At 66.7% G+C, this 56,891-nt stretch carries 47 protein-coding genes, 2 tRNA genes, 1 pseudogene and 1 riboswitch (1 of these 51 running past the window's edge); of the genes and pseudogenes, 14 read left to right on the top strand and 36 right to left on the bottom strand.

Translation table 11 applies throughout. From position 1 onward, the window contains the following. From HNP46_RS27185 to rnr, 5 genes are all read right to left on the bottom strand, one after another. On the bottom strand, positions 1 to 328 hold the 5' portion of the coding sequence (locus tag HNP46_RS27185; RefSeq protein ID WP_184595216.1) for a hypothetical protein. It extends 542 nt beyond the left edge of the window; the window shows 328 of its 870 coding nt (coding positions 1-328); its start codon is at positions 326 to 328; the stop codon falls past the left edge of the window. A gap of 34 nt (positions 329 to 362) precedes the next feature. Continuing rightward, complete coding sequence (rpsR, locus tag HNP46_RS27180) at positions 363 to 593, bottom strand: 30S ribosomal protein S18 (protein WP_003095634.1); 231 nt, start codon at positions 591 to 593, stop codon at positions 363 to 365. Between the two features lie 29 nt (positions 594 to 622). Beyond that, positions 623 to 1,039 (bottom strand): 30S ribosomal protein S6, encoded by a 417-nt coding sequence (gene rpsF, locus HNP46_RS27175; RefSeq protein WP_017518275.1) that lies wholly within the window; start codon positions 1,037 to 1,039, stop codon positions 623 to 625. A 300-nt stretch (positions 1,040 to 1,339) separates the two neighbouring features. After that, entirely contained in the window at positions 1,340 to 2,095 is a 756-nt protein-coding gene (rlmB, locus tag HNP46_RS27170) for a 23S rRNA (guanosine(2251)-2'-O)-methyltransferase RlmB (RefSeq protein WP_184595214.1), read from the bottom strand. Further along, positions 2,092 to 4,821, bottom strand: coding sequence for a ribonuclease R (rnr, locus tag HNP46_RS27165; protein ID WP_184595212.1), 2,730 nt, complete (start codon positions 4,819 to 4,821; stop codon positions 2,092 to 2,094). The genes rlmB and rnr overlap by 4 nt, the downstream gene beginning before the upstream one ends. 205 nt (positions 4,822 to 5,026) lie before the next feature. Between rnr and HNP46_RS27160 the strand changes: the two genes are divergently transcribed. Both HNP46_RS27160 and HNP46_RS27155 read left to right on the top strand, forming a co-directional pair. Further along, positions 5,027 to 5,113 (top strand) — tRNA-Leu (locus HNP46_RS27160). A 146-nt stretch (positions 5,114 to 5,259) separates the two neighbouring features. Continuing rightward, positions 5,260 to 5,346: transfer RNA gene (locus HNP46_RS27155), tRNA-Leu, on the top strand. 211 nt (positions 5,347 to 5,557) lie between these two features. Here HNP46_RS27155 and HNP46_RS36260 read toward each other — a convergent pair. The 14 genes and pseudogenes from HNP46_RS36260 to HNP46_RS27090 form a co-directional block, all read right to left on the bottom strand. After that, the gene (locus tag HNP46_RS36260; RefSeq protein WP_409372474.1) at positions 5,558 to 6,442 is read right to left on the bottom strand and encodes a methyl-accepting chemotaxis protein; all 885 of its coding nucleotides are present in this window, start codon (positions 6,440 to 6,442) and stop codon (positions 5,558 to 5,560) included. Then, a pseudogene (locus HNP46_RS36255) lies at positions 6,416 to 6,613 on the bottom strand (HAMP domain-containing protein); the annotation flags it as partial. The pseudogene HNP46_RS36255 and the gene HNP46_RS36260, both read right to left, overlap by 27 nt. A gap of 1,025 nt (positions 6,614 to 7,638) precedes the next feature. Further along, positions 7,639 to 8,934, bottom strand: a complete 1,296-nt coding sequence (locus tag HNP46_RS27145) for an adenylosuccinate synthase (RefSeq protein ID WP_184595209.1) — start codon at positions 8,932 to 8,934, stop codon at positions 7,639 to 7,641. Positions 8,935 to 9,000: 66 nt separating this feature from the next. Continuing rightward, positions 9,001 to 10,179 (bottom strand): ATP phosphoribosyltransferase regulatory subunit, encoded by a 1,179-nt coding sequence (locus HNP46_RS27140; RefSeq protein ID WP_184595207.1) that lies wholly within the window; start codon positions 10,177 to 10,179, stop codon positions 9,001 to 9,003. A 34-nt stretch (positions 10,180 to 10,213) separates the two neighbouring features. After that, positions 10,214 to 10,399, bottom strand: a complete 186-nt coding sequence (locus HNP46_RS27135; RefSeq protein WP_037012084.1) for a DUF2065 domain-containing protein — start codon at positions 10,397 to 10,399, stop codon at positions 10,214 to 10,216. Between the two features lie 107 nt (positions 10,400 to 10,506). Further along, positions 10,507 to 11,376, bottom strand: coding sequence for a protease modulator HflC (gene hflC / locus HNP46_RS27130; RefSeq protein ID WP_184595205.1), 870 nt, complete (start codon positions 11,374 to 11,376; stop codon positions 10,507 to 10,509). Then, positions 11,376 to 12,548, bottom strand: coding sequence for an FtsH protease activity modulator HflK (hflK, locus tag HNP46_RS27125; protein ID WP_184595202.1), 1,173 nt, complete (start codon positions 12,546 to 12,548; stop codon positions 11,376 to 11,378). Before hflK ends, hflC begins: the two co-directional genes overlap by 1 nt. A gap of 95 nt (positions 12,549 to 12,643) precedes the next feature. Next, positions 12,644 to 13,945: a ribosome rescue GTPase HflX gene (gene hflX, locus HNP46_RS27120; RefSeq protein ID WP_184595200.1), complete on the bottom strand. Its 1,302-nt coding sequence runs from the start codon at positions 13,943 to 13,945 to the stop codon at positions 12,644 to 12,646. 12 nt (positions 13,946 to 13,957) lie between these two features. Beyond that, the gene (gene hfq, locus HNP46_RS27115; RefSeq protein ID WP_017520393.1) at positions 13,958 to 14,206 is read right to left on the bottom strand and encodes an RNA chaperone Hfq; all 249 of its coding nucleotides are present in this window, start codon (positions 14,204 to 14,206) and stop codon (positions 13,958 to 13,960) included. 106 nt (positions 14,207 to 14,312) lie between these two features. Next, on the bottom strand, positions 14,313 to 15,275 hold the full coding sequence (miaA, locus tag HNP46_RS27110; protein WP_184595198.1) for a tRNA (adenosine(37)-N6)-dimethylallyltransferase MiaA: 963 nt from the start codon (positions 15,273 to 15,275) through the stop codon (positions 14,313 to 14,315). 95 nt (positions 15,276 to 15,370) lie between these two features. Beyond that, complete coding sequence (gene mutL, locus HNP46_RS27105; protein ID WP_184595196.1) at positions 15,371 to 17,278, bottom strand: DNA mismatch repair endonuclease MutL; 1,908 nt, start codon at positions 17,276 to 17,278, stop codon at positions 15,371 to 15,373. Beyond that, entirely contained in the window at positions 17,275 to 18,705 is a 1,431-nt protein-coding gene (amiB, locus tag HNP46_RS27100) for an N-acetylmuramoyl-L-alanine amidase AmiB (RefSeq protein WP_184595194.1), read from the bottom strand. Before amiB ends, mutL begins: the two co-directional genes overlap by 4 nt. Before the next feature lie 7 nt (positions 18,706 to 18,712). Then, positions 18,713 to 19,180 carry a tRNA (adenosine(37)-N6)-threonylcarbamoyltransferase complex ATPase subunit type 1 TsaE gene (tsaE, locus tag HNP46_RS27095; RefSeq protein ID WP_184595192.1) on the bottom strand — a complete coding sequence of 156 codons (468 nt, stop codon included), beginning with the start codon at positions 19,178 to 19,180 and terminating at the stop codon, positions 18,713 to 18,715. Beyond that, positions 19,168 to 20,664, bottom strand: a complete 1,497-nt coding sequence (locus tag HNP46_RS27090; protein ID WP_184595185.1) for an NAD(P)H-hydrate dehydratase — start codon at positions 20,662 to 20,664, stop codon at positions 19,168 to 19,170. Before HNP46_RS27090 ends, tsaE begins: the two co-directional genes overlap by 13 nt. 104 nt (positions 20,665 to 20,768) lie before the next feature. Here HNP46_RS27090 and queG point away from each other — a divergent pair, with 104 nt between their 5' ends. After that, the gene (queG, locus tag HNP46_RS27085) at positions 20,769 to 21,830 is read left to right on the top strand and encodes a tRNA epoxyqueuosine(34) reductase QueG (protein ID WP_184595183.1); all 1,062 of its coding nucleotides are present in this window, start codon (positions 20,769 to 20,771) and stop codon (positions 21,828 to 21,830) included. A gap of 63 nt (positions 21,831 to 21,893) precedes the next feature. On the opposite strand, the gene orn is transcribed toward queG, so the two are convergent. Next, positions 21,894 to 22,436, bottom strand: a complete 543-nt coding sequence (gene orn / locus HNP46_RS27080) for an oligoribonuclease (RefSeq protein WP_184595181.1) — start codon at positions 22,434 to 22,436, stop codon at positions 21,894 to 21,896. Between the two features lie 89 nt (positions 22,437 to 22,525). Here orn and rsgA point away from each other — a divergent pair, with 89 nt between their 5' ends. Next, positions 22,526 to 23,557 carry a small ribosomal subunit biogenesis GTPase RsgA gene (gene rsgA, locus HNP46_RS27075; protein ID WP_184595179.1) on the top strand — a complete coding sequence of 344 codons (1,032 nt, stop codon included), beginning with the start codon at positions 22,526 to 22,528 and terminating at the stop codon, positions 23,555 to 23,557. 238 nt (positions 23,558 to 23,795) lie between these two features. Here the strand turns inward: rsgA and motB are convergent, their stop codons facing one another. Further along, complete coding sequence (motB, locus tag HNP46_RS27070; protein WP_184595177.1) at positions 23,796 to 24,866, bottom strand: flagellar motor protein MotB; 1,071 nt, start codon at positions 24,864 to 24,866, stop codon at positions 23,796 to 23,798. Positions 24,867 to 24,881: 15 nt separating this feature from the next. After that, positions 24,882 to 25,733 (bottom strand): flagellar motor stator protein MotA, encoded by an 852-nt coding sequence (motA, locus tag HNP46_RS27065; RefSeq protein ID WP_184595175.1) that lies wholly within the window; start codon positions 25,731 to 25,733, stop codon positions 24,882 to 24,884. Positions 25,734 to 25,854: 121 nt separating this feature from the next. On the opposite strand from motA, the gene HNP46_RS27060 reads away from it, so the two are divergent. From HNP46_RS27060 to HNP46_RS27035, 6 genes are all read left to right on the top strand, one after another. Continuing rightward, positions 25,855 to 27,378: an HDOD domain-containing protein gene (locus tag HNP46_RS27060; protein WP_260403280.1), complete on the top strand. Its 1,524-nt coding sequence runs from the start codon at positions 25,855 to 25,857 to the stop codon at positions 27,376 to 27,378. Positions 27,379 to 27,492: 114 nt separating this feature from the next. Next, positions 27,493 to 28,308: a thiosulfate sulfurtransferase gene (gene rhdA, locus HNP46_RS27055; RefSeq protein ID WP_184595173.1), complete on the top strand. Its 816-nt coding sequence runs from the start codon at positions 27,493 to 27,495 to the stop codon at positions 28,306 to 28,308. Between the two features lie 3 nt (positions 28,309 to 28,311). After that, a complete protein-coding gene (gene asd, locus HNP46_RS27050; protein WP_184595171.1) occupies positions 28,312 to 29,181 on the top strand; it encodes an archaetidylserine decarboxylase in 870 nt (289 codons plus the stop codon). Between the two features lie 75 nt (positions 29,182 to 29,256). Continuing rightward, entirely contained in the window at positions 29,257 to 30,225 is a 969-nt protein-coding gene (locus HNP46_RS27045; RefSeq protein ID WP_184595169.1) for an HPP family protein, read from the top strand. A gap of 137 nt (positions 30,226 to 30,362) precedes the next feature. Next, a complete protein-coding gene (locus tag HNP46_RS27040) occupies positions 30,363 to 32,171 on the top strand; it encodes a molecular chaperone (protein ID WP_184595167.1) in 1,809 nt (602 codons plus the stop codon). 65 nt (positions 32,172 to 32,236) lie between these two features. Further along, positions 32,237 to 34,321 (top strand): EAL domain-containing response regulator, encoded by a 2,085-nt coding sequence (locus tag HNP46_RS27035; RefSeq protein WP_184595164.1) that lies wholly within the window; start codon positions 32,237 to 32,239, stop codon positions 34,319 to 34,321. Between the two features lie 179 nt (positions 34,322 to 34,500). On the opposite strand, the gene serB is transcribed toward HNP46_RS27035, so the two are convergent. After that, the gene (gene serB, locus HNP46_RS27030; protein WP_184595162.1) at positions 34,501 to 35,712 is read right to left on the bottom strand and encodes a phosphoserine phosphatase SerB; all 1,212 of its coding nucleotides are present in this window, start codon (positions 35,710 to 35,712) and stop codon (positions 34,501 to 34,503) included. 224 nt (positions 35,713 to 35,936) lie between these two features. Between serB and HNP46_RS27025 the strand changes: the two genes are divergently transcribed. After that, positions 35,937 to 37,493, top strand: a complete 1,557-nt coding sequence (locus HNP46_RS27025) for an AhpA/YtjB family protein (protein WP_184595161.1) — start codon at positions 35,937 to 35,939, stop codon at positions 37,491 to 37,493. A 50-nt stretch (positions 37,494 to 37,543) separates the two neighbouring features. Next, complete coding sequence (locus HNP46_RS27020; protein ID WP_184595159.1) at positions 37,544 to 38,080, top strand: metal-dependent hydrolase; 537 nt, start codon at positions 37,544 to 37,546, stop codon at positions 38,078 to 38,080. A gap of 1 nt (position 38,081) precedes the next feature. Here HNP46_RS27020 and HNP46_RS27015 read toward each other — a convergent pair whose 3' ends face one another. The 11 genes from HNP46_RS27015 to HNP46_RS26965 all read right to left on the bottom strand — a co-directional run bounded on the left by HNP46_RS27015 (position 38,082) and on the right by HNP46_RS26965 (position 50,488). Continuing rightward, positions 38,082 to 39,323 (bottom strand): calcineurin, encoded by a 1,242-nt coding sequence (locus HNP46_RS27015; protein ID WP_184595157.1) that lies wholly within the window; start codon positions 39,321 to 39,323, stop codon positions 38,082 to 38,084. Next, the gene (locus tag HNP46_RS27010) at positions 39,320 to 40,876 is read right to left on the bottom strand and encodes an ArnT family glycosyltransferase (RefSeq protein ID WP_184595314.1); all 1,557 of its coding nucleotides are present in this window, start codon (positions 40,874 to 40,876) and stop codon (positions 39,320 to 39,322) included. The genes HNP46_RS27015 and HNP46_RS27010 overlap by 4 nt, the downstream gene beginning before the upstream one ends. A gap of 247 nt (positions 40,877 to 41,123) precedes the next feature. Next, complete coding sequence (locus tag HNP46_RS27005; protein ID WP_184595155.1) at positions 41,124 to 41,846, bottom strand: PqiC family protein; 723 nt, start codon at positions 41,844 to 41,846, stop codon at positions 41,124 to 41,126. 151 nt (positions 41,847 to 41,997) lie between these two features. Beyond that, entirely contained in the window at positions 41,998 to 44,262 is a 2,265-nt protein-coding gene (gene parC, locus HNP46_RS27000; protein ID WP_184595153.1) for a DNA topoisomerase IV subunit A, read from the bottom strand. Positions 44,263 to 44,269: 7 nt separating this feature from the next. Beyond that, a complete protein-coding gene (locus HNP46_RS26995) occupies positions 44,270 to 44,794 on the bottom strand; it encodes a retropepsin-like aspartic protease family protein (RefSeq protein ID WP_184595151.1) in 525 nt (174 codons plus the stop codon). Beyond that, positions 44,791 to 45,843 carry an esterase-like activity of phytase family protein gene (locus HNP46_RS26990; RefSeq protein WP_184595150.1) on the bottom strand — a complete coding sequence of 351 codons (1,053 nt, stop codon included), beginning with the start codon at positions 45,841 to 45,843 and terminating at the stop codon, positions 44,791 to 44,793. The genes HNP46_RS26995 and HNP46_RS26990 overlap by 4 nt, the downstream gene beginning before the upstream one ends. Then, positions 45,843 to 47,738 carry a DNA topoisomerase IV subunit B gene (gene parE, locus HNP46_RS26985; RefSeq protein WP_184595148.1) on the bottom strand — a complete coding sequence of 632 codons (1,896 nt, stop codon included), beginning with the start codon at positions 47,736 to 47,738 and terminating at the stop codon, positions 45,843 to 45,845. The genes HNP46_RS26990 and parE overlap by 1 nt, the downstream gene beginning before the upstream one ends. A gap of 11 nt (positions 47,739 to 47,749) precedes the next feature. Beyond that, positions 47,750 to 48,379, bottom strand: coding sequence for a YqiA/YcfP family alpha/beta fold hydrolase (locus HNP46_RS26980; RefSeq protein ID WP_184595146.1), 630 nt, complete (start codon positions 48,377 to 48,379; stop codon positions 47,750 to 47,752). 73 nt (positions 48,380 to 48,452) lie between these two features. Then, on the bottom strand, positions 48,453 to 49,262 hold the full coding sequence (gene cpdA, locus HNP46_RS26975) for a 3',5'-cyclic-AMP phosphodiesterase (protein WP_184595144.1): 810 nt from the start codon (positions 49,260 to 49,262) through the stop codon (positions 48,453 to 48,455). A gap of 159 nt (positions 49,263 to 49,421) precedes the next feature. Continuing rightward, positions 49,422 to 49,880 carry a DUF1249 domain-containing protein gene (locus HNP46_RS26970; RefSeq protein ID WP_045216166.1) on the bottom strand — a complete coding sequence of 153 codons (459 nt, stop codon included), beginning with the start codon at positions 49,878 to 49,880 and terminating at the stop codon, positions 49,422 to 49,424. After that, positions 49,871 to 50,488 (bottom strand): NUDIX domain-containing protein, encoded by a 618-nt coding sequence (locus HNP46_RS26965; RefSeq protein WP_017520423.1) that lies wholly within the window; start codon positions 50,486 to 50,488, stop codon positions 49,871 to 49,873. The genes HNP46_RS26970 and HNP46_RS26965 overlap by 10 nt, the downstream gene beginning before the upstream one ends. Before the next feature lie 229 nt (positions 50,489 to 50,717). Between HNP46_RS26965 and HNP46_RS26960 the strand changes: the two genes are divergently transcribed. Next, positions 50,718 to 51,470, top strand: a complete 753-nt coding sequence (locus HNP46_RS26960) for an RsiV family protein (RefSeq protein WP_184595142.1) — start codon at positions 50,718 to 50,720, stop codon at positions 51,468 to 51,470. 195 nt (positions 51,471 to 51,665) lie between these two features. Here the strand turns inward: HNP46_RS26960 and cytX are convergent, their stop codons facing one another. Continuing rightward, positions 51,666 to 52,949 carry a putative hydroxymethylpyrimidine transporter CytX gene (gene cytX, locus HNP46_RS26955; RefSeq protein WP_184595312.1) on the bottom strand — a complete coding sequence of 428 codons (1,284 nt, stop codon included), beginning with the start codon at positions 52,947 to 52,949 and terminating at the stop codon, positions 51,666 to 51,668. A 111-nt stretch (positions 52,950 to 53,060) separates the two neighbouring features. Then, positions 53,061 to 54,941 carry a phosphomethylpyrimidine synthase ThiC gene (gene thiC, locus HNP46_RS26950; protein WP_184595140.1) on the bottom strand — a complete coding sequence of 627 codons (1,881 nt, stop codon included), beginning with the start codon at positions 54,939 to 54,941 and terminating at the stop codon, positions 53,061 to 53,063. A 112-nt stretch (positions 54,942 to 55,053) separates the two neighbouring features. Next, positions 55,054 to 55,161, bottom strand: a riboswitch (TPP riboswitch). Between the two features lie 173 nt (positions 55,162 to 55,334). Between thiC and HNP46_RS26945 the strand changes: the two genes are divergently transcribed. Beyond that, entirely contained in the window at positions 55,335 to 56,783 is a 1,449-nt protein-coding gene (locus HNP46_RS26945) for a TolC family outer membrane protein (protein WP_184595138.1), read from the top strand. Positions 56,784 to 56,891: the final 108 nt, after the last annotated feature.

Below are 56,891 nucleotides of genomic sequence, written 5' to 3'. Positions count from 1 at the left end.
TGCTGAGCAGCAGCACGAACACCGCACCGAGCACAACGCTCGCCAGCATCACCTGGTTCCAGGACACCTTGCTGCGCAGAACCTGCGCCAGCACGGCACTACCCACCAGAACCAGACTCACGCTGGGGTCACCCAGGTACCACCAGGCCAGTGCCGGAAGCAGCGCCCAGGCCAGGATGCCAAAGGCATCTCGCGGACCACGACGCAACAGCACCAGACTGCCTGCTGCGGCACCGAGCCAGAACAACGGCTGCAGTACCGCGGCTGCGACGACCACCAGGGTCGCCTGCATGCGGCCTCGCATGACAAATTCAGCCAATGCGCGCATGCGATCTATCCATCAATTCCAGTCGACTGCCCGATCAACGGCCGTGGCTGTCGGTGTAGGGAAGCAGGGCCAGGTAGCGGGCGCGCTTGATAGCGGTCGCCAGCTGACGCTGGTATTTGGCCTTGGTGCCGGTGATACGGCTCGGAACGATCTTGCCGGTTTCGGAAACGTAGGCTTTCAGGGTGTTGAGATCCTTGTAATCGATCTCTTTCACGCCTTCAGCGGTGAAACGGCAGAACTTACGACGACGGAAGAAACGTGCCATGTGTGTGGCTCCTCAATACTGGTCCGGGATTACTCGTCAGCGCTGTCGCGGCTATCATCGCCGTCAGCGGACTCGCCCTCGTTCGATTCGGGACGCTCACGGCGCTCGCGGCGCTCGTTGCGGCTCTCTTCGGCCTTCAGCATTTCGGACTGGCCGGTAACGGCTTCGTCGCGACGGATGACCATGTTACGGATCACGGCGTCGTTGTAACGGAAGTTGTCTTCCATTTCTGCCAGGGCCTTGGCGGTGCACTCGACGTTCATCAGAACGTAGTGAGCCTTGTGCACGTTGTTGATGGCGTAAGCCAGCTGACGACGGCCCCAGTCTTCCAGACGGTGGACTTTGCCGCCGTCTTCTTCGATGGCCTTGGTGTAACGCTCGACCATGCCACCGACTTGTTCGCTCTGGTCCGGGTGAACCAGGAACACGATTTCGTAATGACGCATAAATGCTCCTTACGGATTGCAGCCTGCCGACAAAGCGGTCAGACAAGGAGTGAATGATTTTTTCCTTGCCGCTCGGAGGCACGCGCGAACGCCTGCCCGGACGACAAGGGCCGACATTCTAGAGAAGGGGGGAAGGTGGCGCAAGGCAATTGACGATTATTTGTACAACTGCCGCAGCTGCAAGCTGCAAGCTGCAAGCTGCAAGCTGCAAGCTGCAAGCTGCAAGCTGCAAGCTGCAAGCTGCAAGCCAGGGAACCGGGCAGGCTCCCCGCTCGCAAGCTTTTACTTGCAGCTTGGCGCTTAAGGCTTGGCGCTGGCAGCGGAACGTTGCCGAACGATCTCGAACAGGCAGACGCCGGTGGCCACCGAGACGTTCAGACTGCTGACGCTGCCCTGCATCGGCAGCTTGGCCAGGTAGTCGCAGTGGTCGCGGGTCAGGCGGCGCATGCCCTTGCCTTCGGCGCCCATCACCAGCACGGTCGGCCCGGTGAGGTCCAGCTCATAGAGCATCTGGGTGGCCTCGCCGGCGGTGCCGACGATCCACAGGCCGCGCTGCTGGAGTTTCTCCAGGGTGCGCGCGAGGTTGGTCACCGCCACCAGCGGGATGACTTCGGCGGCGCCGCAGGCCACTTTACGCACGGTAGCGTTGAGGGTGGCGGACTTGTCCTTGGGCACGATCACTGCCAGCGCCCCCGCCGCATCGGCGGTACGCAGGCAGGCGCCGAGGTTGTGCGGGTCGGTCACACCATCCAGCACCAACAGCAGCGCCGGGCCGGCGGAGCGCTCCAGCAGCTCCTCCAGCATGTTCTCGCCCCACACCTGGCTCGGGCTGACCTCGGCGACCACGCCCTGGTGCACGCCTTCGGCCCACTCGTCCAGCTCCTTGCGGTCGCGCGTCCCTACCGGCACGCGCGCCTGGCCGGCCAGCTCGACCAGCGTCTGGACCCGCGGGTCCTGCCGGCCTTCGGCCAGCCACAGCTGCTTGACCCGCTTGGGGTGATGGCGCAGCAACGCTTCTACGGCATGAACCCCGTAGACCTTTTCCCACTGACTCATTTCTTCGCCTTACGCTTGCTGGCCGGTGCGCCGCCAGTGTCACCCGACTTGGGCGCGGAAGAACCCTTGCGGTGCTTGGCCGATTTGGCGGAGCGGGCCTTCTGTTTCGACGGGTTGCGCGGCTTGCCCGCGGCGGGCGCGACCTTGCCTTTGCCGGCAGCCGGCTTGTTGCCACCGACCTTGGCTTCTTCGAGCAGCGCCTTCTTCACCTCGCGGCTCTTGCGCACATCGGTATTGCCGAGCATTTCCTCGGCCTTGGCGAGCATTTCCGGAGCCACCGAGGGCAGCGCCTGGACCACGCCGACCTTGCGCTTGCGTGGCTGCACGGCCACATCCGGAGCGAGGTACGGATCGTCCGCCACGGCACGCGGAGCCCGCGCCGGCTTGTCTTTCGCCGCCACAGCCTTGGGCGCCCGGCCCTTGGTCGGCTTGCCCTTGGCGACCGGCTCGGCCTTGTCGCCGCGCTTCTTGCGGCCGATGGGCGCGCTGAGCACGTTGTCGGAGAGCTCGAAGTCGATCTTGCGCTCATCCAGGTCGACGCGCGCCACCACCACCTCGACAGTGTCGCCGAGACGGAAGCTGCGACCGGTGCGCTCGCCCGCCAGGCGATGATGCACGGCGTCGAAGTGGTAGTAGTCGCCGGGCAGCGCGGTGACGTGCACCAGGCCTTCCACATAGATGTCGCTGAGCTCGACGAAGATGCCGAAACCGGTCACCGCAGTGATTACGCCCGGGAAGGTCTCGCCCACGCGCTCGCGCATGAACTCGCACTTCAGCCAGTTGGTGACGTCGCGGGTCGCCTCGTCGGCGCGGCGCTCGGTCATCGAGCACTGCTCGCCCAGCTGCGCCAGGCGGGCCTCGTCGTACGGATAGATGCGCGCCTTGGGCATGCTGGCGGCGCCAGCGCGCTGCACGTGCTCGGAAGCCGCCTTGGAGCGGATCAGGCCACGGATCGCGCGGTGGGTCAGCAGGTCCGGGTAGCGACGGATCGGCGAGGTGAAGTGGGTGTAGGCCTCGTAATTCAGGCCGAAGTGACCGGCGTTCTCCGGGCTGTACACCGCCTGGCTCAGGGAGCGCAGCATCACGGTCTGGATCAGTTGCAGGTCCGGGCGGCCCTGGATCGACTCGAGCAGCTTCTGGTAATCCGCCGGGGTCGGGTCGCCCTTGCCGCGGTACAGCGTCAGACCCAGTTCGCCGAGGAACTGGCGCAGGTTGTTCAGCTTCTCCTGCGGCGGGCCGTCGTGAACGCGGTACAGCGCGGGGATGCCGTGCTTCTCGAGGAACTTGGCGGTGGCGACGTTGGCCGCCAGCATGCATTCCTCGATCAGCTTGTGCGCATCGTTGCGCTGGGTCGGGCGGATTTCCGAGATCTTGCGGTCGGCACCGAAGACGATGCGGGTTTCCTGGGTCTCGAAATCGATCGCACCGCGCACATGGCGCGCGCCGACCAGGACCTTGTACAGGTCATACAGCGTATTGAGGTGCGGCACTACCGCCGGCAGCTGCTCCTTCAGGCGTTGGCCTTCGGGACTGTCCGGGGTTTCCAGGTACTGGCTGACCTTGGTGTAGGTCAGGCGCGCATGGGAATGGATGACCGCCTCGTAGAACTGGTAGTCGGTCATCTTGCCGGCCTTGGAGAGATTCATCTCGCAGACCATGGCCAGGCGATCGACCAGCGGATTGAGGGAGCACAGGCCGTTGGAGAGAATCTCCGGCAGCATCGGGATCACCCGCTCGGGGAAGTACACCGAGTTGCCGCGCTTGGCCGCCTCTTCATCCAGAGCCGAACCGACCTTCACATAATGAGAGACGTCGGCGATGGCGACGAACAGCTTCCAGCCGCCGCCTTTACGCTTCTCGGCATAGACCGCGTCGTCGAAGTCGCGGGCGTCCTCGCCGTCGATGGTGACGAAAGGCAGGGCGCGCAGGTCGATGCGCTTTTCCTTGTCCTTCTCCAGCACTTCGGGCTTGAGCTTGGCCGCTTCCTTCTCCACGGCCTCGGGCCAGGTGTGGGGAATGTCGTAGCTGCGCAGCGCGACTTCGATTTCCATGCCGGGCGCCATGTAGTCGCCGAGCACTTCCACCACTTCACCCTGGGCCTGGCGATGCACGTTCGGCCAGACGTCAATGCGCACCTGGACGAATTGATTGTGCTTGGCCTTGCCGGCCTTGCCCGGCGGGATCAGCACTTCCTGCTGGATCTTCGGGTTGTCGGCGACCACCGTGCCGATACCGCTCTCGTCGAAGTAACGGCCGACGATGGTCTCGTGGGCACGCTCGACCACTTCCACCACCGCGCCTTCGCGGCGACCGCGGCGGTCGAAGCCGGACACACGCGCCAGGGCGCGGTCGCCATCGAACACCAGGCGCATCTGCGTCGGGCTGAGGAACAGGTCGTCGCTGCCGTCATCGGGGATCAGGAAGCCGAAGCCGTCGCGGTGGCCGGCGATGCGGCCGAGGATCAGGTCAAGCTTGTCCACCGGCGCATAGGCGCCACGGCGGGTATAGATGAGCTGGCCGTCGCGCTCCATGGCGCGCAGTCGGCGGCGCAGCGCTTCTTCCTGCTCTTCGCCGGAGAGGCCGAGCTCTTCCAGCAGCTGGGCTCGCGTCGCGGGGGCGCCGCGTTCGGCGAGGTGCGCCAGGATGAGTTCACGGCTGGGGATGGGGTTGTCATATTTTTCCGCCTCGCGGGCGGCCTCGGGATCGAGGTTTTGCCAATCGGCCATTAAAGTGCGGTCACCTTATATATAGGGGTATGGAGCGCCATGTGCTTATTGAAGCGCGAAATCCGCTCGTCGGTCAGCTTTGGGCAAGAATAAATTTTTTATCGCATCAGGGGTTTACAAGCGAAAACCCTCTCCGTATAGTTCGCGCCCACAGCGTCAGACAGACGTTGTAACACGGAAACGATGAGTAATCATCGACTCCAGTGCCCAGGTGGCGGAATTGGTAGACGCACTAGGTTCAGGTCCTAGCGGTGGCAACACCGTGGAAGTTCGAGTCTTCTCCTGGGCACCACTTATTCAAGGATAAAGTCAGTCTCTGACAGGCTTTATCAGGCGGGTTCGGAACCCTGATAACCGAACATTTGACCGCCCGATGCAACCAAGGGTTGCACCACCGCAAGACGATGAGCGATCATCGCACCCCATGCTGAAAAGCATGCCCAGGTGGCGGAATTGGTAGACGCACTAGGTTCAGGTCCTAGCGGTGGCAACACCGTGGAAGTTCGAGTCTTCTCCTGGGCACCATCTTCAAACGAAAAAGCCGAGCATAGCTCGGCTTTTTTGTTTTCGGCGTTCCTGAAAATTTCAAACCCACGCCTCGATCCCCCTCGTAGGGCCGGAAATTCAAACTTGGCGTAGGAGCGGACTCTGTCCGCGATAGGTCGCCGGCAGCTCGGAGCTGGCCGGCTGCATATCGCGGACATAGTCCGCTCCTACGAAAGCATTCTGGCGCCGCTCAGGCCTTGAACTGCCCCAGGCTGGCGCGCAACTGCCCTGCCAGACCATCGAGCACTCGCCCGCTGCTGGCCGTCGCACTCACCGCTTCCGCCGCCAGACTCGCCTCGGCATGGATCACCTCGACCCGCCCACGCACCGCCGCGGCGCCGGCCGCCTGCTGCTGCGCCGAATGCGTCGCTGCCTCGATGGCGCCGTGCACTTCCTCGACGGCGCTCTGCACTTCACGCTGCAGCCGCTCACTGTCCTGCAACGCCGCCAGGCCCTGTACCGCCTGCTCACGGGCTTGACCGATGGCGGACACCGCCTCGCGAGCACCGTCCTGCAGCGCGCCGATGTGCGACTGGATATCGCCAGTGGACTGCTGGGTCTTGCTCGCCAGCGCGCGCACCTCGTCGGCGACCACGGCGAATCCGCGCCCACTCTCCCCTGCACGCGCCGCCTCGATGGCGGCGTTGAGCGCCAGCAGGTTGGTCTGCTCGGCGATGCCATGGATCACCGAGAGCACCACTTCGATCTGCTCGCTCTGCCGCGCCAGCCGTTCGATCACGCCGGCGCCGTTCTGCACGCGGGACTCCAGCGTCTCGATCAATCCGCCAACCTTGCGGGCAATCGCCGCATTGGCCTGCGCCGCCTTGCGAATCTCACCGACCCGCGCCAGGGCCGCCTGCATCGAGCGGCTTTCCATCTCGGCTTCCGCCGCCATTCCGGAGAGCGCCTCCAGGCTGCCCGCCACCTCATTGCGCTGGCGCTCCGCCGCCGCCTCGGCGCTGGCGCTGCGACTGGCCAGCGCCGCGATTTCACTGCCAGTCTGCTGCGCCACCTGCCCGGCCTCGCGCACGATGGGCTGCAGCTTGTCGACGAAACGGTTCACCGCCGTGGCCATCTCGCCCAGCTCATCGCGACTATCCAGGCGCACCCGACGGGTCAGGTCGCCCTCCCCGGCCACCAGATCGTTCAGTGCATTGATCAACAGCCGCAGGCGATTCACCACGCGGCGGCCGAGCACGATGGCCAGGCACAGCAGCACGCCAAGCCCGACCAGCAGCAGCCCCATGCCGATCCGCCAGCGCAGGGTGCCGGCCGCCTCCTCGATGGAAGTCTTCGCGCCCTGGCTCATGCCCTCCGCCGCCTGCTTCGCCGACTGCAAGCGCGCCGTGAGCGCCTTGGTGCTGTCCGCTGCCGCACCCGCGAGACTTTCGCCGACCAATTGATCACCGCTGGCAACCAGGGCGGAGAAGCGCTGGTCCAGCGCGGCGATCTGCTTCTCGATGGCATCGGTGGAAACGCCCAGGCGCACCTTGCCGATTTCCACGCCGTTCGGGCTGATCGGCGCCTCGACGAGGAATACCGAGGCGTCATGACCAGCCGCCTCCAGCACCTTATCCAGCGCACGCTCACCCTTGCCCTTCTCCAACAGAGCGGCCACGCGCGGGTCCTGCCGGTTCAGATAACGGGTAAGGTGCTGCCCCTGCGGATCGTCGTAGACCACGAAGAGCACATTGGGATTGGCCTGGGCGCGTCGGGCGTAATCCGAAAGCATCGGCACGTCGTTGTCCCACATCGCCTTGGGTGCCACGGCGGCGAGCAGCTGCGCCAATTCCGTGGCGGACTGGCGCAGGCTCTGCTCCAGGCTCTGGCGCAACTGACCCTGCTCCTCCTTGAGGCGCGCGGAGAGCGCCGAACCCAGGCGCTCGCGGGTGCGCGCGGAGAGGTCATTCAGCCCCGAGGTGACTTCCCGCCCAGCCTGCTCCAGCTCACCGGCCAGGCGTTGCGATTCGTTACCCAGGTGTGCGCCCAGGTCGGTGACCAGGCCGTCGACGGTACTGCGGGTCAACCACAGGGCAATCATCAGCTGCACCAGCAGCGCGATACCCAGGGCGATGAAAGCGGGGCGCAGCAGGCGGCTGCGCAACAGAGACAGGACGGCGGACAAGGCGGGCTTCCTCCGGGCGTAACGGATAGTTGGCGCGAAAGGCGCCGATCCGTTTCACCAGCAAAGCCCGTGCCGCTACACAGAAGCCAACCCCTGAAACGACAACGGGCCGCATGAGCGGCCCGTTGTTGAGTACAGCTGCTGGATCAGCCGAACGGATGGCGCAGGACGATGGTCTCGGCGCGATCCGGACCGGTGGAGATGATGTCGATGGGTGCACCGACCAGCTCCTCGATGCGCTTGATGTAGGCACGCGCATTGGCCGGCAGGCCTTCCAGGGTCTGCACGCCGACGGTGGATTCGCTCCAGCCCGGCAGGTCTTCGTAGATCGGTTGGAGGCCGATGTAGCTGTCGGCGTCGGTCGGCGCGTCGGTCAGCAGTTCACCGGCGGCGTTCTTGTAGCCGGTGCAGATACGCACGGTTTCCAGGCCGTCGAGGACGTCCAGCTTGGTCAGGCACAGGCCGGACAGGCTGTTGATCTCGATGGCGCGACGCAGGATCACGGCGTCGAACCAGCCGCAACGACGGGCACGGCCGGTGGTGGCACCGAACTCGTGACCGACCTTGGCCAGGCGCGCACCGATCTCATCGAACAGCTCGGTGGGGAACGGGCCGGAACCCACGCGAGTGGTGTAGGCCTTGGTGATACCCAGGATGTAGTCCAGGTACAGCGGACCGAAGCCCGAACCGGTGGCGGTGCCGCCAGCGGTGGTGTTGGAGCTGGTGACGAACGGGTAGGTGCCGTGGTCGATGTCCAGCAGCGAGCCCTGGGCGCCTTCGAACATGATGTTCTCGTTGGCGCGACGCAGGTCGTGCAGGGTCGAAGTCACGTCAGCCATCAGCGGACGCAGCTCTTCGGCGTAGGCCATGCACTCATCCAGGGTCTTCTGGAAGTCGACGGCCGGCTCCTTGTAATAGTGCTGCAGGACGAAGTTGTGGTAGTCCAGAACCTCGCCCAGCTTGGCGGCGAAGCGCTCGCGGTGGAACAGGTCGCCCACGCGCAGGCCGCGACGGGCCACCTTGTCTTCGTAAGCCGGGCCGATGCCACGACCGGTGGTACCGATCTTCGCGTCGCCACGGGCCTTCTCGCGAGCCTGGTCCAGGGCCACGTGGAAGGACAGGATCAGCGGGCAGGACGGGCTGATGCGCAGGCGCTCGCGCACCGGTACGCCCTTCTCTTCCAGCTTGGCGATCTCGCGCATCAGCGCGTCGGGAGCCAGTACCACGCCGTTGCCGATCAGGCACTGCACGCCTTCGCGCAGGATGCCCGACGGGATCAGGTGCAGAACGGTCTTCTCGCCAGCGACCACCAGGGTATGACCGGCGTTGTGGCCGCCCTGGTAACGCACCACGGCAGCAGCCTGGTCGGTCAGCAGGTCGACGATCTTGCCTTTGCCCTCATCACCCCACTGGGTGCCCAGGACTACGACATTCTTACCCATAACTCTTGTCCCCATCGTGGATGTTCGGTGCCGGCCGCGGCCGGCAGAAACTCGAAGTGGCGCGCCTCAGAGCGCGGCCACCTGCCAATTGCCATCGCGAACCAGCAATTGCTGGTCGCAGCCCGCTTCGGAAGCCGAAGCCGCATCCTGCCCGGGCAGCGCCTGTACCACGCGCACGCCCTGACGGCGCAACTGCTGCACCGCCTGCCACAAGCCAGCCCCTTCGGCCGGCGCCCAGACTCCAGTGCGCGGCTCATCGAGCTGGGCGCGGCCGAGAGTGACCAGGGTCTTCAGGTCGGTGGAGAAACCGGTGGCCGGACGCGCTCGGCCGAAGTCGGCGCCGATGTCGTCGTAACGGCCGCCCTGGGCGATGGACTCGCCAACCCCAGGCACGAACGCGGCAAACACCACGCCCGTGTGATAGTGATAGCCACGCAGCTCGCCAAGGTCGAAGTACAGCGGCAGCTGCGGGAAACGCGCGGCCAGCGAATCGGCAATGGCGGTGATATCAGCCAGCGCCGCCTGGACGTTGGCCGGAGCACCGGCGAGCACTTCGCGCGCCTGGTCCAGCACTTCGCGATTGCCGCACAGCTCGGCGAGCGCGCGGAGCATGCCGGCGAGCTCGACAGGCAGGCCTTCGGTCAACGCTGCGACTTCGTCCACGGCCTTGCGCTGCAGGGCATCGAACAGCAGTTGCTCGACCTCGCCGGACAAGCCGGCGGCCTGGGCCAGACCACGGTAGATGCCGACATGCCCGAGGTCCATGTGCACGTCCGGCACTTGGGCCATTTCGAGCATGTCGAGCAACAGGCTGATGACCTCTACGTCACCAGCGGAACCGGTGTTGCCGTAGAGCTCGGCACCCAGCTGGATCGGGCTGCGCGAAGTGGCCAGCGCCCGCGGGCGGGCATGCAGCACGCTGCCGGCGTAGCACAGGCGGTTCGGGCCCTCGCGGCGCAGGCTGTGGGCGTCCATGCGCGCCACTTGCGGCGTGATGTCCGCGCGGAAGCCCATCAGACGGCCGGAAGCCGGATCGGTGACCTTGAAGGTACGCAGGTCCAGATCCTGGCCGGCACCGGTCAGCAGGGATTCCAGGTATTCGATATGCGGGGTGACGACGAACTCGTAACCCCAGCGCTGGAACAGGTCCAACACCTGACGGCGGGCTGCTTCAACGCGAGCCGCCTCGGGTGGCAGCACTTCTTCGATCCCATCTGGCAGCAGCCAGCGGTCTAACGTTGCCATGTCGCCTCTCTCCTTTTTTAGGCCGGGCGGCACTTCAATGAATGCAGTAAAGAAGGACGGTGCCGAGCAGCATGCTGCCCAGCCCGATGAGTCTCAGACTGCGGTCGCCCAAGCGCCCGAGCCCGCTCACGGCGTCGCGCCAACCACGCGGGTACAGGAATGGAAGGATGCCTTCCAGCACCAGCAACAGACAGAACGCCTTGCCGAATTCCTGCCACATGGTTCTCGTACATCATTCTCGCGGACGCAAAAAAGCCGGGATTTCCCGGCTGACCCATGATAACACGATTTCTCCGACGGGCGCTGCCGCCCGCCGGAGACTTTGACTCAAGGTTTAGCTTTTTCCAGATAGCGGAAGAACTCGTTGCTCGGATCGAGCACCAGCACGTCCTTCTTGTCGGCAAAGCTTTCGCGATAGGCCTTGAGGCTGCGGGTGAAGGCGTAGAACTCCGGATCGGCGGTGTAGGCCTTGGCGTAGATCGCCGCTGCCTTGGCATCGCCGTCACCGCGGGTCTCTTCCGACTCGCGATAGGCCTCGGCCAGCAGCACGCGGCGCTGACGGTCGGCATCCGCGCGGATACCCTCGGCCAGTTCGCGACCCTTGGCGCGGTGCTCGCGGGCTTCCCGCTCACGCTCGGTGCTCATGCGCTCGAACACGCTGCGGTTCACTTCCTTGGGCAGGTCGATGGCCTTGACGCGAACGTCCACCACCTCGATACCCAGCTCCTTCTGCGCCATGCGGTTCAGCGAAGCGGTGATATCGCCCATCAGCGCATCACGCTCACCCGACACCACTTCGTGCAGGGTGCGCTTACCGAACTGGTCACGCAGGCCAGCCTCCAGACGGCGGGACAGACGCTCGTCGGCAATCTGCTTCATGCCCGAGGTCGCGGTGTAGAAGCGCTCGGCATCGGAGACGCGCCACTTGGCGTAGGCGTCGACCATCACCGCTTTCTTCTCCAGCGTGAGGAAGCGCTGGGTCGGCGAATCCAGGGTCAGCAGGCGGCCGTCGAACTTGCGCACCGTGTTGACGTACGGAATCTTGAAGTGCAGGCCGGGCTTCACGTCCGGCTCGACCACGCGACCGAAGCGCAGCAGCACGGCGCGCTCGGTCTGCTGCACCACGTAGACGCTGCTCCAGAGTGCAACAGCAACCACCACACCCGCGATGAGGGCGATCAGGGACTTGTTACTCATCAGCGACTCTCCCGGGTACGCGTGTCACGCTGCTGCAGGTCGTTGGCGACGCGCGAACCGATATCCGGCGTGCTGCTGCTCGCGCTCGGCGTGCTGCTCGGGGTTGCCGAACCGCGGCCATCCATCATCTTGTCCAGGGGCAGGTAGATCAGGTTGTTCTGACCCTGCTGACTGGTCACCAGCACCTTGCTGGTCTGGCTCAGGACGTCCTGCATGGTGTCCAGGTACAGACGCTGACGGGTCACGTCCGGCGCCTTGTGGTATTCGCCGGCCAGCTTGGCGAAGCGATCCGCCTCACCCTGGGCACGGGAGACCACTTCATCGCGGTAGCCGTTGGCTTCCTCGATGATGCGCTGGGCCTGACCACGGGCTTCAGGCACCACGCCGTTGGCGTAGGCTTCGGCCTGGTTCTTCTCGCGCTGCTCGTCCTCGCGGGCACGGATCACGTCGTCGAACGCTTCCTGTACTTCACGCGGCGCGGCGGCGCTCTGGATGTTCACCTGGGTCACCGTGATACCGGTCTTGTAGGTATCGAGGAAACGCTGCAGGCGATCACGCACCTCGGTGGCCATCTGTTCACGGCCTTCGGTGAGGATCTTGTCCATGGTGGTGGAGCCGGCCACGTGGCGCAGGGCGCTTTCGGTGGCGTGCTGCAGGCTCACTTCCGGCTGATCGACGTTGAGCACGAAGTCCTTCAGGTTGCTGACCTTGTACTGCACGGTCAGCGGAACCTCGACGATGTTCTCGTCCTCGGTGAGCATCTGACCCTGCTTGCTGTAGGCACGCTCGCGGGTGACGTTCTCCTGGAACTTCTTGTCGATCGGCGGGAAGTAGATATTCAGGCCGGGGCCCACGGTCTCGTGGTACTGACCGAAGCGCAGGATCACTGCCTGCTCCTGCTCGTCCACCACGTAGATGGCGTTGTACAGCCACAGCACGGCGAGGATCGCCAGGCCGATACCGAACAGCCCGAGGCTGCCGCCCCGACCACTGCCGCCACCACCCGAACCACTGCCGCGCTTGGGTTTGCCGAAAATTCCGTTCAGGCTGTCTTGCAGCTTGCGGAACGCTTCATCCAGATCAGGAGGACCCTGGCGACCGCCACCACGGCGTCCACCCCAGGGGTCCTGGTCGTTCTTGTTCGAGTTGTCACCCGGCTCATTCCAAGCCATAGCGCTCTCCATCTGATAACGCGAAAACGCGCCTACGGCGCGCCCACCTATGCTACCGAATGCCCCTTACCCTGCCAAAAACAGTGTGCCGGGCTTTATTGCAAAGTGTGTTGCGCAATGAACTCCGCCGGCTGCCAGCCTTCGCGGCTCACCATGCGGTTCAACTCGACACGCGGCAGGCGGACCTGCAATACGGCGCGTCCCTGTTCGTCGTGATCTTCCGACTGTACCGCACCCAGCTCGAAGAACTGAGCCCGGAGTCGCCCCAGGCGCTGCGGCAGGCACAAGGTTCCCACGAACATGTCCTCCCCCAGCAGCTCGGCAATCGCCTGCTCCAGCAGCTCCAGCCCGCGCGACTCGCGCGCCGACAGCCAGACGCGGACCGGCTTGCCCAGCTCGTCGCGCTGGATCATCGGCTGGATGTCCGGCAGCAGGTCGATCTTGTTGTACACCTCGAGCATCGGCAACTCGTTCGCGCCGATTTCCTTGAGTACGGCCAGCACCTGTTCGATCTGCGCATCGCGATCCGGCTCGTGGGAGTCGATCACGTGCAGCAGCAGATCGGAGTTGCTGGATTCTTCCAAGGTAGCTCGAAACGCCTCCACCAGCTTGTGCGGCAGGTGGCGAATGAAGCCCACGGTATCGGCCAGCACGACCGGTCCGACGTCATCCAGCTGCAGACGGCGCAGGGTCGGGTCGAGGGTGGCGAACAACTGATCGGCCGCGTAGACCTCGGAAGTGGTCAGCGCATTGAACAGCGTGGACTTGCCGGCGTTGGTGTAGCCCACCAGGGATACCGCCGGAATTTCTGCCCGGCGACGGCCGCGACGGGCCTGCTCACGCTGGCTGCGGACTTTCTCAAGACGCGACTTGATCTGACGGATGCGCCCACGCAGCAGGCGGCGGTCGGTTTCCAGCTGGGTTTCACCCGGGCCACGCAGGCCGATACCGCCTTTCTGGCGTTCAAGGTGAGTCCAGCCGCGCACCAGGCGCGTGCTCATGTGTTCGAGCTGGGCGAGCTCCACCTGCAGTTTGCCTTCGTGGGTACGGGCGCGCTGGGCGAAGATGTCGAGGATCAGCCCCGTACGATCGAGCACGCGACATTCGAGCGCTCGCTCGAGGTTGCGCTCCTGGCTCGGCGTGAGGGTGTGATTGAAGATGATCAGCTCGACCTTCTCGGCGTGGACTAGGTCGTGCAACTCTTCGACCTTGCCGCTGCCGATCAGGTACTTGGCTGAGGGCTGATGGCGCGAAATGCTGACGAAAGCAACCGATTCCGCGCCTGCCGAACGGGCCAGCTCCTGGAATTCCTGCGGGTCTTCGCGCGCCTCGGGGTCCTGACCTTCCAGATGGACCAGAATGGCCCGTTCCCCACCACCCGGGCGCTCAAAGAACAAGGCGGACTCCCGTCAAACGTTGCCCGGCTCGGCCGGTTGATCACCGGTGGGCAGGCGCACGGGGCGGCTGGGAACCACGGTGGAAATCGCATGCTTGTAGACCATCTGGCTGACAGTGTTCTTCAGCAGGATGACGAACTGGTCGAAGGATTCGATCTGACCCTGCAGCTTGATGCCGTTGACCAGGTAGATGGAAACCGGAACGCGTTCTTTGCGCAGGGTATTGAGGTAAGGGTCTTGTAGCGAATGCCCTTTTGACATATGCCGCACTCCTTGTAAGGGTATGAATCTGATTTAGTAGTAGTCGAATTTGGCTTAACGCCGTCCTGAACCCCAAGGATAGACGGCCGGAATTAAGGTCTCGAGCCTATATGGAGACCGCCTCAAAGTATTTCAAGGCACGCGGCAAATTGTCGCTTGCCTGACTGTCCAACCAGTGTAGATCGCTCCAGCTGCGGAGCCAGGTGAACTGGCGCTTGGCCAGTTGTCGCGTGGCGATGACGCCGCGCTCCACCATCTCAGCGTAGGACAGTTTGCCCTCGAGGTAATCCCATACCTGTCGGTAACCCACCGCTCTTATGGACGGCAGCCCCACGTGCAAGTCACTTCTTGCGCGAAGGCGTTCGACCTCGGCGATGAAGCCCTGTTCCAGCATCTGGTCAAAACGTTGCGCGATGCGCTCGTGCAACACCTGGCGCTGCAGAGGCGCGATCGCCAGATGAGCCACAGTATACGGTAATTGTCCACCGCCTTGCGCGCCGAAACCCGCATTTTCGCTAGCCTGGCGCTGTCGGTGTGCAGTCATGGACATACCGCTTACGCGATAGACCTCAAGGGCTCGAACAAGGCGCTGGGGGTCGTTCGGATGAATGCGTGCAGCCGACTCCGGGTCAACGCTGGCCAGCTCCTCATGCAGCGCGCCCCAGCCTTCGGTGGCAGCGCGGGCTTCCAGCTCGGCACGCACGGCGGGGTCGGCGCTGGGCATGTCGGCCAGGCCTTCCAGCAACGCCTTGAAATACAACATGGTGCCGCCCACCAGCAGGGGAATCTTCCCGGCTGCGGTGATCTCGGCCATGGCCGCCAGGGCGTCGGCGCGGAATTCCGCGGCCGAATAGGCCTCGCTGGGGTCACGGATGTCGATCAGACGGTGCGGGAACTCGGCCAGCACCTCCCGCGGAGGCTTGGCGGTGCCGATGTCCATGTCGCGATAGACCAGCGCCGAATCCACGCTGATCAGCTCCACCGGCAGCAGACGCGCCAGCTCCAGCGCCAGGTCGGTCTTGCCGGCGGCAGTGGGGCCCATGAGAAATATCGCGGGAGGCAGGGACATCGGAGGCTCGTTATTACTGAACGCAGGTTATTGCGCACTGCTGAATCGATTGGCGCGCAGTTTACTGCACTTTCCTGAACGCAAGCTTACGAAGATCAACGTCCGCGCAGGAAAAGCTTGTCCAGTTCGTCGAGCCCCAGCTGGGTCCAGGTCGGCCGGCCGTGGTTGCACTGGCCGCTGCGCTCGGTCACTTCCATGTCGCGCAGCAGGCCGTTCATCTCCGGCAGGGTCAGGCGGCGATTGGCGCGCACGGCGCCGTGGCAGGCCATGGTGCCGAGCAACTCGTTGAGGTGCGCCTGGATGCGGTCGCTGGTGCCGTACTCCAGCAGGTCGGCGAGCACGTCGCGCACCAGCTGGGTGGCTTCGGCCTGTTTGAGCAGCGCGGGAATCTGACGGATCGCCAGGGTTTCCGGGCCGAGCCGCTGCAGCTCGAAGCCGAGCCTGGAGAACCAGGCCCCATGTTCCTCGGCGCAATCCGCCTCGCGCTCGCTGACGGCAATGGACTCCGGCACCAGCAGCGGCTGGCCGCGCAGGCCTTCGCTGGCCATGGCGGTCTTCAGGCGCTCGTACATGATCCGCTCGTGGGCGGCGTGCATGTCCACCAGCACCAGGCCGTGGGCGTTCTCCGAGAGGATGTAGATACCCTTGAGCTGCGCCAGGGCATAGCCCAGCGGCGGCACGTCCTGGCTGCTTTCCGGCAGCGCCTGCGGCGTTTGCTCGGACAGCGGGGCGAAGTAGGCCTTGTAGGCGCCCTGGGCCTCCTGGATCGGCGGCATTTCCGGGCGATTGGGCTGGTAGCTGTAGCCACCGCCGCCTCCACCGGAACCACCCGATGTCGCGCTCGGCTGCCAGGCGCGCGCGGCAGCCGGGGCTTCCAGTACCGTCTCGGACAGGCGCATCTCGCCCTGCGGGCCGAACTCGCCGGCTTCCGCTCCGGTGGGGCGCGGCACGGTCAGGGTGGTCGCTCCCGGCGGCGCCAGCTGGTCGTCCGGACGCACTTCCGCCAGCGCCCGGTGCAGGGTGCCGTAGAGGAAGTCATGGACCATGCGACCGTCGCGGAAACGCACTTCATGCTTGGTCGGGTGAACGTTGACGTCCACCACCGACGGATCGACCTCGAAGAACAGCACGAAGGTCGGATGACGGCCGTTGTACAGCACGTCGCGGTAGGCCTGGCGCACCGCGTGGGCGACCAGCTTGTCGCGCACCATGCGGCCGTTCACGTAGAAATACTGCAGGTCCGGCTGGCTGCGCGAGAAGGTCGGCAGGCCAACCCAGCCCCACAGGTGCAGGCCGTTGCGCTCCACTTCGATGGGCATGGCCTGTTCGAGGAAGCCGGAGCTGCACACGGCGCCCACGCGTCGGGCACGGGAAGCTTCGTCCCGGGCTTCATGCAGCGAGAGGATGGTCTTGCCGTTGTGGCGCAGGTGGAAGGCCACGTCGAAGCGCGCCAGCGCCAGGCGCTTGATGACTTCCTGCAGGTGGTCGAATTCGGTCTTCTCGGCACGCAGGAACTTGCGCCGCGCCGGGGTGTTGAAGAACAGGTCGCGCACTTCGATGCTGGTGCCCACCGGGTGGGCCGCCGGCTTCACCGTGGACTCCATGTCGCGGCCCTCGACTTCCACCTGCCAGGCCTGCTCGGCATCGGCGGTGCGGGAAGTCAGGGTCAGGCGCGAGACGGAGCTGATCGAGGCCAGCGCCTCGCCACGGAAGCCCAGGCTCATCACCCGTTCCAGGTCTTCGAGTTCGCGGATCTTGCTGGTGGCGTGGCGCGCCAGGGCCAGCGGCAGGTCGTCCGCCGGGATGCCGCTGCCATCGTCACGCACGCGCAGCAGCTTGACGCCGCCCTGCTCGACTTCGATGTCGATGCGCTTGGCGCCGGCGTCCAGGCAGTTTTCCAGCAGTTCCTTGATCACCGACGCAGGTCGTTCGACCACTTCGCCGGCAGCGATCTGGTTCGCCAGCCGCGGTGTGAGCAGCTGGATGCGGCGAGCGTCAGTCATTGCTGCGACGCCAGGGAGGTGCCCGGAATCTTCAGCACCTGGCCGATCTTCAGCTCATCGCTCTTGAGCGAGTTGGTGCTGCGGATCGAAGCGGTGCTGACATCGAAGCGGCTGGCCACCATCGCCAGGCTGTCGCCACTACGCACGACGTACTCGCGCGGGCCGGAAGCCAGCTGGCCGCCATCGCGCAGCGAGGCGATGTAGGTGCCCGGCGGCGGGGTCTGCACGAAGTACTGGCGCACGCCGGCAGCAATGGAGCGCGCCAGCGCCTGCTGGTGCGAGCCGCTGGCCAGCTTGGCGGATTCGTTGGGGTTGGAGATGAAGCCGGTTTCCACCAGGATCGACGGGATGTCCGGCGACTTCAGCACCATGAAGCCGGCCTGCTCCACGCGACGCTTGTGCAGCGGGGTAACACGGCCGACGCTGGTCAGCACCTTGTGGCCGACGTCCAGGCTGGAAGACATGGTGGCGGTCATCGACAGGTCGAGCAGTACGCCGGCGAGCATCTTGTCCTTGTCGTCGAGGTTCACGCCGCCGTCGCCGCCGATGAGGTCGGAGCGGTTTTCCGTGTCGGCCAGCCAGCGGGCGGTCTCGGAGGTAGCGCCACGATCGGACAGGGCGAACACCGAGGCACCGAAGGCGCTGCGGCTGGGCGCGGCGTCGGCATGGATGGAGACGAACAGGTCTGCGCCCTTCTTGCGAGCGATCACGGTGCGGTTGCGCAGCGGGATGAAGTAGTCGCCGGTACGCGTCAGTTCGGCGCGGAAGCCCTTCATCTGGTTGATCTGCCGTTGCAGTTCGCGGGCGATCGACAGGGTGATGTTCTTCTCGTGCAGGCCGTTCGGGCCCAGCGCGCCGGGGTCTTCGCCGCCGTGGCCGGCGTCGATGGCGATGACGACATCGCGCTTGCCGCCGCTGCTCGGCGCGGGAATCTTGGCGACCGACTGCGCAGGGCTGACCGGCGTGGCAGGCACGCTGGGGGTCGGGGTCGCGGGGACGTCCGGGGCGATGTCGGCGCCCTGGTCATAAAGGTCGACGACCAGGCGGTTGCCGTACTGCTGGTTGGGCGGCAGCACGAAGCTCTTGGGCGTGACCGAATTCTTCAGGTCCAGCACCAGGCGCAGGTCGGTGGGCGAACGTTGGGCGGAACGCATCGCGGTGATCGGTGTGTTGCTCAGCTTGAGCTTGTCGAGGGCGGCGGCCATCTGCGCGCCGTTGATGTCGACGACGATGCGATTGGGCGCACTGAGGGTGAACAGGCTGTGCTGCACGGGACCGGACAGATCGAACACCAGGCGCGTGTTGTCCGGCGCACGCCAGATGCGCACGCTCTTGATTTGCGTGGCGGCAGAAACCTCACCGGCAACGAATGCCAGCAGAACGGACACCCCGATAAACAACGCCCGAAGGCGCAACCCCCAACCCATCTTTTTTCTATGCTCCCGTGGCCAGGGCGGCACACCAGGCTTCGCCCCGTGTTCCGTGCGGGTCGAGGCGCAGCATGCGTCCGCCCGCATGCGGAACAATGGTAATGTCCATGTCGGCCTTTGGCAAAATGCCTTTGCCGCGTTCGGCCCACTCGATCAGGCACAGGGCATCGCCTTCGAAGTAATCGCGGATGCCGAGGAACTCCAGTTCCTCCGGATCGGCGAGGCGGTAGAGGTCGAAGTGGAAGGCGCGCAGATCGCCGATTTCGTAGGGTTCGACCAGGGTGAAGGTCGGGCTTTTGACCGAGCCGCCATGGCCCAATCCCCGCAGGATGCCGCGCGACAGCGTGGTCTTGCCCGCCCCCAGGTCGCCGTGCAGGTAGATGATCCCGCGGCCAGCGGTCGCCTCGGCGATCCGCCGACCGAGGTCGACCATGGCCTCTTCGCCGTCGGCGAACAGATTCAGTTCAGGCATGGGCACAGCTCCTCGAGCAACTGACGAACGGCAGGAATCAGATCAGCGGCAGCCAGGCCGCGGCCTTGCGCGCCCAGCGACTCGCCGGCACGCGCGTGCATCCAGACCGCCAGGCAGGCGGCATCGAAAGTAGGCAGCCCCTGCGCCAGCAGCGCGCCGAGGATGCCGCAGAGCACGTCACCCAGCCCGGCGCCGGCCATGGCGGGATGGCCGTGGTTGCACAGCGCCAGTCGGCCATCCGGGGAAGCAACCAGCGAACCGACGCCCTTGAGCACCACCACGGCCTGGTAGCGCTGCGCCAATGCGTGTGCGGCCCTGGGCCGGTCGGCCTGGACCTCGGCGGTGGAAATACCCAGCAGGCGCGCCGCTTCGGCGGGATGCGGGGTGATCAGCCAGTCGCCGGACGGACGGGAAACCAGACCCTCGGCCAGCAGATTGAGCGCATCGGCATCCCACACCTGTGGGCGATCGAGGCTGGCCGCCGCACTGACCTGCACGCGCCCCCAGGCCTCGCGACCAACGCCCGGCCCAACGATCAGTACGTCCGCACGCTCGGCGAGGCGCAGCACTTCGGCCGAGGACGACACACCGCGCGCCATCAGCTCGGGCCGGCGCGCCAGCACAGCCGGCACATGGGCGGCGCGGGTCGCCAGGGAAACCAGCCCAGCGCCACAGCGCAGCGCGCTTTCCGCTGCCAGCAGCACGGCGCCGCCCATGCCGGTATCGCCGCCGATCACCAGGACATGGCCGAACTGGCCCTTGTGCGCTGCCTTGGGGCGCGCGGCCAGCCGGGCGAGAGAAGCCGGTGCGAGACGGCGCGCCAGGCACTCATGGGGGATCAGCGCCGGATCGGCATCGAGCCCGTCGAAGACCAGTTCGCCGCACTGATCCGGGCCCTCGGCCGTGAACAGGCCGAGCTTGAGGCCGATGAAGGTCACGGTCAGGTCGGCCTTCACCGCACAACCGAGCACGCGCCCGGTATCAGCGCTGAGGCCGGAGGGAATGTCCACGGCCAGCACCGGCAGGCCGCTGCTGTCGATCGCCGCGATGGCCGCAGCATAGGGAGCGCGTACTTCGCCTCCCAGGCCGGTGCCGAGCAACGCGTCCACCAGTACGCCGCGCAGTTCGGCGTTCTCACTCCAGGCTTCGATATCCACGCCGACCGAGCGCGCTTCGCCATGGGCCGAAGCGGCATCGCCGGAGAGGCGCGAGGCATCGCCCACCGCCAGCACGCGCACCTTCCAGCCAGCACGCTGGGCCAGGGCGGCGATCAGGTAGCCATCGCCGGCATTGTTGCCATGGCCGGCCAGCACGGTGATCTCGTCGGCATCCGGCCATTGCCGGCGCAGGGCGCGCCAGGCGCCGTGGGCAGCGCGGCGCATCAGTTCGAAGCCGGGCGTGCCGGCGGCGATCAGGCGCGCGTCGAGGTCGCGCACCTGCTGGGCGCTGTAGAGGTTCAGGGGCAGTTCGTCGTGGGCAGTCATCGCGGTTCCGGGCGGCAGAATGTGTCGCCTTGGCGTAGGAACGGGCCGACGCCGGCAAGGTCTGGCAGAATTATACGCACCCCGACTTCCGTTTCCCGCCTTCCATGCACGATTCAACGCTCGACTACGCCGACCTCGCCCGCTCCATCAAGGACTGGGGGCGCGAACTCGGCTTCCAGCAGGTCGGCATCAGCGGGCTCGACCTGGAAGAACACGGCGCGCACCTGCAGCGCTGGCTGGACGCGGGCTACCACGGCGAGATGGACTACATGGGCGCCCACGGCAGCAAGCGCTGGCGGCCGGACGAACTGGTACCCGGCACCCTGCGGGTGGTTTCGCTGCGCATGGACTACCTGCCCGGCGACACGCGCATGGCGCAGGTGCTGGGCGATGGCGAGAAGGCCTACGTGTCGCGCTACGCCCTGGGCCGCGACTACCACAAGCTGATCCGCAAGCGCCTGCAGCAGCTGGCCGAGCGCATTCAGCAGCAGGTCGGGCCGTTCGGCTTCCGCGCCTTCGTCGACAGCGCGCCGGTGCTGGAGAAGGCCATTGCCGAGCAATCGGGCCTGGGCTGGATCGGCAAGAACACCCTGGTACTGAACCGCAAGGCGGGCAGCTACTTCTTCCTCGGCGAGCTGTTCACCGACCTGCCGCTGCCGGTGGACGAGCCGCACGGCACGGAACACTGCGGGCGCTGCTCGGCCTGTATGGACATCTGCCCCACCGCCGCCTTCGTCGCGCCCTATGTGCTGGATGCGCGGCGCTGCATTTCCTACCTGACCATCGAGCTGAAGGGCCCGATCCCCGAGGACCTGCGCCCGCTGATCGGCAACCGTGTATTCGGCTGCGATGACTGCCAGATGGTCTGCCCGTGGAACCGCTTCGCCCGCGCCACCGACCAGGGCGACTTCCAGCCGCGCCACAGCCTGGACAATGCCGACCTGGCGGAGCTGTTCCTGTGGACGGAAGAGCAATTCCTCAGCCGCACCGAGGGCTCGCCGTTGCGCCGCGCCGGTTACGAGCGCTGGCTGCGCAATCTGGCGGTGGGCCTGGGCAATGCGCCTTCGACCATCCCGGTGATCGAGGCGCTGCGCGCGCGACGGGAGTTCCCTTCGGAACTGGTGCGCGAGCATGTGGGGTGGGCGCTGGCGCGCCACGGGCTTTAGGCTACAGGCTACAGGCGAGCGTGCTCTAGCCTGCGGCTTGCAGCCTGCCGCCTGCAGCCGCTCTCAGAGCTTGATGAAATGCTCGCGGTAGTAGCGCAGCTCGGCGATGGACTCGCGAATGTCATCCAGCGCCAGGTGGGTGTTGCCCTTCTTGAAGCCGTCGCGCACCGACGGCGCCCAGCGCGCGGCCAGTTCCTTGAGGGTGGAGACGTCCAGGTTGCGGTAGTGGAAGTAGCCTTCCAGCTTCGGCATGTGGCGATAGAGGAAACGGCGGTCCTGGCAGATGCTGTTGCCGCAGATCGGCGAACTGCGCTTGGGCACCCACTTTTCCAGGAAGGCGATGGTCATGGCTTCGGCTTCGGCCGCCGAGATCGTGCTTTCGCGCACGCGCTGGGTCAGGCCGGACTGGCCGTGCTGGCGGGTGTTCCACTCGTCCATGCCGGCGAGCAGCTCCTCGCTCTGGTGCACGGCGATCACCGGGCCTTCCTCGAGGATGTTCAGGTCGCTGTCGGTGACGATGGTCGCCATCTCGATGATGACGTCCTTGTCCGGGTCCAGCCCGGTCATTTCCAGGTCGATCCAGATCAGGTTCTGCGGGTTCTGCATGATGGGGCTCCTCAGCTCAGCCCTCTAGTTTAGCGGGAAGCGGGCGTGCGCATGCTAAACTGCGGCGCGATTTTCCCTGTGGATACCCTATGGCCAAGCGTCACCTCACCCGCCGGCAGAGCTGGCGGATCGAAAAAGTCCAGGAAGAGCGTGCTGCCCGCGCTGCCAAACGCGAATCGCGTGCCCTGGAAGAACTGGAAGGCGGCGACCTCGGCCCGGAACAGACCGGCCAGGTGATCGCCCACTTCGGGGTGCAGGTGGAAGTCGAGGCCCAGGACGGCGACGCCGCCGGCCAGGTATTCCGCTGCCACCTGCGCGCCAACCTGCCACCGCTGGTGACCGGCGACCAGGTGGTCTGGCGCCCGGGCAACCAGGGAATCGGCGTGATCGTCGCGCAACTGCCGCGTACCTCCGAGCTGCGCCGCCCGGACATGCGTGGCGTGCTCAAGCCGGTGGCGGCCAACGTCGACCGCATCGTCATCGTCTTCGCCCCGCGCCCCGAGCCCCACGCCAACCTGATCGACCGCTACCTGGTGGCCGCCGAGCACGCCGGGATCAAGCCGCTGCTGCTGCTGAACAAGGCCGACCTGATCGACGAGGAGAACGCACCCTTCCTCGACTCGCTGCTGGGCACCTACCGTGAGCTGGGCTACCCGCTGCTGGAGGTCTCGGCCGCCAACGGCCTGGCGCTGGACGCCCTGCGCGCCGCGCTGAACGAGCACGTCAGCGTGTTCGTCGGCCAGTCGGGCGTGGGCAAGTCGTCGCTGGTCAACGCGCTGCTGCCGGGCGTCGATACCCGCGTCGGCGACCTCTCGGAAGTCACCGGCAAGGGCACCCACACCACCACCACCGCGCGGCTGTTCCACTTCCCCGCCGGCGGCGACCTGATCGACTCCCCCGGCATCCGCGAATTCGGCCTCGGCCATGTCAGCCGTGACGACGTGGAAGCGGGCTTCATCGAGTTCCACGACCTGCTCGGCCACTGCCGCTTCCGCGACTGCAAGCACGACCGCGAACCGGGCTGCGCGCTGCTCAAGGCGCTGGAGGATGGACGCATCTCGCCACAGCGGATGGCCAGCTACCGGCATATCCTCGCGAGCTTGCCGGAAGATGAGTATTGATCGGCGGGTGACTCCGCAGCGGCGGCGTTGTCCGAACCTGTAGGAGCGGAGCTTCTCCGCGAAATCCCGGCGTAGCCGGGACAGTTGTCAGGGCTGGAGAGCCGGCCTGGTGGCCGGATCGCGGACAAAGTCCGCTCCTACCAGAGCACTTGTCGCTAATCTTGTAGAGCGCATAAAGCGTTCCGCTTCATCCGTCCTACACGAAGAAGGCCAGCTTTCCAGCTGGCCTTCTGCTTTCTCACTGCTGCTTGTTCAGCTCATCGAGCTTCAGCGTGCCGCCGTCGTCGAACAGGTTGAGCTTCTGCTTGAGTTGGTCAGGTGGTAACGGATCGGCCTGGCCGTTCGCCGGTTTGGCTGGCGCGCCGCCCGGCGGTGTCGGCGCGACTGCACCCGGAGCGCCAGCCGGCGCCGCGCCCTCGGCCGGTTTCTCGGCGCCGCCATCCTGCCCTTCGATGGCGCGCTGGGCCTTCTTGGTCAGGACGATGATGTCGATGCGGCGGTTCACCGGGTTGAGCGGTTTGTCGCGGTCGAACAGCGCGGACGAGGCATAGCCCACCACGCGGGCGATCTGGTCTTCCGGGTAGCCGCCGGCTTCCAGCGCGCGGCGCGCGGCGTTGGCGCGGTTGGCCGAAAGCTCCCAGTTGCCGAAGTCGCCGTTGCCAGCGTAGGGCTTGGCGTCGGTGTGGCCGCTGATGCTGATCTTGTTCGGTACCTGCTGGATGGTCTCGGCCAGCGCCAGCAGGATGTCTTCGAAGTAAGGCTGCAGACGCGCGCTGCCCAGGTCGAACATCGGCCGGTTGTCCGAGTCGACGATCTGGATGCGCAGGCCGTCCTGGGTGATCTCGAAGAGAATCTGGTCCTTGAAGCGCTTCAGGGTCGGGTTCTCGTCGACCTTGTTCTGCAGCTCCTGCAGCAGCAACTCCAGACGCTCCTTCTCCACCTGCTCGGCGACGTCCTGGGCCTGCTGCTCGGTGATCTTGGCATTCTCGTCCGGGTTGATCCGCGTCTCGTCGGCATCCGGCTGGGCCTGGATCTGCGGGTTCAGGGTCTTGTCCGGCGCCGGCGTCGGCGTGCCGCCCAGGTCGATGACGTAGGGGCTGGCGCTCTCGGTGAAACCGATGGGGTCCTGGAAGTAGCCGGAGATGGCCTTCTTCTGTTCCGGCGTGGCCGAGGACAGCAGCCAGAGCACGAGGAAGAACGCCATCATGGCGGTGGCGAAGTCGGCGAAGGCGATCTTCCAGCCACCGCCATGGTGGCCGGCGGCATAGCGCTTGATGCGCTTGACGATGATCGGCTGGTTGTTATCCATGCGTCAGACGACCCATCAGCGACCGCGAACGGCCTGCTCCAGCTCGCTGAAGCTCGGACGGTGCGCCGGCAGCAGCACCTTGCGGCCGAACTCCACCGCCAGCGACGGCGGCATGCCGGAAGCGGACGCCACCAGGCAGGCCTTGATCGCCTCGTACAGGTTCAGCTCTTCCTTGGCGTCGTGCTCCAGGGCGTTGGCCAGCGGGCCGACGAAGCCGTAGGCGGCGAGAATACCGAGGAAGGTACCCACCAGCGCCGCAGCGACGTGGTGGCCGATCTCGGCCTGGCTGCCCTGGCCGAGCAGGGACATGGTGATCACGATACCCAGTACCGCGGCGACGATACCGAAGCCGGGCAGGCCGTCGGCGACGCGGGTCACCGCGTGGGACGGGTGCTCGAGGTCTTCCTTGAGGCTCCCCAGCTCCATGTCGAACAGGCCTTCCAGCTCGTGGGGCGCCATGTTGCCGGAGGACATGATGCGCAGGTAATCGCAGACGTACGCGGTCATGCGTTCGTCCTTGAGCAGCGCCGGGTACTTGCTGAAGATCGGGCTGGCGGCCGGGTCTTCGACATCGGCCTCGATGGCCATCATGCCTTCGCGGCGGCTCTTGTTGAGCACCTCGTAGAGCATGCCCAGTACTTCCAGGTAGAAGGTGTGGGTGAAGCGGTTGCCGAACATCTTCGGCGCCTTCTTCAGCACGGTCATGAAGGTGCTGCCGGGGTTCGCCTGGAGAAACGCACCCAGCGCGGCGCCGCCGATGATCAGCACTTCGAACGGCTGGATGATGGCCGCGATCTTGCCGCCCGAGAGCATGAAGCCCCCGATGACACTGCCGAGGATGACGATGATGCCGATGATTTTTGCCATGAGGACCGGACTGAAACTGTGGACAAATTGAGAGGCACGAATCCCGCCTCCCTGTTGTTATCGGAGATTTCGGGCAAGACTATAGGCCGAAAACACTAAAAACCAGTTCGGCGCCTCACGCATGTCCAAGCAAATGCTTCAACCAGAGCGTCTCAAGGCCTGGCTCGACCAGCTGGAAGATCTGCCTTTGCCGGTTCCGCTGGAGCAGCGCGACGACATCCGCCGTGCGCTGAACGATAGCCGGCGCTCGATCCGCGACATCGCCGACCTGTTGCAGGACGCGCCAACCCTGGCCTTCGCCATCCTGCGCGAGGTCAACCGCGCCGAAAGCGCGCGGGACAACCCGGCGGAAAGCCTGGAAGTCGCCCTCAATCGCCTGGGGCTGGCCCGCGCCAGCCAACTGCTCGACAGCCTGCCGGCAGTGCCCGAGGCGCAGATGCCGCGGGCGCTGAGCCAGCTACTGCTGATCAGCCGGCACGCCATGCAGCAGGCCAGCGGCCTGTTCGCCAACCGCCTGGCGCGGCTGTGGCAGGAAATCCACTGGGGCAGCCTGTTCACCCTCGCTCCGCTGTGGGCGCTGGCCACCGCCCGCCCGGAGCTGATCGAAGCCTGGCAGCGCCAGGTCTACGGCCTGGGGCGCTGCAGCAGCGAGGTCGAACTGGAACTGCTCGGCACCCGCCTGCTGCCGCTGTGCCGCGAACTCGCCCAGCGCTGGCGCCTGCCGGACTGGGTAGCCCAGGGCTACGCCCTGCTCAGCGACGACAAACGTCTGCTGGTACGCGCGCTGCATGTGGCGCACACCGAACATGAAGCGCTGGGTCAGCAGCAACGCCTGGATGCCGATCCGGAACTGCAACGCTGGCTGACCCGTCCTGCCAACACCATCCTGCTGGCCAACAGCATCGCCATGGCAGCGCACCAGTCCTGGGGCGGCGTGCACATGCTGCGCTGGCAGCGCCTGACCTGCCTTTACCTGCAGATGCCGCTGGATGAACTGCAGCAGACCGTCCATGGCCTCGCCGCACAGAGCGCGCGGCGCCACGCCCGGCCGCTGCTCTGGCACCCCGCCCAGGCGCTGCTCTGGCCCTGGGACGCCAAGCGCTGGCTGAACGGCCCGAAGGCCGAGGAGTCGGCCAAGGCACCGGACACCCTCGCCGACTGGCGCCAGCACTGCACCCGCCTGATGCAGACGCCCAGCCCGTTCGGCAACGCCGTGCAACTGCTCGACTGCGCCAGCGCCGCGTTGCAGGCCTGCGGACTGCAACGCGGGCTGATCCTGCTGGCGGACAAGGGCGGCAGCTGGCTGCAGGCGCGCCGGCATTTCGGCCTGGACAGCGAGATCGGCGACTTCAAGCTGGAGGTGGCCGCCAGCCCGGTGCTGCGCAAACTCCTGCAACAACCCGGTCAGCTGCGCCTGAGCCCGAGCAATATGGCCGAGTTCTCGGCGCTGATCCCCGGTTCGCTGAAGGCCCTGCTGCCCAGCGAACACCTGCTGCTGCGCTCGCTGGGCAACGGCGCGCGGGTGGTCATGCTGGTGGTCTGCGACCGCCACGGCCAGCCGCTGGCCGACCTCCACGCCCAGGCCTTCGGCCGTACCGTGCAATGCATCGAGCACGCGGTGAAGCAGATGGCGCGGGGCGGCTGAACCACGAAAGCTTTGCGCCCCGCCGCGCCGCCTTTAAACTGACCGCCCTCACGGGGTAGCCCAGGGCGCCTGCTCACGTTGCCTCCCCCACCTTTTCCACCGGGAGACTCCGCCATGTCCGCCTTCTCCGCCCTGCCGCTGGTGATCGAACCGGCCGAGCTTGCCAGCCGTCTCGACGCTCCCGAACTGATCCTGGTCGACCTCACCAGCGCCGCGCGCTACGCCCAGGGCCACATTCCCGGCGCCCGCTTCGTCGCCCCCGCGCGCACCCAGCTGGGCGGCACCCCGGCTCCGGGCCTGCTGCCGGCCAAGGCCGACCTGGAAGCGCTGTTCGGCGAGCTGGGCCACAACCCCGCTGCCGTCTATGTGGTCTACGACGACGAAGGCGGCGGCTGGGCCGGCCGCTTCATCTGGCTGCTGGACGTGATCGGCCACGACAAGTACCACTACGTCGACGGCGGCCTGCACGCCTGGCTCGCCGACGGCCTGCCGCTCTCCGAGGACGTCCCGGCGCCGGCCGGCGGCCCACTGCCGCTGACCCTGCACGACGAACCCACCGCCACTCGCGAATACCTGCAGAGCCGCCTGGGCGCCGCCGACCTGGCCGTCTGGGACGCCCGCAACCCCAGCGAGTACAGCGGCCAGAAGGTCCTCGCCGCCAAGGCCGGCCATGTGCCCGGCGCCGTCAATTTCGAATGGACCGCCGGCATGGACCCGGCCCGCGCCCTGCGCATCCGTACCGATATGCCGCAGATCCTCGAGGACCTGGGCATCACCAAGGACAAGGAAGTGATCACCCACTGCCAGACCCACCACCGCTCCGGCTTCACCTACCTGGTGGCCAAGGCCCTCGGCTATCCGCGGGTCAAGGGCTATGCCGGATCCTGGTCGGAATGGGGCAACCATCCCGACACCCCCGTAGAGGTTTAAGGAATGTCGTTCAAAGATCGTCTGTTCATCCTCAGCCAGTACCTGCTGCCGCATCACCTGCTGTCGCGCCTGATCGGCTGCGCCGCGGAATGCCGCGCGCCCTGGTTCAAGGACCGCCTGATCCCCTGGTTCGCCCGCCGCTACCGGGTGGACATGCGCGAAGCCCAGGTCGAGGACCTGGCGGCCTACGAACACTTCAACGCCTTCTTCACCCGTGCCCTGAAGGACGGCGCCCGCCCGCTGGACGAAACGCCCGGCGCGGTGCTCTGCCCCGCCGACGGCGCCATCAGCCAGCTCGGCCCGATCGAGCACGGCCGCGTGTTCCAGGCCAAGGGCCACAGCTACAGCCTGATGGAACTGCTGGGCGGCGACGCCGAGCGCGCCGCGCCGTTCATGGGCGGTGAGTTCGCCACCGTCTACCTGTCGCCCAAGGACTACCACCGCGTGCACATGCCGCTGGCCGGCACCCTGCGCGAGATGGTCTACGTGCCGGGCCGGCTGTTCTCGGTGAACCAGCTGACCGCCGAACAGGTGCCGGAGCTGTTCGCCCGCAACGAGCGCGTGGTGTGCATTTTCGACACCGAGCGCGGGCCGATGGCGGTGGTTCTGGTAGGGGCGATGATCGTCGCCTCCATCGAAACCGTCTGGGCCGGTCTGGTCACACCGCCCAAGCGCGAGCTGAAGTCGTTCTCCTACGACGAAGCCGCCCGCGCGCCGATCCATCTGGAGAAAGGCGCCGAGCTGGGCCGCTTCAAGCTGGGCTCCACCGCCATTGTGCTGTTCGGACCGCAGCAGGTGAGCTGGGCGGAAAACCTCGCCGCCACCAGCGCCGTGCGCATGGGCGAACGCCTGGGTAGCGCGCGCCAGGGCTGAGCCCCGCGGCAATAAGGCGGGCGGCCCACGAGCTGCCCGCCACTGTTCTTCGCCTCATCGTGCTAGTGATCTGCCATGAATCGTTTCCTGCACCTGATGGGATGGCGGGCCAACGCCACCAGCCATCTGGAAAAATGGCTCTCCGCCCTCGGAGCGCTGTGCGGCATCGCCGTCATCTACGCCGTTACCCACTGGGTCCTGCCCAGCGAAGCCGCCATCTGGGTCGTTGCCTCCATGGGCGCCAGCGCCGTGCTGCTGTTCGCCGTCCCCCACGGCGCGCTGTCGCAGCCCTGGGCGGTGCTCGGCGGCCAGGTCCTCTCGGCCATCGTCGGGGTGATCTGCCAGAAGCTCTTCCCCGGCCAGCCCTTCACCCCCGCACTCGCCGTCGGCGCGGCGATCCTGGTCATGCACTACGCCCGTTGCATCCATCCACCGGGTGGCGCCACCGCGCTGGCGGCGGTGTCCGGTGGGCCGGCGATCAGCGCCCTGGGCTTCCACTATGTACTCAGCCCGGTGCTGCTCAACGTGGTGCTGATCCTGGCCGTCGCCGTGGCCTTCAACGGCCTGTTCGCCTGGCGCCGCTATCCCGCACCGCTGGCGCGTCTGCCGGCCAGCCCGAAGCTGCCCGCCGGCCCCGCGCCGGAAGACCTCTACCACGCGCTGCGCAAGATGGATTCCTACATCGACGTGCAGTTCGACGACCTGCTGAAGATTCTCCAACTGGCCCAGGAGCACGCCCAGGCGCAGCGCCTGAACGCCGAAGACATTCTCCTCGGCGCCTGCTACAGCAACGCCCTGAGCGGTGACGCCTGGGCCGTGCGCCAGGTGATCGACGACCACCCGGACCAGCGCGGCCGCCAGGACCAGCTGGTCTACAAGGTGGTGGCCGGCGCCGGCAAGGGCAACACCGGCGTCTGCCGCCGCCAGGACCTGCTCGACTGGGCCGCCCACGCCGTACTCGCCCAGGGCGACGGCTGGGTGCGCAGCAGCGCGCAGGACTCCGCCCGTGACGCATTGAAGCGGCAGATCACCGGGACTTCGTAACGCGCCTGATACAGCGTCGCACCAGCCGGGCGATGGGCTGCGGTGGGCGGCGGATGCTGCTAGAGTTCGGAAAAAGCCGACAGCTATGACCAACTGGCTCGTACAACGGGCCAGCTTGTGGAGAAACCATTCCAACCATGGACAACAGTCCCCAGCAGTTTCTACGTGTCCCCACGCCGACGCACGAGAGCCTGAGTTTCTGCAACGCCAACACGCGCGAGCTGAAAAACTGGCTGGACCATCTGCCCAAGGCCAACCTGGGGGAGACCGCGCGCCAGCTCTACCAGGGGCTGATCGAGCTCAATCAGCTCAAGCTCCCGGTGGAGACGCGCCTGCAACTGCTGGAACTGATCCGCCCGGAAGTCCACTTCGTCTGCCACAACCTGGAACGGCACTTCCTCAACCAGTCCATCGTCCTCGACGAGCGTCCGCGCAAGGTCGCCAACCTCTGCCAGGCCCTGCAGAACCACCTGGCCATCGGCTACAAGCTGATCGCCGTGCGCGAGGCATCGCGCTTCACCCGCGAACGCGCCCAGGTGATGACCGCCGCCATCCAGCGCGCCATCCGCAGCCTCTGCGGCCCGCTGGTGCGAGCCTCGCAGCTGTACTGCCCGGTACCCGAACACCTCTGGCTGGAGCTGCATCAGCTCTACCAGCTCGCCCGCCAGCACGGCCTGCAGAACACTCCGGTGCGCGATGCCCTGGCGCGGCAGTCCCAGGGGCTGTCCATCGAGCAGTCCTACCTGGTGGCACTGATGCTCGGCTCGTCGCGCTGCAACCAGATGCGCCAGAACAACATCGCCCGCGTCGCCGAAGTCCTCGAAGGCTGGAGCTCGCAGGTCAGGGTGCAGGCCGCCGACCAGCCCTCCACCCTGTTCGTGGTGATGCCGCAGGTCGACGGCCCGCCGCGCTACCGCACCCTGTTCAAGGAAAGCGATCTCGGCGGCGGCCTGGGCATCGACCCGCAACCGCTGGTGGACCAGATCCGCGAATACCTGATGCTCAGCGCCGAGGACCGTCCCAAGGCGCGCCTGAAGGTCCCCGAAGGCGTCAGCATCGACCTGCTGCAGCACCTCGCGGCGGCCTGGGGCGACATCGCCGAACGCACCTTCAACCGCACCCCCGGCCAGGGCCAGCTGACCCTGTGCATCGGCATGAGCGCCCTGCACTACTTCCTCGCCGGGCGCCGCAGCTTCGCCGACGTACTGAAGATCCAGGTGCAGGAGCAGGCCCCCTCCTTCAAGGCGGAGACCAACGATGCCTGGTCCAGCGCCTTCGATGCGCAGAAGGTCAACGACTGGCAGCCCGGCATGCCGCTGGAGGAAATCGAATACACCGCGCCGCGCAGCAGCGAAGACACCGGCGTCAGCTCGACGCAGGAAACCCCGCGCGACGACTACCCGATCTACACCCTGGCCATCGTCAACCACAGCCCCGGCGGCTACTGCCTGACCTGGCCGAAGGAAATCCCCAGCCAGCTGCAGGCCGGTGAACTGCTCGGCATCCAGGATTCCCCGGAGCAGAGCTGGAGCATCGCCGTGGTGCGCTGGATCCGCCAGGTACGCGGTGGCGGCACGCAGATGGGCATCGAGCTGATCGCTCCGCTGGCCCAGCCCTGCGGCCTGCAACTGCTGCGCAAGACCGAACAGGGCAGCCAGTACCTGCGCGCCCTGCTGCTGCCGGAAATCGCCGCGATCTCCCGCCCGGCCACCGTCATCACCCCGCGCCTGCCCTTCCAGGAAGGCAACCGCGTGCAGATCAACCTGCAGGGCGACGAGCGCCGCGCCAGCCTGACGCGCAAGGTCACCGCCACTGCCAGCTTCACCCAGTTCGAATACCAGGCGCAGGACGCGGCGGGCGCCCCGAGCGATAAGCCCATCACAGCACCGAACGCTCGTGGGCCTGGCGGGGAGGAAGACTTTGACTCGCTGTGGAAGTCTCTGTAGATTCCGGAGACTTCCCATTCGTCGCCTTTTTGCTGCCGTCCAGCGCGGTATAAGCAGCCTTCCCCATGGCCAATGAAAAGAAAACCATCCGCCTGCTGATCCTGGAAGACTCGCAGAACGAAGCCGAGCGCCTGGTCAGCCTGTTCCGCAACGCCGGTCGTGCGACCCGCGTCCACCGCATCACTTCCAGTGAAGACCTGACGGACGTCCTGCCCCAGGGCTGGGACCTGCTGATCGCCGCCCCCGAAGCCGAGGCGCTGGATCCCAGCGAAGCGCTGGGCGCGATCCGTCGTCAGGCCAAGGACATCCCCTTCATCCAGCTGGTCGGCGGCAACGATTCCGACGCCGTCACCGAGGCCCTCGCACTCGGCGCCCAGGATGCCCTGCCGCAGGGCGAGGATGAACGCCTGATCCTGGTAGCCAACCGCGAGCTGGCCAACCTCGAGGAGCGCCGCGCGCGACGCTCCGCCGAAGTCGCCCTGCGCGAAGCGGAGAAGCGCTGCCAGTTGTTGCTCGACAGCTCGGTGGACGCCATCACCTACGTCCACGACGGCATGCACATCTACGCCAACCGCGCCTACGTCGGCCTGTTCGGCTACGAGGACGCCGAGGAACTGGAAGGCATGCCGATGATCGACCTGATCGCCGGCTGCGACCAGGGCAACTTCAAGGATTTCCTCAAGGGCTACCACCTCACCAAGGAAAGCGGCGAAGACAACGTCGAGCTGGCCTGCAGCGGCATCCGCAGCGACGGCCAGGCCTTTGCCGCGCGCATGACCTTCTCGCCGGCCACCTACGACGGCGAGCCGTGCATCCAGGTAGTGATCCGCGCCGAGACCGACAACGCCCAGCTCGAAGAGAAGCTGCGCGAAGTCAGCAGCCAGGACCTGGTCACCGGCCTGTACAACCGCGCGCACTTCCTCGACCTGATGGACAGCGCCGTGGAGCGCGCAGTGACCGCCGGCCAGCCGGCGACCTTCGCCTACATGCAGCTGGACCGCGCCCAGGCCCTGCAGCTCAACCTCGGCGTGGCCAGTATCGACCTGCTGCTGGCCGACCTGGGCAACCTGCTGCGCGGCCAGTTCCCCGAACAGGCGCAACTGGCGCGCCTGAGCGACGACGTGTTTGCCGTGCTGCTGCCAGGGGAAGACCCGGAGCAATCCGGGGCGCGCTTCCAGGCACTGCTGAAGAAGGTCGAGAGCCACCTGTTCGACATCCACGGCCGCACCGCCCAGGTCACCCTGTCCATCGGCGTCGCCGGCCTGGACGAGAAGACCACCCGCGCCCAGGACGTCATCGAGCGCGCCCATCGCGCCGCCGACGAAGTGGCGCAGAAGGACGGCAACGGCCTGAAGACCTACAACCCGGCCGATGAACTGGCCGCCGCCGCCTACCGCGGCGATATCGCCGCGATCATCCGCCAGGCGCTGGAGCAGAACAGCTTCCGCCTGCTGTTCCAGCCGATCATCAGCCTGCGCGGCGATACCCACGAACACTACGAAGTGCTGCTGCGCCTGCTCAATCCGCAGGGCGAGGAAGTGCCGCCGGCGGACTTCCTCAATGCGGCGAAGACTGCCGGGCTGTCGGAGAAGATCGACCGCTGGGTGCTGCTCAACTCGATCAAGCTGCTCTCCGAGCACCGTGCCAAGGGCCACGAGACCAAGCTGTTCGTGCACCTCTCCGGCCCCAGCCTGCAGGACCCCGAGCTGCTGCCGTGGCTCAGCGTGGCGCTGAAGGCTTCGCGCCTGCCGGCCGATGCGCTGATCGTGCAGATCAACGAGCCGGACGCCATCGCCTACCTGCGCCAGGCCAAGGCGCTCAGCCAGGGCCTGGCCGAGCTGCACTGCCAGATCGCCCTGTGCCAGTTCGGTTGCGCGCTGAACCCGTTCAACACGCTCAAGCACATGAATGTCGACTTCGTGAAGGTCGACGGCTCCTACGTGCAGGACCTGAGCGCCGCCGAGAACCAGGAAAACCTCAAGACCCTGATGGCCAGCCTGCATGCCCAGGCCAAGCTGACCATCGTGCCCATGGTGGAAAGCGCCAGCGCCCTGGCCACGCTCTGGCAGGCCGGCGCCAACTACATCCAGGGCCGCTACCTGCAGGGCCCGAGCCAGGCGATGGACTACGACTTCGCGTCGGACGAGTAGTCACCGTGCAGTTTCGGCATTGGGGGAGAAACCATCGCGGACGGAGTCCGCTCCTACGTCCGGCCTTGGCGTAGGAGCGGACTCTGTCCGCGATCGGGTTCACTTCACAGCGTGCCCATGCCAAACAAAAAAGCCGCCCCAAGGGGCGGCTTTTTCATTCCGGCGTTGAGCAGCGCCAGTCAGGCGCCTTCGCGGTCACGGAAGCCCAGCAGATAGAGGATGCCATCCAGCCCGAGGGTGGAGATCGCCTGCTTGGCCGACTGCTTGACCAGCGGCTTGGCGCGGAAGGCCACGCCCAGGCCGGCCAGGCCGAGCATCGGCAGGTCGTTGGCGCCGTCGCCCACGGCAATCGTCTGTTCAAGCTGCAGGCCTTCCTTCGCCGCCAGCTCGCGCAGCAGGTCGGCCTTGCGCTGGGCGTCGACGATGGGCTCGATGGCCACGCCGGTCAGCTTACCGTCGACGATCTGCAGTTCGTTGGCGAACACGTAGTCGATCCCCAGCTTGGCCTGCAGCTGCTTGGCGAAGTAGCTGAAACCGCCGGAAAGGATCGCAGTCTTGTAGCCCAGGCGCTTGAGTTCGGCGAACAGGGTCTCGGCGCCCTCGGTCAGACGCAGCGACGCGCCGATCTCTTCCAGCACGTCCTCGGAGAGGCCCTGCAGCAACGCCAGGCGCTCCTTGAAGCTGGCGCGGAAATCCAGCTCGCCGCGCATGGCGCGCTCGGTGATTTCCGAGACCTGCTCGCCGACGCCGGCGGCCTTGGCCAGCTCGTCGATCACCTCGGCCTCGATCAGCGTCGAGTCCATGTCGAACACCGCCAGGCGACGGTTGCGGCGGAACACCGAATCCTGCTGGAAGGCGATGTCGACGTTGAGCTCCTGGGCCACGCTGAGGAACTCGGCGCGCAGGGCGGCCGGATTGGCGGGCTCGCCACGCACGGAGAACTCGATGCAGCCCTTGCCCTGGTCGGCCGGCATGTCCAGCGGCATGCGCCCGGACAGGCGATCGATCTGGTCGATGTTCAGGCCGTACTTGGCGGTGATCGAGCTGACCCGCTGCAACTGCTCGGCGGTCACCCGCCGGGTCAGCAGGGTGACGATGTGGCGGGGCTTGCCCTGGCCACCGACCCACAGGCGGTAATCGTCTTCGGACACCGGCGTGAAGCGCACCTGCTGGTCGAGCTTGTAGGCCGTGAACAGCACGTCCTTGAGCACCGACTTGGCCCGCTCGTCATCCGGGATTTCCACCAGGATGCCGAAGGACAGGGTGTCATGGATCACCGCCTGGCCGATGTCGAGGATGTTCACGCCGCCCTGGGCGAGGACGCCGGTAATGGCCGCGGTGAGGCCGGGGCGGTCTTCCCCGGTGATGTTGATCAGGACGATCTCGCGCAAGGCGCTGTCTCCGCCATGGAAAAAAGGCCGACATTCTACCTGCTTTCACCGCCGGCGGATGCTCCGCTCGCCCCCTGGAAGCACGGCGCCGTCGATCGGAATGGACGCAGGTTCGGCGGCCCACGCCGACTTTCGCCGCCTTGACAGCGCCTGCGGCGCTTTGCCCCCCGGTAGGGCCTCGTTATACTGCCCGGCATCTGCCCTTAAAGAAGACCGAGCCCGCTGTGACCCGGCCCACCTCCGTCAAGCCCGACAATTTCTTCCTGCTGCTCTTCCACGCCCTGCGCCAGCGCCGCGTGCCGATCGCCTTGCGGATCGCCATCCACGGTCTGCTGCTGGTGGCCGCCGCCCTGGTGATCTACGCCTGGGTGATGGGCATGCAGTTCAAGCAGGCCATGCAGCAGCAGGCCGATGCCCTGGGCCAGAGCCTGACCACGCAGACGGCACAGTCCGCCACCGAGCTGCTGGTGTCCAACGACATCCTCAGCCTCAACGTGCTGCTCAACAACCTGACCAAGAACCCGCTGGTGGCCCACGCCGCCATCTACAGCGTGGACAACCGCATCCTCGCCGAATCCGGCACCCGCCCCAAGCAGGGCCTGCTGGGTGATGCCGAGGGCCTGTACTCCACGCCCATCACCTTCCAGGAAGTGATCGCCGGGCACCTGCGCATCAGCCTCGACATGCACCAGTTCGAGCAGCCGATGACCGTCAGCCTGCAGAGCATGGGGCTGATCAGCCTGATCCTGCTGCTGCTCACGCTGACCTTCGGTCTGCGTCTGGGCCGGCAGATTTCCACACCCCTGTTACAGCTTCGTGTCTGGCTGCGCGACCCGGACGACCCCGCGCCGGGCGCCGACCTGCAGAACGAGATCGGCGACCTCGCGCGCCAGCTGCAGTCGCGCCTGGTACCGGAGAAGCCGCCAGCGCCCGAGCCGGTGGTCAGTGCCCCTGCGCCGCGGCCGAAGGCTGCGCCCAAGGCCGCCGCCAAGGAGCCCGCACTGGGTGACGTCCAGGCCGGCGATGAGCACGAATTCGACGAAAACATCTTCTCCGACGACGAACTGCTCGCCCCCGCAGCCCGCCGCAAACCCAGCGCCGATGACGACTTCCCCGAGGAAGAATTCGCGGCACTGGCTGAGGATGAGACCGACGACGAGATCGGCGTCGAGGAAGAGCCCGAAGCCGAGCCGGAGCCGGTTTCCGCCGGCACCAGCGCCGTGCTGGCCGTGCAGCTGGGCGCCCAGGAACAGCTGCGCCGCCTGCCCCGCGCGCGTCTGGTGGACCTGCTGGAGCGCTACCGTGACTGCCTGGAACAGGCCGCGCGCCTGTACAAGGGCACGCTGTACACCCTCAGCGACGGCGGCAGCCTGATCCTCTTCCACAGCCGCGACCAGGACGAGGAATTCCTCACCAACGCGCTGTGCTGCGGCGAGCTGATGCGTGCCCTGGGCCATGCCCTGCAGATCGAGGTGGCCGACAGCGGCATTACCCTGCAACTGCAACTGGGCCTGGTGCTGGGCGAGGACGTCGCCGACCTGGAGCAGGCCGAGCTGCTGCAGGACAGCGCCGCCCAGGACGCCCTGGCCCTCAGCCAGCACAGCCGCAACCTGCTGCTGGTGGAGAAATCCATCGGCGACGACGAAAAAGTCCGCGAGCGCGCACGCATCCGTCCGATCGCCAGCCCGGAAAATGCCTGCTGTGTGGAGTGGCTGAAAGAGCCTTATCCTTCGATGCTCGAACGCCAGCTGTCGCGCATGCGCGCACTGCGCACCACCTGACCCGCAATAAGAGAGACGGGGGCCGCCCGGCCCCACGTGGAACGGATTCCATGACCACCCTGATCACCCATCCCCTGCCGGCGCTGGCCGTCGGCCTGGCGCTCGGCTCGCGCTTCATCCCGCCGCGCCTGCTGCTGGCAGGCATGCTTGCCGCCTGCCTGCCCGACCTCGACGTGGTCGCCTTCAAGCTCGGCATCGCCTACCACGACGCCTTCGGCCACCGCGGTTTCAGCCATTCGCTGCTGTTCGCCGCGTGCATCGGAGTGCTCGGCGCGCTGTGCTGCCGCCTGCTCGATAGCGGCCCGCTGAAGGCCGGCCTGTGGATCGGCCTGGCGACCGCCTCGCACAGTGTGCTGGACGCCATGACCGATGGCGGCCTGGGGGTCGCCTGGTTCTGGCCGTGGAGCGAGCAGCGCTACTTCCTGCCCTTCCACCCGATCGAAGTCTCGCCCATCGGCCTGTCGCGCTTCCTCAGCGCGCGCGGCGTCGAAGTGCTGATCTCGGAAGCGCGCTGGGTCTGGCTGCCCTGCCTGTTGCTGGCCCTGGGCGGCATCGGCCTGCGTCGCCTGCTGCGCCGCGACGCCTGATTCAGCGCGGAGCGAGCTGCGCCTGCAGCTGCTCCAGCAGCGAAGCGGTGCCACTCTGTAGCGGCAAGCGCGCGCTGTAGCCCTGGAAGCCGGCAAAGCGCGCCTGGTAGTCCAGCTCGATCTGGAAACGGTTGTCCCATCCTGGCGACGCCTGCGGCATCAACTGGTCGCAATCGCCCAGCGCCTGCGGCGAAGCACAGGGCCGGTAGGCCTGCGGGTAGAACTGCTGCTTCCACAGCACCCAGGGCGACAGCGCCAGCGCCCCCAGGCGGTTGTGCCGCAGGTCCAGCTCCAGCAGTTGCAGCAGGCCGTTGCCGCCCAGGTACTGGTGCTGGTAGTCGACCATGATCATGTCGACGCTGTGCCCCAGGTCGTTGAGCATCCGCACATGCGCCGCGCCATCGGCATGGGCGCTGAGCGTGAGGAACACCTGGTCGTTGCGGCGGATCAGCCGCTCCCAGAGCAACGGACCACTGGCGCTGCCCTCGCGGGACAACTCCGCCACGCCTTCGGCATTGCGCCGCAGGATGTTGTGCGAAACCAGGATCGCCGGGATGTGCGAGTGCTCGTCGAGTACCGCCTGGGCCCAGGCCAGGGTGGCCTCCGAGGGGCTCCAGTCGAGCGCCAGCAGGAGGAACGACTGGCCATAGCGCTGGAACAGGTGGACCTGGCTCAGGCCCCTGGGATCGCTGCCGACATAGGTGCTCTGCCAGGCGGCGCGCTGCGGGCCGAAATGGTCCTTGAACTCGTCGAGGAAGGAGCGCTGGTCATCCGCCGTCGCCGCACTGCGCACGTCGCGCTCGCCGGTGACGATGCTGTAGGGCACGCCGCGCTCCTCCAGAGTGCGCATGGCGCCGCTGGCGGTCTGCCACTGGCTGGCGACGGTGGAGTTCTCCACCACGTCGCCCAGGTGCACCACCAGCGGCACCTGGAGCGCCTCGGCATTCTTCGCCAGCCAGAAGGTCTGGGCGAAGAACGCCATGGCCGGCGGGTAAGGCAGGTCCGGATAGCGCTGCTCGCTGCGCAGCAGGTGCCCCTCGCGGTGGTTGTTCTCCGCGTAGTACTGGGTGTCGGGCAGCAGCGGCAGGACGAAGCTGCCGTTGCCCGCAACGATCTGCAGCGCCGGCAGCGGGTGCTGGCGGAAGAACGCCTGGCTGCGCTCCAGCTGGTCCTGGGTATCGGAGTCGTTGCATCCGCCCAGCAGCAGGCTGCCGGCGAGCAGGGTCGGGAACGCTTTCCTCACGGCGACGGGCTCGCTCCCGCAAGGCGCAGCAGACGGTAGTCGTCGTTGCTGAAGCGGCCACTGAACAGCGGCGGCGGCAGGCCGGGCAGTTCGGCGGACAGGCGCGCCAGGTCGTGCGCTTCGATCACCAGCAGCAGCGGCCCGCGCAGGGCGGCGAGCTGCTGCGCAGAGCTGGGGAACTGCGGCTGCAGGTCGCGATCGAGGTTGACCATCAGCTTGATCGCCTGCGCGTCCCGTCCCATGCCGTAGAGCACCAGCGGCGCCGGGCTGGCGTCCAGTTGACGGGCAACCTCGGCGGAGAAGGCCTGCGAATCGTACAGGCGATGCTCCACCGGCTCGAACACCAGGATGTAGCCGCCCCACAACGCCAGCGCCGCACACAGTGCCGCAGTGGCCGGCTGCCGCCAGCGCAGCGCCGCCAGCACGAGCAACCCGGCCAGCAGGGCAATGCACAGCGGCAGGCGCCAGCCGAGACCGGCCAGCTCCTGGGGATAACGCCGCCAGGCGAACCACACCCCCGCCAGCAGCAGCACCGGCAGCGCCAGCCAGAGGCCGCGCAGCACACCGCGCAGCAGGCCGGCCAGGCGGCCGCCGGCGACCATGAACGGGTAGCCGGCGATGATCGCCGCCAGGGGCGCGACGGCAATGATGTAGCGGGCCTTCTTCGCCTGCGGCACCGACAGACCGGCCATCACCACCAGGGCCGCCAGGGCGCAACCGGCCACCAGGCGGGCCGCCGGGTCATTGCGGCGCTGCCACAGCAACAGCAGGGCCGGCAGCGCCAGCGGGAACGCCAGGGCGTAGTTGCCCAGCGAACTGCGGAAGTAGTAGAGCGCGTCGCTGGAGCCGGCGCTGCCGTCCAGGCGACCGATCACCTGCATGCGCAGGACGTCTCCGACGAACTCCTCGCCGCCACTCGAGCGCGCCAGGGCGATCAAGCCGAGTACGCAGACGATCAGCAGCGCCAGCGCGCCCGCGGAGAAGCCGAACAGCGCCTTCCAGCGCCGATCCAGCAGCAGCTGGCTGCACACCATGCCGGCCGGCACCACCAGCCCCAGCGGGCCGCGCAGCGCGAATCCGGCGAGCAGCAGCGGCAACAGGCGCAGCAGCAGGCCCGCCACGCCATGGCGCTCGGCGTGGAAGGCGACGTAGAAGGCCAGCAGCCCCACGGCGGCGACCATCAGGTCGAGGGACACCGCGCGCGTCTCGCTGACGAAGGTGGCGGTGAGCAACAGCATGGACACGCTGATCAGCGCCCATTGGCGGGAGAGCGGCGCCACCAGGCGATAGACCACGCCAGTGCAGATCGCTGCCGCCACGGCAGTGGGCAGCCAGGCGGTGAACTCGCTGACGCGCCCCTGGGGCAGCGACAGCAGATAGGTGAGGACGGTCGAGGTCGCCGGATAGTCCGGATAGGGCGCGCCGTAGGTGGTCGGGAACCAGCCCGGCCCGTGGCGCAGCATTTCGCGGGCGAACAGCACGAAGCGCGAATCGAAGCCGACGAAGGCATCGCCCTGCACGCCGAGCAGGAACGGCACCAGTGCCGCCAGCATCACGCAAAGCGTCTGGCGGCCCAGGGCAGTATCGGCCGGCATAACGGAAGTTGAGGAGAATGACGACACGCGCGAGTCTCTTGCAGGTTCCGCGCGGAAAAGTCCGTGCGCCCAGCAACCTGCACCAGCGCGCGTTGATAGCACAGCGGCCGTCAAGAAGATGTCAAACGCAGGCCCGACAGCAACGAAACGGCCCGCGGAGCGGAGCTCAGCGGGCCGTGGCAGGAGGCATCGTGGAAAGCCCGACCTAGAACCGGTAGACCTCGACATCGGTGCGGATCGGCACCACCAGCGGAATCTTCGGTCCCTCTTCCTTGGGCTTGGCCACCGGCTCGGTGTTGGCCACCACCGGCTTGCGCGGCGGCGCGGCCTGTTGCTCGGCCACCGCGGTCGCCACCGGACGCACGTCGCGCGCCAGCTGCACCGACAGCTTGCGCAGCAGGTCACCCTGGGCGCGCACCTGGTCCTGCACGCTGCCCGAGTGTTCCTCCTGCTCGCGGAAGACGCGGCTGTCACGCAGCTCGCCCTTCGGATCGAGCAGGCGCCAGCGCGCTTCCAGCACCGCCGGCTCCTTGGGGCCGGAGTCCAGGCGACTGATGGTCAGCATGACCTGGACCTGCGGGGTGAAGCCGGGCTTTTCCGGGAACAGCGCGAGCTTGGTGCTATCCAGCTCGCTGGAGAGCAGGCGCATCAGCTGCTGGCTGACGTTGGTCTCCAGGCTGCCGGCCCAGCGGGCCTCGGTGGACAGGTTGAGGATTCCGTCAGCCTGGCGCTGGACCATGGTCTCGCGCTTCAGGTAATCGGCCAGGGATACCGGACCGAGGAGCACAGCGACACCGTTGTCACGTTCCGGAACCGGAACGGCACCCGCATCCAGCTGGTACAGCTGGGTGGGTCGATTCACCGTGCAGCCCGCCAGCCCGAGCAGGCTGACGAGGGAAAGATAGGCCAAGGCGCGTAATGCGCTCATCTGGATCACCGTCATTCGCCGAATATCGGCGCTACTTCCAACAAAACGAATAAAAATTCAGGCAACGCACAAAGGCGCCGGTTGCCTAAAGGGACGTATCATCCCCTAACCGGCGCCTCAGCTCCAGAGGCAGGATGTATCCAACCGCGTTTCAATCCTGAGACAGCGATTCTACCAGCAAGGCGTCCACTCGCTGGAAACCGCGCGGCAGTTTGTTGCCCCGACGGCCCCTTTCGCCCTTGTAGTGCTCCAGGTCGTCACCCTTGAGCGAGAGCGTCCGCTTGCCGGCCTGCAGCACCAGGGTCGCGCCCGTCGGAAGAACGGCGAGGTCGGTGAGGTACTCCTCGCGGCTCGCCACGCGATCGCCCGGCACGCTGATGATCTTGTTGCCCTTGCCCTTGGCCAGCTGCGGCAGGTCGGAGACCTTGAACAGCAGCAGACGGCCTTCGGTGGTGACGGCGGCGATCCAGTCCTGCTCCAGGTCGTTGACCGGACGCGGCGCCATGACCTGCGCGCCATTGGGCAGACTGAGCAGCGCCTTGCCGGCCTTGTTCTTGGCCTGCATGTCCTCGCCCTTGGCGACGAAGCCGTAGCCGGCATCCGATGCCAGCACGTACAGCGCGCTGTCCTCGGGCAGCAGCACGCGGTCGAAGCTCGCCCCCGGCGGCGGGGTCAGGCGGCCGGTCAGCGGCTCGCCCTGGCCGCGGGCCGACGGCAGGCTATGGGCGGCCAGCGAATAGCTGCGGCCAGTGGAGTCGATGAACACCGCGTACTGATTCGAACGGCCCGGCGCAGCCACCTTGAAGCCGTCGCCGGCCTTGTACGACAGGCCGGTGGCGTCGATGTCGTGGCCCTTGGCGCAACGCACCCAGCCCTTCTCGGAGAGCACCACGGTCACCGGCTCGGTCGGCATCAGCTCGGTTTCCGACAGGGCGCGGGCTTCGGCGCGGGCGACGATGGGCGAACGACGGTCGTCGCCGTAGGTCTCGGCGTCGGCCAGCAGTTCGTCGCGCACCAGTTTGCGCAGCTTGGCGTTGGAACCCAGGATGGCCAGCAGTTTGGCGCGCTCCTTGGCCAGCTCGTCCTGCTCGCCGCGGATCTTCATCTCTTCCAGGCGCGCCAGCTGACGCAGGCGGGTGTCGAGGATGTAGTCGGCCTGTAGCTCGGAGAGCTCGAAGCGCTGCATCAGCACCGGTTTGGGCTGGTCCTCGGTGCGGATGATGTGGATGACTTCGTCGAGATTGAGGAAGGCGACCAGCAGGCCTTCCAACAGGTGCAGGCGCTTCTCGACCTTGTCCAGGCGGAACTGCAGGCGGCGACGCACGGTGTCGGTGCGGTAGGTCAGCCACTCGCTGAGCACCTGGCGCAGATCCTTGACCTGGGGTTTGCCGTCCAGGCCGATGACGTTCATGTTCACCCGGTACGAGCTTTCCAGGTCGGTGGTGGCGAACAGGTGGGTCATCAGCTCTTCGGCGTCCACGCGGTTGGAGCGCGGGATGATGACGATACGGGTCGGGTTCTCGTGGTCCGACTCGTCGCGCAGGTCGGCCACCATCGGCAGCTTCTTGGCCTGCATCTGCCCGGCGATCTGCTCCAGCACCTTGGCACCCGAGACCTGGTGCGGCAGCGCGGTGACCACGATGTCGCCGTCCTCGACGCGGTACACGGCGCGCATGCGCACCGAGCCACGGCCGGTTTCGTAGATCTTCTGCAGGTCGGCGCGCGGGGTGATGATTTCCGCCTCGGTGGGGAAGTCCGGGCCCTGCACGTGTTCCATCAGGTGGACGATGGTCGCCTGCGGCTCATCCAGCAGACGGATGCAGGCCGCGGCCACTTCGCGCAGGTTGTGCGGCGGAATGTCGGTGGCCATGCCCACGGCAATGCCGGTGGTGCCGTTGAGCAGCAGGTTGGGCAGGCGCGCCGGCAGCACGGCCGGCTCGTTCATGGTGCCGTCGAAGTTCGGCACCCAGTCCGCGGTGCCCTGGCCCAGCTCGGACAGCAGGGTCTCGGCGTAGCGCGACAGACGCGCCTCGGTGTATCGCATGGCGGCGAAGGACTTGGGATCGTCCGGCGCACCCCAGTTGCCCTGGCCATCCACCAGCGGGTAGCGGTAGGAGAACGGCTGGGCCATCAGCACCATGGCTTCGTAGCACGCCGAGTCGCCGTGGGGGTGGTATTTACCCAGCACGTCACCGACGGTACGCGCCGACTTCTTGTGCTTGGAATCGGCGTCCAGGCCCAGTTCGCTCATGGCGTAGACGATGCGCCGCTGCACGGGCTTCAGGCCGTCGCCGATGTGCGGCAGGGCGCGGTCCATGATCACGTACATGGAGTAGTTCAGGTAAGCCTGTTCGGTGAAGTCGGCCAGTGACCGGCGCTCCACGCCCTCCAGACTCAGATCGAGGGTTTCGCTCATGCGTGCCTCACGGTGTAGATCGCTGGCGCAGCACCAGGGTGCCGTCCTGCTGGGTGAAATCCAGTTGTCTGAGTGCGCTCATGCCGAGCAGCACTTCGTCGCCTTCCATGCCCGGCGCGATCAGCGCCGGCACATCGGTCAGGCGGATGTCGCCAAGCTGCAGGCTGGGCAGGCGCGTACGCCAGCCCTGGCTGCGGCCATTGGCGGTGTCCAGGGTGATCGGTGCGCCGAGCTTGAGCCCCAGGCGATCCGCCAGGCGCTTCGGCAGGGCCACCTGGGTGGCGCCGGTATCGAGCATGAAGGTGACCTTCTCGTCGCCGATCAGGCCGTCCACCACATAGTGGCCGGCGCGATTGCCCACCAGCCGCACCTCCACATCGCCGTTGACGCGGGTCGATTGCGGCTGCGGATTGGGATTGTGCTGGCGGGTTTCCCAGGCGCCGAAATAGTGGGTGGCGAGCAGGATGCCCGCGCCCCAGGCGAGGAACATCATGACCTTGCCCATCCGCCTGCCCGGCGCCACGTCGCTCACTTGCCACCCAGCCAGCCACCGGCCGGCGCGGCGAAGCGCAGCACAAAGGGACGGATATCGCCATCGGCGCGGGCGTGATCGCCGTTGTCCAGGCCGATCCAGACACCCTTGTCGTCGAGCACCAGGGCCTCGGCCACGCCGTAGGGCAGGTCGTAGCGCCGCTCCGGGGCCAGGGCGCCAGCGGCGAACGACCAGCACAGCTCCTGCGCACCGGTATTCGGGTCGCGGCGGCAGATCTGGTGCGCCAGGCGCTCCAGGGTGAACAGCTTGTCCTTGTACAGCGCGAGGTCGGAGAAATCGATCGGCAACGCGCGGTCGCCGCCCAGCTCCGGCGGCGGCAGCGCGGTGCCGCCTTCGCTGAGCAGGACGCAGTTGCCGGCGCACTTCCAGCTGCCGTTCTCGTTGTGCACCTTGAGCAGCCCGCGGCGCTGGCGCTCGGCAGCCAGCCACAGCTGCTTGCCATCGGCGCTGACGGCGATGCCTTCGTAGAGTGCGTTGAACTCCATCAGCAGGCCACTGGCGCGAGCCTGGCGCAGCAGGCTCTGCGGCAGCGGCAGCCAGCTCGGCTCGCCGGCGGCGGGCAGCAGCAGGACGGCGGCGTAGCCTTCGCTGACCACGTAGCGGTTGCCCGCCTGGTCGCAGGTGATGCCTTCGAAATCCATGGCGCCGCCGCGCAGCAGGCCGCCGACGCTGACACGCGCCTTGGCGCCCCAGGACAGCCCGCTTTCCGGCGTACCGGGCACCACGAAGGGCTCGGCACTGGCCTGCCAGGCCTTGCCCGGCGTTTCGTCGATCAGCAGGCGGTAGATACGATCGTCGTCGCGGTCGGACACCGTCCACATCTCGTCGCCGCACAGCGCCAGCCCGGACAGGTTGCCGCTGGGCATGCCGTCCACCGGGTGCTCGGCGACGAACTGCAACGCCGCCGGCGCCACCGGAGCGGCAGCCGGCGCGGCCGCTTTTGCGGTCTGGGCGGGCGCCTCGGCCGGCGCCTGGGCGGCAACCGTGAGGCTGGCGAGCAGGCCGAGCGAGGCCAGCAGCCAGCGCATCAGGCGAAGTCCGCCAGGTTGCCCTTGGTTTCCAGCCAGGACTTGCGGTCGCCGGCGCGTTTCTTGGCCAGCAGCATGTCCATGATCTCCAGAGTGCCCTCGGCGTCTTCCAGGGTCAGCTGGACCAGCCGGCGGGTGTTCGGGTCCATGGTGGTTTCGCGCAGCTGCGGCGGGTTCATCTCGCCCAGGCCCTTGAATCGGGTGACCTGCGGCTTGCCCCGGCGCTTCTCGGCGGCCAGGCGGTCGAGGATGCCGTCGCGCTCGGCCTCGTCCAGGGCGTAGAAGACTTCCTTGCCCAGGTCGATGCGGAACAGCGGCGGCATGGCGACGTAGACGTGGCCGGCTTCCACCAGCGGGCGGAAGTGACGGACGAACAGCGCGCACAGCAGGGTGGCGATGTGCAGGCCGTCGGAGTCGGCGTCGGCGAGGATGCAGATCTTGCCGTAGCGCAGCTGGCTGAGGTCGGCCGCGCCCGGATCGACGCCGATGGCCACGGCGATGTCGTGGACTTCCTGGCTAGCGAGCACTTCGCCGCCGTCCACTTCCCAGGTATTCAGGATCTTCCCGCGCAGCGGCATGATCGCCTGGAACTCCTTGTCCCGCGCCTGCTTGGCCGAACCACCGGCGGAGTCACCCTCCACCAGGAACAGCTCGGCGCGCATCGGGTCCTGCCCGGCGCAGTCGGCCAGCTTGCCCGGCAGCGCCGGGCCCTGGGTGATCTTCTTGCGCTCGACCTTCTTGCCCGCCTTGAGGCGGCGGCCGGCGTTGCTGATGGCCAGTTCGGCCAGCTGCAGGCCCAGCTCGGGGTGGGCGTTGAGCCACAGGCTGAAGGCGTCCTTGACCACGCCGGAGACGAACGCGGCGGCCTCGCGGGAGGACAGGCGCTCCTTGGTCTGGCCGGAGAACTGCGGCTCCTGCATCTTCATCGAGAGGACGAAGGCGATGCGCTCCCAGACGTCTTCCGGGGCGAGCTTGACGCCGCGCGGCAGCAGGTTGCGGAATTCGCAGAACTCGCGCATGGCGTCCAGCAGGCCCTGGCGCAGGCCGTTGACGTGGGTGCCGCCCTGGGCAGTGGGGATCAGGTTGACGTAGCTTTCCTGCACCGATTCGCCGCCCTCGGGCAGCCACAGCAGGGCCCAGTCCACCGCTTCCTTGTTGCCGGCCAGCGAGCCGCAGAACGGCTCGTCGGGCAGGCGCAGGTTCTCGGAGACGGAGTCGACCAGGTAGGAACGCAGGCCGTCCTCGTAGTGCCATTCGACGCGCTCGCCGCTGGACTTGTCCTCGAAGCTGACCAGCAGCCCCGGGCAGAGTACGGCCTTGGCCTTGAGCACGTGCTTGAGGCGGCTGACCGAGAACTTGTGCGAGTCGAAGTACTTGGCGTCCGGCCAGAAGTGCACGCTGGTGCCAGTGTTGCGCTTGCCGACGGTGCCGATCACTTCCAGGTCGCTGGACTTGAAGCCGTCGGCGAAGGTCATGCGGTATTCGTTGCCGTCACGCTTGACGCGCACCTCGACCACGGTCGACAGCGCGTTCACCACCGAGATGCCGACGCCGTGCAGGCCGCCGGAGAACTGGTAGTTCTTGTTGGAGAACTTGCCGCCGGCATGCAGCTTGGTGAGGATCAGCTCGACACCGGGCACGCCTTCTTCGGGGTGGATGTCCACCGGCATGCCGCGGCCATCGTCGATCACTTCCAGCGAGTTGTCCTCGTGGAGGATCACCTGCACGCTCTTGGCGTGGCCGGCGAGGGCTTCGTCGACGCTGTTGTCGATGACTTCCTGGGCCAGGTGGTTGGGCCGCGAGGTGTCGGTATACATGCCCGGGCGCTTGCGCACCGGGTCGAGGCCGGAGAGAACCTCGATGGCGTCTGCGTTATAGGCGTTCTGCTGGGCCATGGGGTTCCTGCTCAATCAGTCGAAGAGGTGATGGCTTCAAATTCGGCGAAATCGACGTCGCGCCACTGGCTGGACGGCACCCCGGCGAAGGCCAGGAGTGCCGGCAACTGGCTGACGAAGCGCTGGAAGCTGTGGTCGCCGCCGGCTTCGATGCGCAGCGCGGCGCGGCGGTAGTAACGCTCGGCGGCGCGGTAGTCGAGGGTCTCGTCGGCGGTCTGCAGCCACACCTGGTAGCGCGAGCCATCCACGGGGGCCGGGACTTCCAGTTCCGCCAGCGCGGCGACGTGATCGAGGGTCAGTTCCCAGGTCTCGCCGCTGTAGTAGTTGGTCTGCGCGCCGAGCTGGCCGTCGAACAGCCGGTGCGGTGCCACGGCCGGGTTTATCAGCACGGCCTTGAGGCCATGGCGCTCGGCCAGGTACGTCGAGTAATAGCCGCCCAGGGAGCTGCCGATCAGCAGCGGCTGGCCCAGTTCGGCAACGGCGGCTTCCAGCTGCGCCATGGCCTGGCGCGGGTGATGGTGCAGCGCAGGCACGCGCAACTGGTCGGCCAGCCCCAGGCGTTGCAGGGCGGCCGTGAACTGGCGGGCCTTCTGCGAACCGGGCGAGCTGTTGAAGCCGTGGATATAGAGGAATGCGGTCATGGGCCGGGAGGCTACAAGCTGCAAGTGGCATGCCGCAAGTGGGTCAGCGTCGCAACGCCCCCCTGGCGGCGCGTCAGTAACCCTTGATGCTGTAGTCGACCTCGAAGTCGATGCCGGTAACCCGCGACACGCCGGTCTGCACTTCGCCATCGGCCATCAGGCGCAGCCAGCGGTAGCCCGGTGCCGGACTGTCGACGCAGAAGTCCTCGCTGCCTGGGGTGAACTGCACGCAGGTGGACGGCGAGGCGAGCAGGCGCACATCGCCGCGCATCTGGTCGATTTCCTGGTGCACATGGCCCCAGAGCAGGCAGCGCACATTCGGGTAGCGGTCGATGACGGCGAACAGGCGCTCGGGGTTGTAGATGCCGATGCGGTCCATCCACTGGCTGCCGATGGGCACCGGGTGATGGTGGAAGCTGATCAGCAGGTGCTTGTCCGGCGCCTCCTGGATGGCGCGCTCCAGCAACTGGACCTGCTCGACGGTCATCTGCCCCGGCACCGCGCCGGGGATGGTGGAGTCCAGCAGGATCACCCGCCAGGCGCCCAGGTCGATCACCGGGTCGAGCAGGTCGGTGCCGGCGGCGGCTTCGCGCATCGGCGCCATTTCGTCGTGATTGCCGGGGAACCAGCGGGTCGGCGCAGCGATCGGCGCGGTGATGGCGCGGAACCGCTGGTAGGACTCGACCGAACCATCCTGGGACAGGTCACCCGTGGCCAGCACCAGATCGATCGCCGGCTGCTCCTCGCCCACCAGACGTACGACCTGGGTCAGGCTGTCGGCGGTGTCCATGCCCAGCAGACGGCCGTTCTCCTGCGCGAACAGGTGGCTGTCGGACAGCTGGACGACCACGACGGAATCGGAAGCGGTGGGCTGGGTGGGCAATGCGCCTTCTCCTGTGAGGCGGGCGTGCGGGGGATTCGTGACGAGTATGGTGACAGGCGCCCCCCTGGGCAAACCGGGAAAGCGTCACAGATCACAGTTAGGGGCACGAGTGTTCGATGGGCGCGCAGCCTATCATGGCAGGTGGCCATTAAAGCAATGTCAGCGTTGCAGCACCGGCTCCAGCTCGTGGCCGCAGGACAGGCAGTGACTCAGCCATTCGCCGAGGAACTGGTTGAGCTGGTTCTTCTCGTCCGGCTGGTGCATCGCCTGGTTCGGATAGGGGTAGATCGCCAGCAGGCGGCGCGCCTGCTCGGCGCCGACCACTTCGGCCATGCGCGCGTCGTGGTAGACCCGTACTTCCAGCTTGGGCGCCGGCAGCCAGGGCAGGCCCAGCTCCTGGCGCACCTGCAGCACGGTGGTGTAGGGACAGGCTTCGATCACGTCCAGCGCCAGCACGCCGAGCAGCCGCTCGCCTTCGCTGAGCGCCACGCGGCGCGAGACCTGGGCCTCGCGCATTTCCGGCAACAGGCGCATCAGGCGCAAGTAGTTCGCCTCGCAGGTCGCCTGCAACCCCGCCAGGTCGACGCGATAGCGCTCGCGCAGCAGATTCACACCCATAACCCCCTTACCTCGGCGCGATTGAGCGCCAGCCATTGCAGGGCGAGCATGCTCGCCGCGTTGTTGATGCGACCGTCACGCACGGCCTGCAGTGCTTCCTCGAACGGCATGACGTGGACGCGGATGTCCTCGCCCTCCTCCTCCAGCCCGTGGATGCCCGAGGCGTTGCTGCTGTCGCAGCGACCGACGAACAGATGCACCAGCTCGTTGCTGCCGCCGGGCGACGGCAGATACTGGGCGATCGGCCAGAGTGCGCCGAGGGTCAGGCCGGCCTCTTCCACCGCTTCGCGGCGGGCGACCTCTTCGGGCTCCTCGTCCTTGTCGATCAGCCCGGCGACCAGCTCCATCAGCCAGGGATTGACCCCGGCGTCCATGGCGCCGACGCGGAACTGCTCGATCAGCACCACTTCATCGCGTTGTGGATCGTAGGGCAGCACGCACACGGCATCGTGGCGCACGAACAACTCGCGCTTGAGCACCGGGCCCATGCCGCCGGCGAACTGGCGATGCCGCAGGTGCAGGCGGTCGACCTTGTAGAAGCCCTTGAAGCACTGCTCGCGCTTCTGGATCTCGATGTCCTGGGGGCCTGGTTTGAACGTTTCCGACATCCCGTTCCTACTCCCGTTCCTGCTGATCAGTACGTTGAACTTCGCGCCATCCTATCGCGCCGCCGAGGGCGACGCAGCCTCTTTTGCCGCCAGGCGGGCGGCCGGACTGGCTGTGACCACCGCACGCAGCCGGGGTTCGCAAAGTGGTTCATAATCAGCCGCCGAACCGGCAGCGCCGATGGCGGTCGAACCACTCCATTGCCGGCGAACGTCAACGACAAGGATTCCCATGCGACTTCTGAAACTTGCAGCCCTGGGCAGCATCTGCCTGTTATTGGGGGCATGCCAGGGGCTGTTCAAGCCCGGCCTCGACGAACCGCTGGCCGCCCGTCATACCGCCTTCGAACACCAGAAGCCGGGCTGCCAGGGCGAGCAATGCCCTCTGTTCAATCTAGACAGCGTCAGCTTCGACGACGAGCCGGCGCTCAACGAGGCGATCAATGCCCAGCTGCTGCAACTCGCCCGCGACGGCGAAGGCGCCGCGCCCGCCAGCCTCGATGTCTACGAAAAACGCTTCCTGGATTCCGCCCAGCCCGGCTGGAGCTCCTACCTGCAGGCCAAGATCCGCGAACAGCATGACGGTCTGGTGATCATCGAGCTGTCCAGCTATCGCTTCAGCGGCGGCGAGTACGGCCAGCCGGGCCGCGCTTTCATCAATTATGATCGACGCATCCACAAGGTGCTCAGCCTGCAGGACATTCTCCAGCCCGGCCAGCAGGACAACTTCTGGAAGGTGGCGCGCATGGCGCACCAGGCGTGGATCCTGCAGAACAAGCTGGACGAGCAGGACCCGAACTTCTCGAAGGACTGGCCGTTCCAGCCCACCGAGCATTTCGCCCTGACCTTCGGCGCGCTGACGCTGAAATACGACATCGACCGCATCGCCCCGCACTCGGTCGGACACCCGGAGCTGAAGATTCCGTATCCGCGCCTGAACGGTATCGTGAAGACCTATTACTTCCCGGGGCGGGGAGCACAGTAAGTAAGCCCTGAGCCGCCGGAAAGTCATCGCGGACGGAGTCCGCTCCTACGCCGAGTTCAACCTGTGCGTAGGAGCGGATTCATCCGCGATCAGCCGGCCAGGCCGGCATTGGGCGGGTTCGCGAGCAAGCTCGCTCCTACAGGGTGAACATTGGTGTTCCGGCTCTTGTAGGAGCGAGCTTGCTCGCGAACCGCATCAGGCCGAAGCCGGCACCTTCACACCCGCACGCCCCAGCAACAGCTGCAGCACGCCGGCTACCACCAGCGCCGGCAAGGTCGCGCCCAGGTCCGGCTGGTAGTTCGCCAACAGGTGATACACCACCACGCCACCGCCCCAGGCCAGCAGCGAGCCCCAGCGCAGGCCGTGGGGGATTGCGGCGGGCGCACGGCGACGCAGGACGAAGTGGTCGACCAGCACCACGCCGAACAACGGCGCGAACACCGAGCCGATCAGCAACAGGAAGTTCTGGTACTGCGCCAGCGGCGCGAACCAGGCGATCAGGGTGCAGATCACGCCGATGGCCAGGGCCAGCCACTCGACCTTGAGCGGCAGCAGGATGCCGCTGGACACCGCCGCCGAGTGGATGTCGGCGAAGGCCTTCTCCGACTCGTCGAGCAGGATCAGCAGCAACGGAATGCCCATGCCGGCGCCAGCCAGCGCCAGCAGCAGTGCATTGGCGTCACTGCCCTGGGCGAACGCCAGGGTGTAGGCCACGCCCAGGCCCATCAGCCAGAAGCAGCCGATGAAGAAGCCCAGCGCCGCACCGGTGAAGGTGTGCCCGGCGCGTTTGCCGAAGCGCGAGTAGTCGGCAATCAGTGGCAGCCACGACAGCGGCATGGCGATGGCGATGTCGAAGCCCACGGCGAAGGACAGCGAGCCGTCGCCGGCCTTGGCCCAGAGCGCGGCGAGGTCGGCGCGCTGGAACAGGTCGAAGGTCAGCCACACGCACGCGGCGAGCAGCAGCCAGATGCCCCAGCGGCGCAGCACCTTGCGCACGAAGGCCAGCGGGCCGGCCACCGCCAGCAGGGTCGCCAGCGCACCGAACACCAGGGTCCACAGGGCCGGGCTGGTCCAGGTGCTGCCCTCGCCGAAAGCGCGGCTCGCCAGCAGGCTGGCGGCGTCGCGCATGACGATGATCTCGAAGGCGCCCCAGCCGATCAGCTGCAGCAGGTTGAGCAGCGCCGGCAGCGCGGCGCCGTGGCTGCCCAGGCTGAGCTTGAGCGAGGCCATGGCGGACAGGCCGGTGTCGGTGCCGATCACCCCGGCGCTGGCCAGCAGCAATACGCCGACCAGGGTGCCGAGCAGGATCGCGCCCAGCGCGCCGGCCAGGCCCAGGCCCGGCGCCAGCAGCGCGCCGGTCTGCAGCACCATCAGGCCGATGCCCAGGGAGAACCAGAGGGAGAACAGGTCGCGCAGGCCGAGCACACGCTGGGCGCTGCCCACGGCGAAGCTCGGTGAATAGTCGATAGCAGTCACGATGGGTGCAAGGCTCGTAAGTTGTTGGAATGGGCGGCAGGCTTCAGGCGACAGGCTGCAGGCAAGAGCGGCTCTACGCCTGCAGCCTGCGGCCTGTAGCCTGTGGCCAGGTCGTCAGACCTGCTTGTAGATCACCGAGCCTTCGTCCTTGAAGCGCGCGGCCTGCTCCTGGAAGCCGGCCTCGATGGCCTTCTGCTCATCGGTCAGGCCATTCACCTTGGCGTAGTCGCGGACTTCCTGGGTGATTTTCATGGAGCAGAACTTCGGCCCGCACATGGAGCAGAAGTGCGCGACCTTGGCCGAGTCCTTGGGCAGGGTCTCGTCGTGGAAGGCGCGGGCGGTGTCCGGGTCCAGGCCGAGGTTGAACTGGTCTTCCCAGCGGAACTCGAAGCGCGCCTTGGACAGCGCGTTGTCGCGGATCTGCGCGCCCGGGTGGCCCTTGGCGAGGTCGGCGGCGTGCGCGGCGATCTTGTAGGTGATGATGCCGGTCTTCACGTCATCCTTGTTCGGCAGGCCCAGGTGCTCCTTGGGCGTGACGTAGCAGAGCATGGCGCAGCCGAACCAGCCGATCATCGCCGCGCCGATGCCCGAGGTGATGTGGTCGTAGCCCGGCGCGATGTCGGTGGTCAGCGGGCCGAGGGTGTAGAACGGCGCCTCGTCGCAGCACTCCAGCTGCTTGTCCATGTTCTCCTTGATCAGGTGCATCGGCACGTGGCCGGGGCCTTCGATCAGCACCTGGACGTCATGCTTCCAGGCGATGCGGGTCAGCTCGCCGAGGGTCTCCAGCTCGCCGAACTGCGCGGCGTCGTTGGCGTCGGCCACCGAGCCCGGACGCAGGCCATCGCCCAGCGAGAAGCTGACGTCGTAGGCCTTCATGATCTGGCAGATTTCCTCGAAGTGGGTGTAGAGGAAATTCTCCTGGTGATGGGCCAGGCACCACTTGGCCATGATCGAGCCACCGCGGGAAACGATGCCGGTGACGCGCTTGGCGGTCAGCGGCACGTAGCGCAGCAGCACGCCGGCGTGGATGGTGAAGTAGTCCACGCCCTGCTCGGCCTGTTCGATCAGGGTGTCGCGGAAGATTTCCCAGGTCAGGTCCTCGGCGACGCCGCCCACCTTCTCCAGCGCCTGGTAGATCGGCACCGTGCCGATGGGCACCGGGCTGTTGCGCAGGATCCACTCGCGGGTCTCGTGGATGTGCTTGCCGGTGGACAGGTCCATCACCGTGTCGGCGCCCCAGCGGATGCCCCAGGTGAGTTTCTCCACCTCTTCCTCGATGGAAGAACCCAGCGCGCTGTTGCCGATGTTGCCGTTGACCTTCACCAGGAAGTTGCGGCCGATGATCATCGGTTCCAGTTCGATGTGGTTGATGTTCGCCGGGATGATGGCGCGGCCGCGGGCGACTTCCTCGCGGACGAACTCGGCAGTGATTTCCTTCGGGATGCTCGCGCCGAAGCTCTGCCCTGGATGCTGGGCGTCCAGCAGGCCGGCGGCGCGGGCTTCCTGCAGCTTCATGTTCTCGCGGATGGCGATGTATTCCATCTCCGGCGTGATGATGCCCTGGCGCGCGTAGTGCATCTGCGTGACGTTGCCACCGGCCTTGGCCCGGCGCGGGGTGCGCACGTGGGCGAAGCGCAGGGCGTCGAGGCTGGCGTCGGCCAGGCGCGCCTGGCCGAACTCGGAGGTCAGGCCGGGGAGGATTTCCGTGTCGCCGCGCTCGTCGATCCAGCGCGAGCGTACGTCCGGCAGGCCCTTGCGCAGGTCGATGCGCACGTCCGGATCGGTATAGGGGCCGGAGGTGTCGTAGACCATCACCGGGGCGTTCGTCTCGCCGCCGAAGGCGGTGGGGGTGTCGGCGAGGGAGATTTCCCGCACCGGGACGCGGATGTCCGGGCGCGAGCCGGTCAGGTAGACCTTCTTCGAATTGGGGAAGGGCTGGGTCGACTGGCGGTCGAGCTGTTCAAGGCGGGTGACGTTGTTCTTCTGGGTGCTCATCCTGGCTCTCCTGGGGTTGATTGCCGGGGAGAACCTGGAACGAGAGGAGCTGCTTGCTGCAGCGAAGGAACGCATCCCGTGAAGGGCTGGGGCCGGGGCGGAATACGCCGCGGGATGCGGTCTTCTTGTTCCCTACGCGGGTGCTAACCCGATCAGGTTCAACGGGATCCGGAACTATCCGATCTCAGCCCCTCGCAATGGGGCACCCCGACAAGAACGCCCGCAGTCTAATCAAGTGCACCTGGATAAGCCAACGCCGTCTGACCGAAATATCCGTACTCCCCTTCAGCCAGCTACACTCCTGGCTCGGAAGCCTCGTACGAACGTGCCTTGACCGCCGTCGGCGGCGACCGTAGCCTTGCCCCACCTCGCATCACTTTCCAGGACGAACGAATGCTGCGCAGACTCTCTCTGGCTGTCGCTGTTGCCGCAACGACAGGCTTTGCCTGGGCTGCACAGCCCGCTCCGGCCGCTTCCCCTCTGCCCACCAAGACCGACCTGATCAGCGTCTACAAGGACGCCGTCGACAACAACGCCGACCTCGCCGCCGCCCAGGCCGATTACATGGCGCGCAAGGAAGCCGTGCCGCAGGCGCGTTCCGGCCTGCTGCCGCAGATCAACGCCGGCGCCAGCACCGGGCAGACCCGTACCTCGCTGGACACTCCCAGCGCCACGCTGAACCGCAACACCCAGCTGGTCCAGGCGAGCCTGAGCCAACCGCTGTTCCGCGCGGACCGCTGGTTCCAGCTCAAGGCCGCGGAAAACACCACCGAACAGGCCCAGCTGGAATTCTCCGCGACCCAGCAGCAGCTGATCCTGCAGACCGCCCAGACCTACTTCGGCGTGCTCCGCGCCCAGGACAACCTGGCCGCCAGCAAGGCCGAGGAAGCGGCGTTCAAACGCCAGCTCGACCAGTCCAACGAACGCTTCGACGTCGGCCTGTCGGACAAGACCGACGTGCTCGAATCCCAGGCCGGCTACGACACCGCGCGGGCCAACCGGATCGTCGCCGAACGCCAGGTGGATGACGCCTTCCAGGCGCTGGTGACCCTGACCAACCGCGAATACAGCTCCATCGAAGGCATCCTCCATTCCCTGCCGGTGGTGCCGCCGATGCCCAACGACGCCAAGGCCTGGGTGGACACCTCGGTGCAGCAGAACCTGCGCCTGCAGGCCAGCAACTACGCAGTCGACGCCGCCGAAGAGACCCTGCGCCAGCGCAAGGCCGGCCACCTGCCGACCGTTGACGCCGTGGCCCAGTACCAGAAGGGTGACAACGATGCCCTGGGCTTCGCCAACGACGGCAGTGAGCCTCACTACGGCAAGTACGTCGACCAGAGCAGCATCGGCCTGCAGCTGAACGTGCCGATCTACAGCGGCGGCCTGACCAGCTCCCAGGTGCGCGAGGCCTACCAGCGCCTCAACCAGAGCGAGCAGCTGCGCGAAAGCCAGCGCCGCCAGGTGGTGCAGGACGCGCGCAACCAGCACCGCGCGGTGAACACCGACGTGGAACAGGTTAAGGCACGCCGCCAGGCGATCATCTCCAACCAGAGCTCGCTGGAAGCCACCGAGATCGGCTACCAGGTCGGCACCCGCAACATCGTCGACGTGCTGGACGCCCAGCGCTCGCTGTACAACTCGGTGCGCGACTACAACAACACGCGCTACGACTACATCCTCGACAACCTGAGCCTGAAGCAGACCGCCGGCACCCTCGCGCCAGCCGACCTGGAGGCGCTGGGCACCTACCTGAAACCGGACTACAACCCGGACAAGGACTTCCTCCCGCCAGACCTGGCCAAGGCCGCCGAGGCCCAGCTCAAGGCCGGCGCGAAGTACTGAGCCAGCCCCATGCAAAAGCCCCGCGATTGAACTGACCCCCGAAAGTTGGACAGTTGGACTGGGCCGCTAAGCTGCCAATGACTGAGCCCTGTATTGAACGGGGCTCAG

The organism is Pseudomonas nitroreducens (assembly GCF_014204515.1).
GTDB lineage: Bacteria > Pseudomonadota > Gammaproteobacteria > Pseudomonadales > Pseudomonadaceae > Pseudomonas > Pseudomonas nitritireducens_A.
The sequence above is the reverse complement of the archived record's forward strand: the minus strand, read 5'-3'. Positions and strand labels throughout refer to the sequence as shown.

What these genes read in the sequence shown, in the direction of transcription:
- HNP46_RS26960 (WP_184595142.1), top strand. Translation starts at nt 50,718, where the DNA reads ATGCGACTTCTGAAACTTGCAGCCCTGGGCAGCATCTGCCTGTTATTG.
- mutL (WP_184595196.1), bottom strand. Translation starts at nt 17,278, where the DNA reads ATGACTGACGCTCGCCGCATCCAGCTGCTCACACCGCGGCTGGCGAAC.
- HNP46_RS27020 (WP_184595159.1), top strand. Translation starts at nt 37,544, where the DNA reads ATGACCACCCTGATCACCCATCCCCTGCCGGCGCTGGCCGTCGGCCTG.
- HNP46_RS26945 (WP_184595138.1), top strand. Translation starts at nt 55,335, where the DNA reads ATGCTGCGCAGACTCTCTCTGGCTGTCGCTGTTGCCGCAACGACAGGC.
- HNP46_RS27145 (WP_184595209.1), bottom strand. Translation starts at nt 8,934, where the DNA reads ATGGGTAAGAATGTCGTAGTCCTGGGCACCCAGTGGGGTGATGAGGGC.
- rlmB (WP_184595214.1), bottom strand. Translation starts at nt 2,095, where the DNA reads ATGAGTCAGTGGGAAAAGGTCTACGGGGTTCATGCCGTAGAAGCGTTG.
- HNP46_RS27060 (WP_260403280.1), top strand. Translation starts at nt 25,855, where the DNA reads ATGTCCAAGCAAATGCTTCAACCAGAGCGTCTCAAGGCCTGGCTCGAC.
- tsaE (WP_184595192.1), bottom strand. Translation starts at nt 19,180, where the DNA reads ATGCCTGAACTGAATCTGTTCGCCGACGGCGAAGAGGCCATGGTCGAC.
- HNP46_RS27035 (WP_184595164.1), top strand. Translation starts at nt 32,237, where the DNA reads ATGGCCAATGAAAAGAAAACCATCCGCCTGCTGATCCTGGAAGACTCG.
- thiC (WP_184595140.1), bottom strand. Translation starts at nt 54,941, where the DNA reads ATGAGCACCCAGAAGAACAACGTCACCCGCCTTGAACAGCTCGACCGC.
- HNP46_RS26970 (WP_045216166.1), bottom strand. Translation starts at nt 49,880, where the DNA reads ATGGGTGTGAATCTGCTGCGCGAGCGCTATCGCGTCGACCTGGCGGGG.
- motB (WP_184595177.1), bottom strand. Translation starts at nt 24,866, where the DNA reads ATGGATAACAACCAGCCGATCATCGTCAAGCGCATCAAGCGCTATGCC.
- HNP46_RS27010 (WP_184595314.1), bottom strand. Translation starts at nt 40,876, where the DNA reads ATGCTGGCGGCACTGGTGCCGTTCCTGCTCGGCGTGCAGGGCGATGCC.
- amiB (WP_184595194.1), bottom strand. Translation starts at nt 18,705, where the DNA reads ATGGGTTGGGGGTTGCGCCTTCGGGCGTTGTTTATCGGGGTGTCCGTT.
- rnr (WP_184595212.1), bottom strand. Translation starts at nt 4,821, where the DNA reads ATGGCCGATTGGCAAAACCTCGATCCCGAGGCCGCCCGCGAGGCGGAA.
- rpsR (WP_003095634.1), bottom strand. Translation starts at nt 593, where the DNA reads ATGGCACGTTTCTTCCGTCGTCGTAAGTTCTGCCGTTTCACCGCTGAA.
- motA (WP_184595175.1), bottom strand. Translation starts at nt 25,733, where the DNA reads ATGGCAAAAATCATCGGCATCATCGTCATCCTCGGCAGTGTCATCGGG.
- HNP46_RS27045 (WP_184595169.1), top strand. Translation starts at nt 29,257, where the DNA reads ATGAATCGTTTCCTGCACCTGATGGGATGGCGGGCCAACGCCACCAGC.
- asd (WP_184595171.1), top strand. Translation starts at nt 28,312, where the DNA reads ATGTCGTTCAAAGATCGTCTGTTCATCCTCAGCCAGTACCTGCTGCCG.
- hflK (WP_184595202.1), bottom strand. Translation starts at nt 12,548, where the DNA reads ATGGCTTGGAATGAGCCGGGTGACAACTCGAACAAGAACGACCAGGAC.
- parE (WP_184595148.1), bottom strand. Translation starts at nt 47,738, where the DNA reads ATGGCCCAGCAGAACGCCTATAACGCAGACGCCATCGAGGTTCTCTCC.
- HNP46_RS27005 (WP_184595155.1), bottom strand. Translation starts at nt 41,846, where the DNA reads ATGAGCGCATTACGCGCCTTGGCCTATCTTTCCCTCGTCAGCCTGCTC.
- HNP46_RS26990 (WP_184595150.1), bottom strand. Translation starts at nt 45,843, where the DNA reads ATGCGCTGGCTGCTGGCCTCGCTCGGCCTGCTCGCCAGCCTCACGGTT.
- parC (WP_184595153.1), bottom strand. Translation starts at nt 44,262, where the DNA reads ATGAGCGAAACCCTCGATCTGAGTCTGGAGGGCGTGGAGCGCCGGTCA.
- rhdA (WP_184595173.1), top strand. Translation starts at nt 27,493, where the DNA reads ATGTCCGCCTTCTCCGCCCTGCCGCTGGTGATCGAACCGGCCGAGCTT.
- hflC (WP_184595205.1), bottom strand. Translation starts at nt 11,376, where the DNA reads ATGAGTAACAAGTCCCTGATCGCCCTCATCGCGGGTGTGGTGGTTGCT.
- HNP46_RS26980 (WP_184595146.1), bottom strand. Translation starts at nt 48,379, where the DNA reads ATGACCGCATTCCTCTATATCCACGGCTTCAACAGCTCGCCCGGTTCG.
- HNP46_RS27040 (WP_184595167.1), top strand. Translation starts at nt 30,363, where the DNA reads ATGGACAACAGTCCCCAGCAGTTTCTACGTGTCCCCACGCCGACGCAC.
- HNP46_RS27135 (WP_037012084.1), bottom strand. Translation starts at nt 10,399, where the DNA reads ATGTGGCAGGAATTCGGCAAGGCGTTCTGTCTGTTGCTGGTGCTGGAA.
- rsgA (WP_184595179.1), top strand. Translation starts at nt 22,526, where the DNA reads ATGGCCAAGCGTCACCTCACCCGCCGGCAGAGCTGGCGGATCGAAAAA.
- HNP46_RS26965 (WP_017520423.1), bottom strand. Translation starts at nt 50,488, where the DNA reads ATGTCGGAAACGTTCAAACCAGGCCCCCAGGACATCGAGATCCAGAAG.
- orn (WP_184595181.1), bottom strand. Translation starts at nt 22,436, where the DNA reads ATGCAGAACCCGCAGAACCTGATCTGGATCGACCTGGAAATGACCGGG.
- HNP46_RS36260 (WP_409372474.1), bottom strand. Translation starts at nt 6,442, where the DNA reads ATGGCCACGGCGGTGAACCGTTTCGTCGACAAGCTGCAGCCCATCGTG.
- miaA (WP_184595198.1), bottom strand. Translation starts at nt 15,275, where the DNA reads ATGTCCCTGCCTCCCGCGATATTTCTCATGGGCCCCACTGCCGCCGGC.
- HNP46_RS27140 (WP_184595207.1), bottom strand. Translation starts at nt 10,179, where the DNA reads ATGGCAACGTTAGACCGCTGGCTGCTGCCAGATGGGATCGAAGAAGTG.
- hfq (WP_017520393.1), bottom strand. Translation starts at nt 14,206, where the DNA reads ATGTCAAAAGGGCATTCGCTACAAGACCCTTACCTCAATACCCTGCGC.
- rpsF (WP_017518275.1), bottom strand. Translation starts at nt 1,039, where the DNA reads ATGCGTCATTACGAAATCGTGTTCCTGGTTCACCCGGACCAGAGCGAA.
- HNP46_RS27090 (WP_184595185.1), bottom strand. Translation starts at nt 20,664, where the DNA reads ATGACTGCCCACGACGAACTGCCCCTGAACCTCTACAGCGCCCAGCAG.
- queG (WP_184595183.1), top strand. Translation starts at nt 20,769, where the DNA reads ATGCACGATTCAACGCTCGACTACGCCGACCTCGCCCGCTCCATCAAG.